This is a genomic window from Arthrobacter pityocampae (assembly GCF_002927275.1).
GTDB lineage: Bacteria > Actinomycetota > Actinomycetes > Actinomycetales > Micrococcaceae > Arthrobacter_D > Arthrobacter_D pityocampae.
Genome location: NZ_PRKW01000001.1, coordinates 282,515 through 340,185 on the forward strand (window position 1 = coordinate 282,515; position 57,671 = coordinate 340,185).

The window sequence follows — 57,671 nt, forward strand, 5'->3', positions numbered from 1 at the left end:
ACCGTCGCCGAGAACGAACAGCGCGAGACGAACAGCCAGGCCACCTCGGCCTGGGGCGATCCATCCCGAGTGGTGCTGCGCTGCGGCGTGGACGTGCCCGGGCCCACCACCGATCCCTGCGTCACCGTGAACGACGTCGACTGGGTGGTCCGCGAGGGAGACCCGGCCTGGACGGCCACCACCTACGGCCGCGACCCGGCGGTGGAGGTCCTCTTCGATCCCGATGAGGTGGCCTCGAGCACCGTCCTCGTGGAACTCGGCGACGCCGCGGCGCGGGTCGACCAGACCCGCGCCTGCGTGGGGCTGGCCGACGCGACCCCCGTGCCGACGGACGGCTGATGCCCCACTCCGACCCGCGACTTCACCCTCACTGCCAGGAGGCACCGTGAAAGCCGAACAAATCTCCGATGTCTGCACGTTCCACGGCGAGGGACCGTACTGGGATCCGCGCCGCGGCGAACTCCTGTTCGTCGACATGATGGAGGGCGACGTCCTGGTCCGCCACGAGGACGGCAGCCTGGACCGGCACAGCGTCCACCCGCGCCTGGCCGGCGTGCTCCGCGGACGCGCCTCCGGCGGCTACGTGATCGGCGTGGAGCGCGGCTTCGTGTTCGCCGACGACTCCCTCTCGGTGATCGAGCAGGGTCCCGAGGCCTTCGGCGACACCGCGGTGCGCATGAACGACGGCGGGTGCGACACCGCGGGACGCTTCCTCTGCGGGTCCATGGGCTGGGAGGGCGGCTTCGGCGCGGGGAGCCTCTACTCCCTGGACGCCGACCGCACCGTCTCCACCCTCCTGACCGGCCTGACGGTGTCCAACGGACTGCACTTCTCCCCTGCGGGCGACACCGCGTTCCTCAGCGACACTCCGACGGGGCGCATCGACGCCCTCGGGTACGACGTCGACGCCGGCCGCTTCACCGACCGCCGCACCTTCGCCGTCGTCGAGCCCGCCCTGGGTATGCCGGACGGCATGGCGATCGACGCGGAGGGCGGCATCTGGACGGCCCTGTACGGGGGCGGTGCGGTGGCCAGGTACGACGCCTCGGGCCGGCTCTCCGAGCACATCCCGCTGCCGGTCACGAATGTGACGGCGTGCGCATTCGGCGGGGAGGACCTCTCGACACTGTTCATCACGACCACGCAGGAGAACATCCCGGAGGGGTCGGAGCCCCAGGCCGGGGCGCTGTTCGCCGTCGAGGCCGGCGTCACCGGAGCACCCCTGCCGATGTACCGCGGCTAGCGGCATCCCTTCGGCAGCGTCATTTCGTCACTTGATCAGGATGGTCGACGCCACGCTGGGCACCCCGTTGTCATCCATCGCGAACAGCATGTAGTTGCCTGGTACGAGGACCCCGGGGTCCGTCGGCAGCTTCAATGACGCCGTGGTGCCTGAGACCGAGGTCGCGGTCAGCGGGATGCGCCGCTGGTCCGTGTTCACGGTGTGGGTCACGGTGCTCATCCGCATGAGCGAGAACTTCGTGACCGGCGCTCCGGTGGTCACTGCGATCGTGCTCCCGACCGCGGCGGACGTCGGCGCGGTCGTGATTTGGGGCCGCTCGCGTTCGCTGCCGTCGGCATTCAGGAGGTACGGCGGCGTGAAGATTTCTCCGTCCAGGTGATTCGTCGTGGTGCAGTTGGTGCACAGACCGCCACCGCCGACGAAGACCCTGCTATCAGGGAGTAGCAGGGCGACGCTGTGATACGTCCGGGGAACGGCCATCGGGGCCAGCATGGTCCATTTCCCGGTTGCCGGGTTCCAGAGCTCCGGAGCCATCCGCGCGTCCGTATCGGTGAACGGAACGGGAGTCGGCTGACCCCCGACAACGAACACCTGGCCGTCGGGCAGGGCGACTCCGTTTGCGAAGGACCGTGTGACGGCCATGTCCGCGGTCCGTTCCACCCGAACGCCGTCGTTGATGTCGATGGTGTACGCACTCGCCGTCGCAGCGGCCTTCTGGTAGGCGGTCGCACCGCCCACCGTCAGGATCTTACCGATGTCGTACATCACGGCATTCCCGTTCATCGCATCCGCGCTGTCCGAACGCAGACCGGCCGAGGTGATGCTGCCGTTGCCGGTGGTGGAAATCCAAGCCATTTCGCGGCTCGGTCCGGCGTGGAAGACACGACCGCCAGGGGCGGCGAACAACCAGGCGTGGTTGTCTGAACGGAACTGGCCCTGGGGATCGTCGGTCAGAATGCTGTCGACCCCCACGTTGGGCAGCGTCCGCCAGCCGCCGGCCGCGGACCAGATCTCTCCATGCTTCGGTGCCGTGCCGCCGGACCACGATCCACCGAGGGTGAAGACCTCGCCCGTGGATGTGGTCACGTTGCTCTGGTAGCCCCGAGGAATCTTCATGTCAGGCCCGGGCGTCCAGGCGTTGGTGCTGGGGTTGTACAGGCTGGTCTTCGCGCTGTTGCTGCCGCCGCTGACCATGATGGTCCCGTCAGGGAGCATGGAGGTGCCCGGGCAGAACATGTCGTGACCGGTGTTGGAGACCTGGGCCTGTGTCACCTTTCCGGTCGCGAGGTCGAGAATGGACGTCTGGGTGTACCCCCGGCTGCCTCCGAAGGTGATCGGGGAGTAAGCGGACCAGGTGAGCAGCTTGTTGCCGGGCAGGAGCGCGGCGGCGGCCGGCACGAGGGGGAAGCTGATGGTGGGTCCCCATGACCCCGCGGAGGGCCCTACGGACGATGCCGAGGAGGGGCCGAGGAGGGTGACCTCCGCAGCGCTGCTCCACGGGCCGCGATTCCCGGCCTCGGAGATCGCCGTCAACCGGACATACCGGGCGCTGACTGCCGGGAAGGTCACCGTCTTCTCCGCGATGGTGTCCGCCCAGGTGCCCGTGGAGAGGACCTTCCAGGTGGTCCCGTCCGAACTGGCCTCGATCGAGTACTTCCCGATCCGCCCGTTGCCACCATCGGGACGCGGCAGGTAGGTCAAGCCACCGATGCCCCGCACCGCCTTCGTGTCGATCGTGAGGGAATGCGGCAACGGGGCAGCCGGTGCCGGCGAATACCTGCTGTGCCAGATCGTCGCCTTGTTGCCGTCCAGCACATTGGCGGCGCCGTTGTTGACCCGCGCGGTCTCCGCGTCGCTGGCCGTGGCTGTCCAGCCCGTCCGCAGCAACACCCCGGCGGCAGGGGCCGGATCACCCTCGACGAGATTGATCTCTGCGGCACTGCTCCAGGGGCCGCGATTCCCGGCCTCGGAGATCGCCGTCAACCGGACATACCGGGCGCTGACTGCCGGGAAGGTCACCGTCTTCTCCGCGATGGTGTCCGCCCAGGTGCCCGTGGAGAGGACCTTCCAGGTGGTCCCGTCCGAACTGGCCTCGATCGAGTACTTCCCGATCCGCCCGTTGCCACCATCGGGACGCGGCAGGTAGGTCAAGCCACCGATGCCCCGCACCGCCTTCGTGTCGATCGTGAGGGAATGCGGCAACGGTGCTGCCGGTGCCGGCGAGTACCTGCTGTGCCAGATCGTCGCCTTGTTGCCGTCCAGCACATTGGCGGCGCCGTTGTTGTACCGCGCGGTCTCCGCGTCGCTGGCCGTGGCTGTCCAGCCCGTCCGCGGTAACACCTTGATGGGTGGGGCCGGTTCACCGCCGAGAAGGTTGATCTCTGCGGCACTGCTCCAGGGGCCGCGGTTGCCGGCCTCGGAGGTCGCCGTCAACCGGACATACCGGGCGCTCACCGCACTGAAGGTAGCGGTCTTCTCCACTCCGGTGTCGGCCCACGTCCCGTTCGCCACGGGCTGGCTCCAGGTGACGCCGTCGATGCTCACCCGGATGTCGAAGCTCCCGATTCGCCCGTTTCCGCCGTCCGGACGCGGGAGATAGCTCAATCCCGCAATGCCCCGCGCGGCCTTCGTGTCGATCGTGAGGGAATGCGGCAACGGTGCTGCCGGTGCCGGCGAGTACCTGCTGTGCCAGATCGTCGCCGTGTTGCCGTCCAGCACGTTCGCGGCCCCGTTGTTGTACCGGGCGGTCTCCGCGTCGCTGGCCGTGGCCGTCCACCCCGTCCGCGGCAGCGGGGTGGGGGCGGGCTCCACCAACGCAGCAGGGAGCACTGTGGTGTGATGCGGAGCGGTCAAGGACCCGTTCGGGCCGGCGAGCACGGCGTGGTGCGCATGGGAACCGGTGGGATCGGTGGCCGTCGACGGGCCCACCGTCCCGCATCCGACGACCAGCAGAAGCACCATCAGGAGGGCCGGTCCTCGACGGACGCCGCCCCTCCGCACGGATCCCACTGTGTGGCCGCCCAGCTGCTGCGTGACCTTAGTACTGAAAGCGTGCGTTCGAGACCCCACGGTGGTGCCATCCTGTTCCCCAGCAAATATGTCAAAAGACCTTCTTCGACACTAGGAAACGGGCGAGTAGTCAGCACGAGTGGGATCTACCGGAAGTAGAGAAGGGGCTACCTGATTAACTCCGTAGGCGGCAGGGGTACTACTTGGAGGTCGGGGTGAGGCTACGCGGATCGGAGCGAGGTGACTTGGGGTTTCGTCTAGGTATTACCCGTGGGCAGGCCGATCCCGGCCGGCTCAAGGCCCCGGCTGGTCAAGCGTCGGCCGCTTTCTCCAGGGCTGCCTCGATCATCTCGAAGTCGATCCTCACGTGGCGGCGCGCCACGGCATCGGCGCCGTCCTCGTCTCCGCCGACGATCAGACCCACCAGCCGCTCGTGGTCCACGAGCGCCCGGGCCTCCATGGCCTCGACGCCGTCGACCGGGCCCCACGGGTGCAGGGGCGCAGCCAGGTTGAGCCGCGCCTCAGCCTCCGCCAGGAGCCCCGTGAGGACGGCATTGTGCGCGGCCGCGCAGATGGCCGCATGCAGGGCGGCATCGGCCGCCTGGGATGCGTTGCCGGAGGCCGCGATCCGGAACACGTCGAGGCGTTCGCCGAGCACGACGACGTCGTCGTCCGTCCGGTTCTGCGCGGCCGAGCGGGCCACCGCCCCGTGGAGGAGACACAGCGTCTCCCGCAGATCACGCAGGGACGCCCACCGCGCGCCGAGGGACCGCTGGACCGCCTGCTCCGAGGACCGCTCCCACTGCCGGGTGACGAAGGATCCGCCCTGCCGGCCGCGCCGCGTCTCGAGGAGCCCCAGCGACACCAACCGGGCGATCGCCTCGCGGACCGCCGTCCGCCCCACGCCGAGGGACAGTGACAGCTCCCGCTCCGGCGGCAGCCGGGACCCCGGCAGATACTCCCCCACCGCGAGGGCCGTGATGAGCCGGTCGGCGATCTCGTCCCCGCGGGTTACTGCGGGCAGGGGCGCCGAAAGAAGACCCTCGGCTAACGGTGCTGCGCCCTGTGCTCCCTCCGTGCCGGTCATCCATCCACCCTAGGCGAGAATTTACCTGCCCGAAATAAAAGGTCTTCTCATCAGACCATTTATGCGGGAGGATACTGCTCGGGCCGGGCGGGCTCCCCTCGACGCCTGCGGTCCCGTCCTTCCTCCCGGCGCTCCATCCCCCACGGATCGACCCCGCGCCTCCCGCTGAACGAAAGGCACCCCGGTGGCCACACGTCATCTCGACGAACTGAGCGCGCAACAGCAGCTCGAATCCTTCGGCTACAAGCAGGAACTCGAGCGATCCGTCTCCACGGTGGACCTCCTCATCTACGGCCTGATCTTCATGGTGCCCATCGCACCCTGGGCGATCTTCGGCACCGTGTACAACGCGGCCGACGGCATGGTCCCGCTCGTGTACCTGATCGGGCTGGTGGCGATGATCTTCACCGCGCTGTCCTACTCCCAGATGGCGAAGTCGATCCCCCTGGCCGGTTCCGTCTTCTCCTACGTCGGGCGCGGGATCCATCCCACCGTCGGCTTCTTCGCCGGCTGGGCCATCCTCCTCGACTACCTCCTCGTCCCGACCCTGCTCTATGTCTTCGCCGCCGAGTCCATGATCGGGATCTTCCCCGGGTCGGCGCGCTGGGTGTGGGCGCTGATCTTCGTCGCGATCAACACGGCCGTGAACCTGCTGGGCGTGAGCTCGCTGAAGCTCATGAACCGCATCTTCCTGGTGATGGAACTGGTGTTCGTGGTGGTGTTCATCATCATCGCGGTGACGGCGCTGAACGGGGGGCACGATCCCCGGCGCCGAGTTCTCCTCCGCCCCGGTCTGGGACGCGAGCAAGGTGAGCGGGCCGCTGCTCGCCTCCGCGCTGTCCATCGCGGTCCTCAGCTTCCTCGGCTTCGACGGGATCTCCACGATGGCCGAGGAGTCCACGGGCAAGCGCAACGCTGCCGGCAAGGCGATGATCATCGCCCTGTTCATCGCCGCCTTCTGCTTCGTCACCCAGACGTGGCTGGCCAGCCTGCTCGCGGCGGACCAGGGTCCCTTCTCCGACGACGCCGCGGGCAATGCGTTCTTCGACCTCGTGGAAGCGGCCTCGAACAGCACCTGGGCCACGGCTTTCTTCGTGGTGAACGTCCTCGCCCTCGGTATCGCGAACGCGATGGCCGCCCAGGCCGCGACCTCCCGCCTGCTCTACTCCATGAGCCGCGAACGGCAGCTGCCGAAGTTCCTGAGCTCCGTCAATGCGCGGAAGGTCCCGCAGTACGCGATCATCACGGTGTCCGTCATCTCTGCCGTGCTCGTGCTGTTCTTCGTCGGCCAGATCGACGTCATCTCAGCCCTGGTCAACTTCGGCGCGCTGTTCGGGTTCCTCCTGCTGCACGTCTCGGTGGTGGTGCACTACGTGGTGCGGAAGAAGTCCGCCAACTACCTCCTCCACCTGGTGGTCCCCACGATCGGCTTCCTGATCATCGGCTACGTGCTCCTCAACGCCGCGGCCGAGGCGAAGATCGGCGGCCTCGTGTGGCTCATCATCGGCGCCGGCGTCTTCGCCTACTACCGGAGGACCGGACGCACCACTGACCTGTCGGGGCCTGCGTCCGACAGCACCGACCACGACCCCCAGCCGGTTGCCACCGGCGAACGCGAAGGACTCCGACCATGACCGGCACCACAGCAACCACAGCAGCCCTGACCGAGGGGCTCGACCACTTCCTCGACAAGACCCACGGGCAGCCGGGCTTCAGCGCCGACGTCGCCCCCGCCCTGCGCATCACGCCGGGTACCGGGGAGCGCATCGGCTTCGAGACGAACGACGAGGTGTACGCCCAGCTCCACGAGCACAAGGACATGGGCAAGCTGACGGCCCAGCTGAATCCCGTCACCGGCCCGCTGTACGTGGAGGGCGCCCAGCCTGGCGACGCCCTGGCCGTCACCATCCACGAGATCCGGCTGAAGACCCACGGCTGGTCCATCAGTCTGCCGGGCGTGGGCGCCCTGAAGGAACGGATGGGCGCGGAGATGTTCACGCGCCGGGTGCCCATCGACGAGGACGGCGTCCACGTGACGGACCGGCACACCCTCGCCCCCGCCCCCATGATCGGGTGCATCGGAACGGCGCCGGCGCAGGGCTCCCACTCGACGGTGATGCCGTCCTACGCCGAGGGCGGGAACATGGACCTCACCGACTGCCGGCCGGGGGCCACGGTGTACCTGCCGGTGATGACGGAGGGCGCCTACCTGTCCATCGGGGACATCCACGCCATCATGGCCGAGGGCGAGTCCTCCTTCGTGGCGATCGAGGCGGAGGGCGTCGCCGTCATCAGCGTGGACCTCGTGAAGGACCTGCCGCTGCGCGCGCCCCGGGTGGAGACCGAGGCGGAATGGATCTTCGTGGGCCTGGGCGATCCGGTGCAGGAGTCGATCCAGCGCGGCTACGAGGATGCCTTCGATTTCCTCGTCGACACCCACGGCTTCTCCGCCGGAGATGCCTACGCCCTGCTCAGCGCGGCTGGGCATTCACGGCTGGGCGGCCCCACCGGCAGCACCGACCCCGACCCGCTGCACCCCATGGCGCCCGTCGGCGCGGTCACCACGCACCGCCTGCCGAAGAGCCTGCTCACACCGGGCGCCGGGGCCTGACGGGACCGGGACTGCACCCGTGGCGTGACGGGTGCAGTACCGGATGATCGCCCGTCCCCGGAGTGTCGGAGACGCTCAGTAGACTGACGGTTCACGCTGTCCACGACGCAAAGGAACTCACATGGCAGAGACACTGGGAAGCCCGCAGTCCGAACCCGAGGGCGGCTTCGAGCGCGATCCCTCCGACTGGGTCACCGGCGACGAGCCGATGACGGCAGCACAGCGGAGCTACCTCGACACCCTGGCCCGCGAGGCCGGCGAGGAGATCCCCGCCGACATCAACAAGGCCGAGGCCTCCGAGCACATCGACCGGTTGCAGGGCAAGAGCAAGCGGGTCAGCGACTCCTGACCCACACCGATCCCACTTCCCTGCCGGCCTCGGGGAGTGGGATCGGATGCCGGCCGTCCATTGCGGGCGCCGGCTACCGAACTCCGGCTACCGGGCGCCGGCGAAGTTGAATTCCGTGCAGATGTCCTGACCGAAGACGAAACGCCGCACCGGTGCCGTGCGCGCCTCGGCGAGCGCATCGGAGCCGGTGAACCGGATGCCGGGGACGCCGTCGCCCACGAGCACCGGCGCCGTGGTGAGATACAGGCGGTCCAGCAGCCCGGCCTCGAGGAAGCGCGAGACGGTGTTGCCGCCGCCCTCGATGAGAACCTTCTCCAGTCCCCGCGCCTGCAGGACGTCCAGGATCCGCTGCGGGGCGAAATCCTCGGCTTCCAGCCGCAGCACCTCGACGGTGGACGGCAGACCGTCCGGGACCACCGCGCCGGCGCCGACCAGCCAGAGTGTGGGCACGCCGTCGTCGGCCAGCACCCGCGCCCCCGGTGCCACGGTCGCCGACCGGTCCAGCACCACCCGCACCGGACTGCTACCGGGCACGTCGCGCACCGCCAGCGAGCAGTCCTCCGCGTGGACGGTCGATGCCCCGACGACGACGGCGTCGACGAGGGCGCGCAGTCGCTGCAGGTGCCCGTGGTCCCCTCGGTCCTCGTGGAGGCCGGCATCCCCGGAGCGCGAGGCGATGAACCCGTCGAGGCTCTGCCGCAGCTGCCCGACGACGAGCGGCCCGGTTGCCGCCGCGAGGTAGCCGTACCGGTGGGTGAGCTCCTCCGCCTCGCCGGGTGCGGGCGCCGGGGGGACGGCGCCGTCGAGCAGGGACGTCCAGGCGTCGGCGGACAGGGGGGCGTCGTGCCGCATGCGGGCGCGTTTGGTCGCGAGGTAGCCGGCGTTCTCCGAGCGCTCGGACACGGCGAGACCGCGGCGTTCGACGACGTCGATCCCGAGGTCCTCGAGTGCCTCCTCCTTGGCGGGGTTGCCGGAGAGCAGGCGGACCGCCTGGATGCCGAGGTCCTGGAGGATCTCCGCCGCCTGGCCGTAGCGCCGGGCGTCGACGGGCAGGCCCAGCTCGGTGTTCGCATCCACGGTGTCCACGCCCTGGTCCTGCAGGGCGTAGGCCTTGAGCTTGGCGAGCAGGCCGATGCCCCGGCCCTCGTGCCCGCGGACGTACACCAGCACGCCGCGTCCCTCGGCGGCGATGGCGGCGAGGGCGGCGTCGAGCTGTTCACCGCAGTCGCAGCGCCAGGAGCCGAAGGCGTCGCCGGTGAGGCATTCGCTGTGGACACGGACCAGAGGCGGCGCCGGGGCCGGGCGGTGCGCGTCGTCGTCGATGCCCTGCGCGAGCGCCACGTGCTCCGTGCCCTCGCCGTCCCGGTAGCCGATCATGCGGAACGTGCCGTGCCGGGTGGGCAGCACGGTCTCGACGACCCGCTCGACGGTGGCCGGTACGGGTGCCGAGGCGGAGTGCGTGGACTGCAGGGACATGCAACAACCTTAGGAGCGAAGCGGGGTGACGCGAAAAAACGGTCTGCTGGGGTCAACGGGCGGCGGGAGCCATTTATTGCTGGTGCAGCTGCGGGGAGGAGGGGCGCCGGACCTCCGCGGCGGCGCGCCCCAGGACCTCGCGGACGGCGAGGACGGCGGGCCGGCGGGCACCGGCGCGGCGCGCCGAGGTGAAGATGGAGCGCTGCGGGTCCTCGGCGAGGTCGAACAGCTGCACGGGCACGTTCCGGCCCGTCCAGACCAGCTCCGGCATGAGGGCGACGGCGTTGCCCGATTCGATGAGCCGGATCTGCGCCTGCAGGTCCGCCGTCTCGTAGCGCACATCGGGCTCGAAGCCCGCCCTCCGGCACGCCTGCTCCGCCCAGTGCCGTGACGCCGCACCGCGGGGCTCCATCACCCACGCGGCACCGGCGGCCGCCGCCACCGACGAGATGTCCGCGTAGCGCTGCCCGGGCAGGGGCACGGCGAGCTGGATGGCGTCCTGCGTGAGCTCCATGTGGTCGAGTTCGGGGTGGCGGGGCGCGGCATGCCCCGGATACTGCTCCGCGATCACGAGGTCGAAGTCCCGGGCGAAGGTCTCGTAAAGGGCGGTCTCCGGCTCGCGCTGCACCATCTCCACCCGGACGTCCGGGTAGTCGCGGGTCATCGCGGTGAGGGCATCGGGCATGAGCGCGAGCGCGGCCGACTGGAACACGGCGACGCGGACCGTCCCGGACACGGTGGTCAGCGAGGCGGCGAGATCGGCCTCGGCCCGCTCCATGGTCTCCAGCAGTTCCGCGGTGTGGGCGACGAGGACCTCCGCCTGGGCCGTGAGGACCACGCGTCGGCCGGTCTTCCGCAGCAGTTCGACGCCCACCTCCCGCTCGAGCAGGGCGAGCTGCTGGGACACCGAGGACGGGCTGTAGCTCAGGGCCGCGGCGACGTCCGCGAGGGTCCCGCGGATCTTCAGTTCGCGGAGTAGCCGGAGCCTGCGCAGGTCGAGCATCGACGCCCCATTCGGTCGGATCTGCCGATGGATACTCTTCGGTATTCATCGCTTTTCCTAATCGTACGTCGGGTCGGATACTGGAGGCGAAGTAGCTGCCCCTGTGCCCGGCGCGAGCCGTCCGACCGAAAGCCGTTGCCATGACAACCCAAATCCCGCCCCGCGAGGGCACCGCCACCACCCCGGCGTCCACGGACCCGATGATCGCCTCGCACCCGAGTGCCGACGTCGCGTCCCGCACCTTCTCCGCCGGCCCCGGCGCCACCACGGACATCCCGGCAGCGCTGCCGGGCGAGGCGATCGCCCTGGTGCGGCGCTGGCTGACCGAGGCGTCGAAGGTCCCGGTCGACACGTCCGCCAAGCAGCTCGCCGGCGTCCTAAAGGACCCGGACGGCCTGGCCTTCACCGTCGGCTTCGTGGACGGCGTGATCCGCCCGGAGGACCTCGCCGTCGCGGCCCGGAACCTCGGCGCCATCGCCCCGCGGGTCCCCGCCTTCCTCCCCTGGTACATGCGCTCCGCCGTGAAGGTCGGCGCCGCCGTCGCGCCCGTCCTGCCGCAGGTCGTCATCCCGGTTGCCCGCCGCGTGCTGCGCGAGATGGTGGGCCACCTCATCATCGACGCCTCCGACGCCCGGCTGGGCCGCTCCATCGGGAAGATCAAGCGCGAGGGCATCCACCTGAACATCAACCTGCTCGGCGAGGCCGTCCTCGGCGACCACGAGGCGGAGCGCCGCCTCGCCGGCACGGTCCGCCTGCTCGAGCGGCCGGACGTCGACTACGTCTCCATCAAGGTCTCCTCGACGGTCGCCCCGCACCCCGCATGGGCCTTCGACGAGGCGGTGCGGCACGTCGCGGAGAAGCTCGCCCCCCTGTACACGCTCGCGGCGCAGGCCGGGACGCCCAAGTTCATCAACCTGGACATGGAGGAGTACAAGGACCTCGACCTGACGATCGCCGTGTTCATGGACATCCTCGACCGCCCCGAGTTCACCCACCTCGAGGCGGGGATCGTCCTGCAGGCGTACCTCCCCGACTCCCTGGCCGCGATGATCCGGCTGCAGGACTGGGCCGCGGCCCGGCGGGCCCGGGGCGGCGCGGGCATCAAGGTCCGCGTGGTCAAGGGCGCCAACCTGCCCATGGAGCAGGTGGAGGCCTCCCTCCACGACTGGCCGCTCGCCACCTGGGGCTCGAAGCAGGACTCCGACACGCACTACAAGCGCGTGCTGAACTACGCCGTGCAGCCGGGCCGCATCGAGAACGTGCGCATCGGCGTCGCCGGCCACAACCTCTTCGACCTCGCCTTCGCCTGGTTGCTCGCCGGCGAGCGCGGCGTCCGCCACGGCATCGAGTTCGAGATGCTCCTCGGCATGGCGCAGGGGCAGGCCGAGGCCGTCAAGCGCGACGTCGGTTCCCTGCTCCTCTACACGCCCGTGGTGCACCCGGGCGAGTTCGACGTCGCCATCGCCTACCTCATCCGCCGGCTGGAGGAGGGCGCGAGCCAGGACAACTTCATGTCCGCGGTGTTCGAGCTCACGGAGAACGAGGCCCTCTTCGAGCGGGAGAAGAACCGTTTCCTCGCCTCCCTGGCGGAGCTCGACACGTCCATCCCCGCACCGAACCGGCAGCAGGACCGGAGCCTCCCCGCCCCGGCCCACGCCGGCACCGGATTCGCCAACACCCCGGACACCGATCCCTCGCTCCCGGCGAACCGCGCCTGGGGGCGGGCGATCCTCGACCGCGTGGTCGCCTCCGAGCTGGGGAACGACGTCGTCGCCGCCACCACGCTGACCCGCGCCGAGGACCTCGAGGACACCATCGCCGGTGCCGTCGCCGCGTCGTCGTCCTGGGGGTCGCTGAGCGGCGCCGAGCGCGCAGCGGTGCTGCACCGCGCGGGTGACGCGCTGGAGGCGCGCCGGGCCGAGCTCATGGAGGTCATGGCCGCCGAGACCGGCAAGACCCTCGACCAGGCCGATCCGGAGATCTCCGAGGCCGTGGACTTCGCCCACTACTACGCCGAGCGCGCCCGCGAGCTCGACGCCGTCGACGGCGCGTCCTACTCCCCCGTCCGGCTCACCGTCGTCACCCCGCCGTGGAACTTCCCCGTCGCGATCCCCGCCGGTTCCACCCTCGCGGCCCTCGCCGCCGGGTCCTCCGTGATCATCAAGCCCGCCCCGCAGGCGCAGCGCTCCGGCTCGGTCATGGTCCGGGCCCTGTGGGACGCCGGCGTCCCGCGCGAGGTCCTGCACCTCGCCCACCTCGACGAGGGGGACCTCGGGCGCCGGCTCCTCGCCGATCCCCGGGTGGATCGCGTGATCCTCACCGGCGGCTACGAGACCGCGGAGCTGTTCCGCTCCTTCCGGACCGACCTGCCGCTGCTCGCCGAGACCTCGGGCAAGAACGCCATCATCGTCACGCCGAGCGCGGACCTCGACCTCGCCGCGAAGGACGTCGCGCAGTCCGCCTTCGGCCACGCCGGCCAGAAGTGCTCCGCCGCGTCCCTGGTCATCCTCGTGGGCAGCGCCGCCACGTCGCAGCGCTTCCGCAACCAGCTGCTCGACGCCGTCGGCTCCCTCACCGTCGGCTACCCGGAGGATCCGGGCACCCAGATGGGTCCCGTCATCGAACCCGCCGCCGGCAAGCTCCTCGACGGCCTCACGACGCTGGGCGAGGGCGAGTCCTGGGTGGTCGAGCCCCGCCAGCTCGACGACTCGGGCCGGCTGTGGAGCCCCGGCGTCCGGACCGGCGTGCAGCGCGGGTCCACCTACCACCTCACGGAGTACTTCGGTCCGATCCTCGGCATCATGACCGCTGCCACCCTGGAGGAGGCCATCGCCCTGCAGAACGACATCGACTACGGCCTCACCTCCGGCATCCACTCCCTGGACAGCGCGGAGATCGCCACCTGGATCGACGGCATCCAGGCCGGCAACCTCTACGTCAACCGCGGCATCACCGGGGCGATCGTCCAGCGCCAGCCCTTCGGCGGGTGGAAGAAGTCCGCCGTCGGCGCCGGCACGAAGGCGGGCGGCCCGAACTACCTCATCGGTCTCGGGTCCTGGACCTCGAAGGAGTCCCGGGCGCAGGGTGCTGCGCTGCCCGTCGTCGAGCCCCTGCTCGCGGCCGCCCGCACCGCGGGCCTGGCCGACGCCGACGTCGCGCGCCTGAAGCGCTCGGCGGCGTCCGACGCCGCGGCCTGGACGAGCGAGTTCGGCCGGGTGAAGGACGTCTCGGAGCTCGCGGCGGAACGGAACCTCTTCCGTTACCTCCCACACCCCGTGACGGTCCGCCTCGCCGCCAGCGCGTCGGTCGCCGATCTCGTGCGGGTGCTGCTCGCGGCCCGTGCCGCCGGCGCCGACGTGACCGTGTCGAGCGCCGTCGAGCTCCCCGTCGCGCTGCGGTCCGTCGTCTTGGCGCAGGTCGAAAGCGTCACCGTCGAGGACGACGCCGCCTGGCTGGCCCGGGCGTCGTCGCTCCCGGCGGGGCGTGTGCGGCTGATCGGCGGCGGGGCCTCGGCCCTTCTGGAGGCGACCGGCGGCCGACCCGACCTCGCGGTGTACGCGCAGCCGGTGACCGAGGCGGGGCGGATCGAGCTGCTGCCGTTCCTCAAGGAGCAGGCCATCAGCATCACGGCGCACCGGTTCGGGACGCCCAACGCGCTGACGGACAGCATTCTGTAGCTGTGCTGCCCAGTTCCTGACCGGGGACTGGGCACCCGACGCGTTCTGCCGTGCACCCGGCGCGGCGGCCCAGACCCGGGGTATCTACCCCACGGGTCTGGGCGCCCGCCGCGGCGTCCTGCGTGGTGGCCGGCAGGAAACGACGGCGGATGGTGCCCTCCCCCGTGGAACAATGGCCGGAAGCCCCCGCCCGGACCCCGAAAGCAGCACCATGCCGTCATCCCCTCCCCGCTCCCTCACCCGCCCGCTACGGATCCGCGCAGTGGCACCGGGGCTGGCCGTGGTGGCGGCGGGAGTCGCCGTCGCACTCTGGGCAGGATCGGTACAATCCGTCCTGGGGCCCCTGGTCGTCGCGCTGATCCTCGGCGTCCTGCTCGCGAACTCCTCCCTGTACACCCCCGCCCTCCGGCCCGGCGTGACGGCTGGCGCGAAGAAGCTCCTGCGGGCCGGCGTCGTCCTGCTGGGCCTCCAGCTCGCGCTGCCCGACATCGTGGCGCTCGGCCTCCCGGTCCTCGGCCTGATCGTCGCGTGCGTGGCCCTGAGCTACCTCCTCACTCTCCAGCTGGGTCTGCGGCTCGGGCTCACGCGCGCCGGCGCCACGCTCATGGCGGCCGGCTTCTCGATCTGCGGGGCGTCGGCCATCGCGGGCCTCCAGAGTGTGGTGAAGGCCGACGACGACGAGACTGCCGGTGCCGTCGCCATGGTCACGCTCTACGGATCCCTCATGATCGTCGTGCTGCCCCTGCTCGGCGGCCTGCTCGGACTGGACGAGGAGCAGTTCGGACTGTGGGCCGGCCTCGCCGTCCACGAGGTGGCGCAGGTGGTGGCCGTCGCCGGCACCGCCGGAGTCGCTGCCCTGGCCGTCGCAACCGTGGTCAAGCTCGGCCGGGTGCTGATGCTCGCACCGGTCGCCGCCCTGGCTTCGCTCGGGGAGCGACGGCGGGCGGCCGGACTGACAGGGGCGGACCGAACCGAAGCGAGCCCGTCGGACGATCCGACGAGCCGTCCGCCCGTGGTGCCGCTCTTCGTGCTCGGCTTCCTGGTCATGGTCGCCGTCCGCTCACTCGGGATCCTGCCGGACTCGGCGCTGGAGGCGGGCCGGACCCTGACCACGATCCTGCTCGCGGCCGGCATGTTCGGACTCGGCGCGGGCATCGACGTGCGACGCCTGCTACGCACGGGCGGCCGTTTCGCCGTCGTCGGTGCGCTCTCGACGGTGCTGCTCGCGGGAGGCTCGCTCCTCGGGGTGCTCCTGATCACTTGATCGCCGCCTCGGCAGGCCGTTCTGCCCTGTGACTGTCCACCCGGACCAGCACATTCGCAGACCGTTCTGCCCGGTGACACACCAACTTCGGTGGGCATCTCCAGCCATGCCCACCTAAGCCCGCGAGTCGGTGGGCAGGACGGACACAGGACGCAGGACGCAGTGGGCAGAACCGAGGCAGCCCGCAAGACGCAGCACCTAAAAAGCACATACGCAGGACGCAGCTCCCGGGAAACGGGAGCAGGGAGCGCGGAGCGTCAGCGCAGGCCGGTACCCCGCTCGAGCGCCAGCCCGATCAGCTCGTCGATCAGCTCGGTGTACCCGAGGCCGGACTTCGCCCACATCTGCGGGTACATGCTGATGGGCGTGAAGCCGGGCATCGTGTTGATCTCGTTGATCACCAGGCGCCCGTCCGTGGTGTAGAAGAAGTCCACGCGGGAGAGCCCCTCCCCGCCGATCGCGTCGAAGGCGTCCGCGGCCAGGAGCCGCACGCGGTCGATGACGTCCGCCGGGAGATCCGCGGGGCACGTCAGCTCGGCGGCTGCGCCGTCCACGTACTTCGCCTCGAAGTCGTACCAGGCGTGGTCGCCCGGCTGCATGGCGATCTCCCCGGGCAGGGACGTCCGGGGGGCGTCGAGCCCGCGCCCCTGCAGCACCGCCACCTCGATCTCGCGCCCGTCGATCCCGGCCTCGATGATGACCTTGGGGTCGAACACGCGCGCGGCCTCGATCGCCGCCGGGATGCCCTGGACGTCGTCCACGCGGGTGATGCCCATGGACGAACCGGCACGCGCCGGCTTCACGAACAGCGGGAAGCCCAGCGCCGCGGCACGGCGCACGGCGGCGTCGCGATCGGTGCGCCACTGGCGGTCGGTGACGACGTCGTACGGTCCGACGTCGAGCCCGGCGGCCTCGAAGACCACCTTCATGTAGTGCTTGTCCATCCCGACGGCGGAGGCGAGCACGCCCGCGCCGACGTAGCGCATGTCGGCCATCTCGAGCATGCCCTGCAGGGTGCCGTCCTCGCCGAACGGGCCGTGCAGGAGCGGCAGGACGACGTCGACGCCGCCGAGGCTCTGGGGCACGGACCCGGGGGCGGCGATGAGCAGTTCCTGGCCCGAACCGCCGTCCATCGCCGAGCCCATGACCACGGCGTGCTCGGTGGCCGTGACCTCGGGCAGGACGTCGGAGCGCAGGGACCACGCGGACGGATCCGCGGAGACCAGGGACCACTGCCCGGAGCGCGTGATGCCCACGGGCACGACGTCGTAGCGGGTGCGGTCGATCGCCTCGAGGACGCCGGCGGCGGTCACGCAGCTGACGGCGTGCTCACTCGAGCGCCCGCCGAAGAGGACGAGGACGCGGGGCTTGACGGGCCGGGCCGGAGTCCCGGGGGTGTCGGTGGTCAGGGTGGTCACGGGACGTGATCGCCTTCCGGCTTGAGGTTGCGGGCCAGCAGGCGCGGCCCGAGGTCGTTCACGGACAGGTGTCCCTGCAGGACGGCCACCACGCTCGCCGTGATGGGCATGTCCACACCGTGCTGGTCCGCGGCGTCGAGGACGGCCTGCGCGGACTTGATGCCCTCGGCGGTCTGCTTCATCTTCGCCGTCACCTCGTCCAGGCTGAGCCCCTGCCCCAGCAGGTGCCCCGCGGTGTGGTTCCGCGAGAGCGCCGAGGAGCACGTGGCGATGAGGTCGCCCATGCCGGCCAGACCGGCCATCGTCTCGCGGCGTCCGCCGAGGGCGACGGCGAGACGCGTGGTCTCGGCGAGGCCACGGGTGATGACGGAGGCCTTCGTGTTGTCGCCCATGCGGCGGCCCTCGCAGATGCCGACGGCGAGGGCGATCACGTTCTTCACGATGCCGCCGATCTCCACTCCGATCACATCCGTGGAGGTGTAGGGGCGGAAGTAGGACGCGGTGCAGGCAGCGGCGATCCAGGCGGCGGTGTCGTGGTCGGAGCAGGCGACGACGGACGCCGTCGGCTCCTCGCGGGCGATCTCCATGGCGAGATTCGGACCGGACAGCACTGCGATCCGCTCCTCGGGGAGACCGAGCACCTCGGCGATGACCTCGCTCATGCGGGCGTCGGTGCCGACCTCGAGGCCCTTCATGAGGGAGACGACGACGGCGTGCGGCGCGATGAGGGCACGCCAGGCGGGGAGCTGGGCGCGCAGGGACTGGGCGGGGACGGCGAGGACCACGAGGTCGCTGCCGGCGAGGACCGCCCCGACGTCGTCGGACGCCGTGATGTTCCCCGGGAGCAGGGTCTCCCCGAGATAGCGGGCGTTGCGGTGCTCCGCGGTGATCTCGGCGGCCACCTCGGGCCGGCGGGACCACAGCATCACCGGGGTGTCCGGGGACGCGTCGGCGAGGACCTTCGCGAACGTGGTCCCCCAGCTGCCGGAACCGAGGACGGCGATCTTGGCGGGCCGTCCGGCGCGCGGGTCGATCGTCATTGCACATCTCCTGGTACTGGTCCGCCGGGTGCGGCGTCGTCGTGGTTCTCCTGGCGGCCCTCGAAGTTGCGGCCGGTCAGCTTCTGGTGCTTCCTCGCCGGGTCCCAGCGTTCGGCGGGCGGCTGCTCGCCCCTGAGCTCCGCCAGCAGGTCCGTGATGGCGTCGACGATGCGGTCCGTAGCGCCGTCGAGCGTGGTCTTGGTGAGCGGGGCGTCCCTGAACTCGGAAAGGTCCACGGGGTCACCGACGAGCACGCGGACGCGCTTGCGGGGGAACAGGTGGAAGCGCTTCGCATAGCGCGGGAAGACCTCCTGCGCCCCCCAGTGCGCGATGGGCACCACGGGCGCCCCGGTCTGGAGGGCCAGACGGGCCGCTCCGGTGCGGCCCTTCATGGGCCACATGTCAGGGTCCCTCGTGAGCGTGCCCTCGGGGTAGATGATGATCCCGCCGCCGTCGGCCAGGGCTTCCCGCGCGGCCTCGAGGGAGCGGTTGGCCCCGGCCGAGGTGCGCTCGACCGGCACCTGCTTGATGGTCCGCAGGATGAACCCGATCACCGGCACGTCGAAGAGGGCCGCCTTCGCGAGGAAGTGCGGCATGATGCCCTGATTGAATAGGAGGTGCGCGATGACCACCGGGTCGATCTCGGTGACGTGGTTGGGGCACACGATGATGCCCGTGTCCCGCGGCAGCTTCTCCTGCCCGCGCCATTCCTTGGCCATGAGGGCGTTCATGACAGGCCTCACCCAGAGGCCCAGGAACGTGAACATGGCCCGTGAGCCGCGCGACTCCCCCATGCGCGGGCCGCCTACGCGAGTGCCACGGCGACAGCCGGGGCGTCCTCCGTGACATCGAAGTCGGCGCCGAGTCCCTCGAGCTTGGCCTGGAAGCGCTCGTACCCGCGGTTGATGAGCTCGATTCCCGTGACGCGGGAGACGCCGTCGGCGGCGAGGGCCGCGATGAGGTGGCTGAACCCTCCGCGCAGGTCAGGGATGTCGATCTCGGCACCGTGCAGCTGCATGGGCCCGGAGATGACCGCCGAGTGCAGGAAGTTCCGCTGCCCGAAGCGGCACGGGACGCTGCCGAGGCACTCGCGGTGCACCTGGATGCTGGCGCCCATGCGCAGCAACGCCTCGGTGAAGCCGAACCGGTTCTCGTACACGGTCTCGTGGACGATCGAGACGCCGCTGGCCTGGGTGAGGGCGACGACGAGGGGCTGCTGCCAGTCCGTCATGAAGCCGGGGTGCACGTCGGTCTCGAGCACGAGCGGCTTCAGGGGGCCGCCCGGGTGGTAGAAGCGGATGCCGTCGTCGTCGACGTCGAACGCACCGCCGACCTTGCGGTACGTGTTGAGGAACGCCGTGAGGTCGAGCTGGCGCGCCCCCTCCACGTAGATGTCACCCTTGGTGACGAGCGCAGCGGACGCCCAGGACGCCGTCTCGTTGCGGTCCGAGATGGCCTTGTGGTTGTAGCCGGTGAGTTCCTTGACGCCCTCGATGCGGATGACGCGGTCGGTCTCCACCGTGATGATGGCGCCCATCTTCTGCAGGACGGCGATGAGATCCATGATCTCGGGCTCGACGGCGGCACCGGAGAGCTCGGTGATGCCCTCGGCGCGGACCGCGGTCAGGAGCACCTGCTCGGTGGCCCCGACGCTTGGGTACGGGAGCTTGAGCTTGGCGCCGTGCAGGCCCTTGGGCGCCGAGATGGAGATGCCGCCCGGGCGCTTGTCGACGACGGCGCCGAAGTTGCGGAGGACCTCCAGGTGGTAGTCGATCGGCCGGTCGCCGATCTTGCACCCACCGAGGTCGGGGATGAAGGCTTCGCCGATGCTGTGCATCAGGGGCCCGCAGAAGAGGATGGGGATGCGGGAGTCCCCGGCGTGGGCGTCGATGTCCTTGGACATCGCCATCTTCGCGTCGCTCGGGTCCATGGTGAGGTCTCCGGTGACGGGATCCTTCGTCACCTCGACGCCGTGCAGCTGCAGCAGGCTGGTGACGACGTCGACGTCCTTGATTTCGGGGACGTTGCGGAGGACGGACGGTGAGTTGCCCAGGAGCGATGCGACCATCGCCTTCGGCACCAGATTCTTCGCCCCGCGGACGAGGACCTTGCCGTTGAGCGGAATGCCGCCTCGAATGGTCAGAACGCTACCCATGAATACCTGTTTTCCTCATACGTTGAACCCCCGCGAACCCGGACCGACCCCCTCCAAGCATAGGAGTAGCGTCGGCCAGACAAAAAACTAGGGTACGGGCTGGACTCCCTGCCGCCCTACAGGAACCTCCGGGATGACGCCGTCATTCCTCCCAGCAGCGGATCCGACGGGTGAGCTGCGTTACGGTGGCAACCCTTCCGCGGCGTCAGGTGCGGACGGGCAGGGTGGTCGGCTTGTGGGCCGGCCGGCGGGCCTCGAACGCCGTGATGTGCTCCTCCTGCCGGAGGGTCAGGCCGATGTCGTCGAGTCCCTCGAGCAGGCGCCACCGCGTGTAGTCGTCGAGCTGGAAGGGTGCGCTCACGGACCCGCACTGCACCATGCGCGCCTGGAGATCCACCGTCACCGTGGCGCCCGGCTCGTTCTCGAGCACCTTCCAGATGAGTTCGATGTCGTCCTGGGCGACCTGCGCCGCCACGAGTCCCTGCTTGCCCGAGTTGCCGCGGAAGATGTCGGCGAAGCGGGAGGACAGCACGGCCTTGAAACCGTAGTCCTTCAGCGCCCAGACGGCGTGCTCCCGCGAGGAACCGGTGCCGAAGTCCGGTCCGGCCACGAGCACGGAGCCGCGGGAGTAGGGCTCGCGGTTGAGGATGAAGTCCTCGTCCTTGCGCCAGCCCGCGAACAGCGCGTCCTCGAACCCCGTGCGCGTGATGCGCTTGAGGTAGACGGCGGGGATGATCTGGTCGGTGTCGATGTTGCTCTGGCGCAGCGGGACGCCGATGCCGGTGTGGGTGGTGATCTTCTCCATGGCGGGCTCCTACGCTGCGGTGGGGGTGGACGGTGCGGCATGGGCGCCCGTGCCGCGGACCTCGGCTCCTCCGGGCTGCGGGGGCAGGTCCGACGGCGAGCTGAGGGTGCCGCGCACCGCCGTCGCGGCGGCGACGACCGGCGAGACCAGGTGGGTCCGGCCGCCCTTGCCCTGGCGTCCCTCGAAGTTCCGGTTCGACGTCGACGCGCACCGCTCCCCCGGCGCCAGCTGGTCCGGGTTCATGCCGAGGCACATCGAGCAGCCGGCGAACCGCCACTCCGCGCCGAAATCCTTGAAGATCCGGTCCAGGCCCTCGGCCTCGGCTTGCAGCCGCACGCGCGCCGAGCCGGGGACCACCATCATCCGCACGGCCGGGTCCTTCTCGCGGCCCCGGATGATGTCGGCGGCGATGCGGAGGTCCTCGATGCGGCTGTTGGTGCAGGAGCCGAGGAACACGGTGTCCACCCGGATGTCCTTCATGGGCGTGCCCGGTTCCAGCGCCATGTAGTCCAGGGCGCGGCTGCACGCGGCCTTGTCGTTCTCGTCGGCGAAGTCCTCGGGCGAGGGCACGGCCTGCGAGAGCGAGACCCCCTGCCCCGGGTTGGTCCCCCAGGTGACGAAGGGCTCCAGCTCGTTCGCGTCGAGGAAGACCTCGGCGTCGAAGACGGCGTCGTCGTCGGTGCGCAGCTCGCGCCATTCGGCGACGGCCGCCTCCCAGTCCGCGCCCTCCGGCGCGTGCGGGCGCCCCTTCAGGTAGGCGAACGTCGTCTCGTCGGGGGCGACCATCCCGGCGCGTGCGCCCGCTTCGATCGACATGTTGCAGATGGTCATGCGCGCTTCCATGGACAGCGCCCGGATGGCCGAGCCGCGGTACTCGAGCACGTAGCCCTGCCCGCCTCCGGTCCCGATCTTGGCGATGACGGCGAGGATGATGTCTTTCGAGGTGACGCCCGGTTTCAGCGTCCCCTCCACCGTGATGCCCATCGTTCTGAACGGCTTCAGCGACAGCGTCTGCGTGGCCATCACGTGCTCCACCTCGGAGGTGCCGATGCCCATGGCGAGCGCCCCGAAGGCGCCGTGCGTGGAGGTGTGCGAGTCCCCGCAGACGACCGTCAGCCCGGGCTGGGTGAGGCCGAGCTGGGGCCCGACGACGTGCACGATGCCCTGCTCGGCGTCGCCGAGCGAGTGCAGCCGCACGCCGAACTCCCGGCAGTTCGCGCGCAGGGTCTCGATCTGGGTGCGGCTGGTGAGATCGGCGATGGGCTTGTCGATGTCCAGCGTGGGCGTGTTGTGGTCCTCGGTGGCGATCGTCAGGTCGGGGCGGCGGAGGGGCCGTCCGGCGAGGCGGAGACCCTCGAAGGCCTGCGGCGAGGTGACCTCGTGGACGAGGTGGAGGTCGATGTACAGGAGGTCCGGCTGCGCTTCCGCCCCCACGACGTCGCCCTTGCGCACCACGTGTGCGTCCCAGACCTTCTCTGCCAGTGTCTTGCCCATGACGATCGTCCTCTTCCGTCCCGGCGGCCTCACCCCGGGAGGGGTGGCGGCCGGAACTCTTCGTGCATCAACTCAACCAGTGCCCGCCGACGAGTGCCAGCACGACCGCTTGCGTCTCAGATTATGAGACGGCAATATCATCCTATGGACAATTCTAGCGGCGTCGGAGTCATCGACAAGGCCGCCCTCGTGCTCGACGCCCTCGAGGCAGGGCCCACCACCCTCGCCCAGCTCGTGGCCTCGACCGGACTCGCCCGACCGACCGTCCACCGGCTCGCCCTCGCGCTGGCCCACCACCGGTTGGTGGGACGGGACATGCAGGGTCGCTTCGTGCTCGGCAGCCGGCTCGTGGAGCTGGCCTCCGCCGCCGGCGAGGACCGCCTGATCGCCTCGGCGGGGCCGGTGCTGCTCGGTCTGCGGGACGCCACGGGCGAGAGTGCCCAGCTGTTCCGCCGGCAGGGCGAGTGGCGCGTCTGCGTGGCCTCCGCCGAGCGTCCCGTGGGACTGCGGGACACCATCCCGGTCGGCACCCAGCTGTCCATGAAGGCCGGCTCGGCCGCCCAGTGCCTCCTGGCCTGGGAGGACCACGACCGCCTGCTCAAGGGCCTGCAGGACGCCCGCTTCACGCCGACCGTGCTGGCCGGCGTGCGGCGCCGCGGGTGGGCACAGAGCCTCGGCGAACGGGAGAACGGCGTCGCCTCCGTCTCGGCGCCGGTCCGCGGGCCGTCGGGCCGCGTGATCGCCGCCGTGTCCATCTCCGGGCCGATGGAACGCCTCACCCGTCAGCCGGGCCGCATCCACGCGGAGGTCGTCTCGGATGCGGCACGCCAGCTGACCCTCGCCGTGGCGAAGGCGTCCGACTGATGCGCCTCATCGCCCAGGACTGTCATCAGCTCGAGCAGCAGAAGGGCTCCCACGGCTTCGTGGTGGCCGGCGCCGGCCGGGCCGCCCTGATCGACCCGGGCCTGGCGTCGGGGTTCGACGGCGTTCTCGCCGAACTGCGGGCCGACGAGGCGACGACGGGCCCGATCACGGACATCGTCCTCACCCACTACGACCCCGACCACGCCCAGGCGGCACGGCGCCTCCAGGAGACGCTCGGCGCGAGCGTCTGGATCGGTTCCGCCGACGCCGACGTGCTGCGCGGACGCATCCGGCCGAAGACCCTGCTTCGGCGGGTGCTGCGGCGGATCATCCGCGTCCGGCTCCCGGCGGACGTCCGCGAGCTCTCCGGCTCCGGCGAGATCTTTCCCGGGCTCGCGTACTTCCCGACCCCGGGGCACACGCCGGGCCACTACGCCTACCAGTGGCGCGGGGTCCTGTTCACGGGCGATGCGGCCAGGGTGTCGGCCGACGGGTCGGTCCAGGACTTCTATGCACCCCTCATCGACGACCGGGCGGTCGCCGCACAGACCGTCCGGCTCCTCGACGAGCGCATCCGTGCGGGGTCGGTGGACTGGGTCTGCTCGGGCCACAGCCCGACCGCCCGGATCGCGGCGCGCCCTTCCTGACGTCGCCCGGGGCTGCCTTCGTCGGACGGACCCTCCCGGACACAGAGGGATCCCGCCCTCGGGGACCTGCCCGGGGACGGGATCGCTCGTGTTCTCAGCTGGCAGAGGCCAGTGCGTGCTCCTTGATCCTGACGAACTCGGGCTCTGTGATGGTGCCGGCCTCGAGCAGTTCCTTCGCCTTCGCGATCTCCTCCGCCGACGTCGTCGGGGCGGCCACGCTGCGGACGTAATTGTCCATGGACTCCTGGGCCGCCTGCCGGCTGGCCAGCTCGCGATCCGCCATGCCGCGTCCACGGGCCAGGAGATAGACCACGAGTGTGATGAACGGAAGGAAGACCAAGCCCAGGATCCAGAGCGTCTTCAACCAACCCGAGAGCTCGCGATCGCGGAAGATATCGACGATGACCTGGAAGAGGACGATCAAATAGGCGAAGAACACCATGATCGCGAAGGTCGCCCATATGACGTTCCAAATGTTTTCCCAGAATTCCATCTGTCTACTCCTGTCAGAATTTGGAATGCGCCGCGAGGACGGACCGGTGCGGCTCCGATAGGACAAGTCTGATGACCCGCCGCCGCAGGCCAAAGGGCCGAAGGTCCTGATCGCGCCGTCACCCGCGAAGGACGGCGCGGGCGCGCGAAAGCGCCGAATACCATGGACGCATGGACGACAAAAGCGCCGGGCAGAGCAGCCCCTCGTTCATTCGGGATCTCGACAAGAAGGTCCGACGTCGTGCCGTCCTGAGAATGGTCATACAACTTATTGCTTTCTGCACAATTCTCCTGGCGACGTATTTCCTCGTCCCTGTGGGCGGGTTCAACGAGGCGAACCCCGTAGGCGCTTGGATCCGCCTGATCGTCGTGGTGCTGGTCTTCCTCGCCGTCATGTTCCTGGAGCTGCGGATGATCATGAAGGCGCGGCTCCCGCAGATCCGGGCAGGCGAGGCGGTCGTCGAACTGATCCTCGTCCTGCTGTGCCTGTTCGCGCTGCTCTACCTCTCCATCTCGGTGTCGGACCCGGCGTCCTTCAGCGAACCGCTCAGCAGGATGGACGCCCTGTACTTCACGACGTCCACGTTCGCCACGGTGGGCTTCGGGGACATCACGCCCCGGACCGGCCTGACCCGGGCGCTCCTGTCGGTGCAGATGCTGGTGGATCTCGGCGCGCTGCTCCTGATCGGCAAGGTCGCCTTCTTCGCGGCCTCGAAACGGCTGTCGCGGTAGCGGGCGCGGAACCCGGGGGTGCTTGTCAGCCGCGCTGCGAGGCCGCCCGCACCGCGGCGCTGAAGGCGTTGCAGCGTTCCACCTCGGCCAGGACGGGCCGCAGGACGACGTCGTCCGCCACGCGTGAGCACGCCGCCAGCAGCCTCCGGCGCACCCTTGCGGCCCGTCTCCCCGCCCGCCAGCGCGCGAGCAGGCCCGCGACGGCCCCCAGCAGGACGCCGGCCGCCAGGCCGCCGAGGATCAGCAGCGTGGGCAGCGGGAAGCCCTCCACCCGCGGCACCTCGAGGGCGGGCAGCTGCAGGAAGGCGAGCCCTGCCAGGAGTCCGAGCCAGGCGAGTCCTGCGACGAGGGCTGCGAACGCGATCCACTGCAGGACGCCGAAGATGCCCCACCACCTGCTCCGCCCGGTCTCGAGGTCGGTGCCGGTGACCGCCGCATCGAGGGCATCGGTGAGGTCGGAGGAGGTGTTCCGGGCAGCATCCCGGACGGAGGTGCGCCACGGCTCGCGGAGACCGGCGGCCGCGGCGTCCCCGAAGACCCGCAGGGCCTGGCCCGCCCGCGCCTGCTGTGCCGGGTCCCCGACGGGAAGCGAGGACCGGCGGAGCTCGGGGACGAGGTCCTGCCGGCGCAGGTTCAGTCGGCGCAGCGGATCCGGGCGGAGTCCGGCGAGCCAGCGCGTCACCGGCCAGCCCGTGGTCGCGTGCACGTCCCGCCGGTAGGCGGTGCGGACGGCATTCACCACCACGGGGACACCCGCCGCCACGCCCAGCTCGTCGGCGAGGGCCGCCCGCGCGGCGGCGGACGGGCCGGCGGTGCGCTCCCCCGCGTACGGGAGGAGGTCGCCCGCCGCCCGTTCGGCGTCGGCCGCGACCCTGCGCATCGCCGCGGCGCGGCTCTCGGCGAGCTCCCTGACGGCGGCGGCGAGCTCGCCGACCCCCTGGCCGGTCCGCGCGGACACCGGGACGACGTCGACGCCCGGCAGTCCCTCCTCGGCGAGGATCCCGGCGAGCGAGGACAGCACGGCCTCCAGGTCCTGCGGGTCGAGGCGGTCCGCCTGGTTGAGGGCGACGAGGATCACGGCCTCGTGCGTCGCGAGCTCCCGGAGGAAGCCGTGGTGGAGCGCCGCGTCGGCGTACTTCTGGGGGTCGACCACCCAGAGCAGCACGTCGACCTGCCCGGCGAGCCGCTCGACGGTCTCCCGGTGCGCCTCCGCGGTGGAATCGAAGTCGGGCAGGTCCAGGAGGATCAGCCCGGCGGTGGAGGGCGTGGCAGACAGCACCCGGGGGGCGACCTCCCGGCCGGTCGTGGGTGCCGGGGCCTTCCGGCGCCGACGGAAGAACCCGCGGCGCTCGGCGCGGTCGCCCGCGTCGGGATCAGGGGATGCTGCCGCGCCGTTCCCGGGTGCGTCCTCGATCCCCGCCGTCGGGGCGTCCGGTGCGACACCCCCGCGGTGGCCTTCGAGGCCTTCGAGGCCGAGAAGAGCCTCCTGCGAGCCGACACCGGGACGCCCTCCCCCGGGCGTCACGGCTTCCAGCAGGCGCGGCTCCCGGACAGATCCCCCTCCGACGAGCGGGGCCCCCTCGGGCAGGGCGACGCGCTGCCGGACCTCCAGCCAGTCGAGCAGCTCGTCGCTTCCGCTGCTGCCCCACACGAGGGCGAGCGGTTCCGACGTCGTCGGGCGGCGCACCGCCACCCGCGCAGCGCCGGTGCCGCTCAGCGCGTTCACGAGCGAGGACTTGCCGCTGCCGGTGGGGCCGAAGATGCCCACCACCGTATGGTCCGCGGACAGGGCGCGGCGCCGGCCTGCGCGCTCCAGCGTCCGGCGGAGCCGCTCGAGGTCCTCCGGCGGGAGCCGGTCCGCGCCGAGTTCGTGGGCGTCCTGCAGATGCGCGAGCACCTCGGACAGCGAGGACGCGGCGCCCGGTTGCGTGGTGTCCTGCCCGGTGCGGTTCATGCCTCGTCCGCCGTCGGTTCCGCCGGCAGCGCCGTGCGGAGGCGGCTCGCGAGGACGGTGAGCGCCTCGGCCGAGGTCTGCAGCCCGAGGGGGCGCAGGCACTGCCGGTAGGGCTCGCGGTCGCGGCGGAGCAGCGCCTCGACGCGCTGGTACAGGTTCTTGCGGGCCGTCGCGGCCAGACGGCGCACGGCGTCGTCCCCGAAGACCGCCTCGAGGAGCTTCTGGCCGGCGACCGCCGATGCGCCGGCGATGCCGATCTCCCCGCCGGTGAGCCCTCCCGTCGAGGCGAAGACCACCACCATCAGGGCGACGGCGACACCGTTGACGCCGAAGGAGAGCATGCGTGCCGTGAACCGCTTGTCCGCTCCCTCGGCCTGAACGAGCAGCAGGATGTCCTGCTGCCATTCGCGGATCTCACGGGCTACCTCGGCCGAGACGGCGTCGGCGTCCCAGACCGGGACGTCCTGAAGCAGCACCCTGCCCGCGGGGTCGGCGCGCCATCTGCGGCGTGTCGTCTCGTCCGCGCGGGCGGCCTGCTCGACGATCACCGTCTGCAGCCCGCTGCCGATGGCCTCGGCGACGGTCGCGGCGGGGGCAGGTCGGCCGGTGAAGAACGCCGTGACGCGGTCGCGTGCCCGTCCGATCCTCGTCTCGAGGCTGCGCATGAACTCGCCGGTGCCGACGAAGTCCTGCCAGCGGGCCAGGACCTCCCCGCGCAGCAGCTTGCCGTCCTCGGTCGCCGCGAGGACGTCCGCCAGGGCATCCGCGTAGGCGCCCTCCATCGCCGCCTGCAGGGCGTCGGCGGCGGACTGCTCCTGGTCGGCGGCGTCGGCGATGGCGTCGATCCGCCCGGCCAGCGCGCGCATCGCACCGCTGACCGTCCGGCGGGCGATGTCACGCCGCCCGTCGGCATCGGCCGCGAGTGCCTGCAGCCACCGGGTGATCGGCTCGACGGCGTCCGCGGGCAGCATCCGCGACGGCCCGAGCGTCACCTCCGGGACCACGAAGATGGGCGCATGCCCGAGGTTCTCGGCCGACAGCAGCGTCAGCAGATCGCCCCGGATCTCCTCCTCCACCCCGGCGGGCACGCGGTCCAGCACGACGGCGACGAGGACGTCCCGGCGTCCCGCCTCGGCGAGCAGCTTCCAGGGGACGGCGTCCGCGTAGCGGTTGGCGGTGGTCACGAAGATCCAGAGATCCGCCGCCGCGAGCAGCTGGCCGGCGAGCCGCCGGTTCTCGTCCGCGATGGAGTCCACGTCGGGCGCGTCGAGGAGCGCCAGCCCGGGCGGGAGGCTCGACGTCGGACGGAGGAGCAGCGTGTCCGGTCCCGCCGCCTGGTGGAGTGCGGCGGGTGCGCCCGGCAGCGGCGAGCCGATGGCCGCTGCGTCGGCGGTGTCGTCGGCCCTGTCGTCGGCCCTGTCGTCGGCCCTGTCGTCGGCCGCGAGGCGGACCCGGCTGAGCGTGGGCAGGACCCGCGCGTCGTCGAACCATGCGCCGTCGTCCGGGTGGTGGAGCAGGAGCGGCTGGCGCGTGGTGGGTCGCACGGCGCCGGTGACGGAGACGGGACGCCCCACGAGGGCATTGACGAGGGTGGACTTCCCGGCCCCCGTGGATCCGCCGACGACGGCGACGAGCGGGGCATCGAGACTGGCGAGGCGGGGCAGGATGTAGTCGGTGAGCTGCGCGCGGGCGGCCGCGGCGGATTCCCGCGCCTCGTTCGATCCGGGAAGCTCCAGCGGGAAGGCGAGGCTGTCCAGCGCCTCACGCACTTCGCGCAGCAGCGGGGAGAACCCGCGGGCTTCGCCGACCAGGGAAGGTGCACTCATGAAACCATCATGCCAGTCCACCGCTCACGCGCCCGGGAGGTCCCCACTCCTTCCCGAAACCAGAAAAGCCCCGGACATCGTGGTGATGTCCGGAGCTTTCCGGTGTCCTGACGGACTATGCCCTTGCGGGCTGTGTGTGACCCCAGCGGGATTCGAACCCGCGTTACCGCCGTGAGAGGGCAGCGTACTAGGCCGCTATACGATGGGGCCAGTACTTTTCCATCCTACTTCATGTTGCTGCGTGCTTTTGCCATCCCGCCCCGAGGGGCCGAAGTGCGCTGGGGTACCAGGACTCGAACCTAGAATGTTGGTACCAGAAACCAGTGTGTTGCCAATTACACCATACCCCAATGGCGCTTTTCGGAGCCCTGATCGTGCCGGACCCCGGTCGCATAACTGCTCCGCGCCGAGAAATAACTTTACCGGACGGAAGGCAGGAACTGCAAAACGGGCCACAGGTCCCCGATGCACGGCACGTCCGGGGCGTGCCCGATGTCGGACGCCGAGCCGCCGTCGGTGCCCACCCCCTGACCCGTGCCTGCGCGATCGAGCCACACGCCGACCAGCCCGGCGGACCGCGCGCCGACGGCGTCGATCAGCCGGTTGTCGCCGACATACAGCGTCCGAGCTGGCGCGGTCCCGAGCAGCCGGGCGCCCTCGTGGTAGATCGCCGGATCCGGCTTGGCGACACCCACGGTGTCGATGCCGACCAGCGTCGCGATGCGCTGCAGGCCGGCGTGGTCGAGCTTGGCCCGCTGGTAGTCGTGCACGTTGTTGCTGACCGCGCCGTACGGGACGCCCCGGGCGTCCAGTTCGTCCAGGAGCGGCCCGACGTCGTCGTACGCACGGAAGTGCAGGGGCAGGGTCTGCTCGTAGGCGCGCACCCAGGCCTCCGCGAGGTGCCCCACGAACGGGTCCGCGGTGAACGCGGCCCGTGCGTGCCGGACCCGGTGCACCCGCTGCTCCTCGAAGGTCACGTCCCCGGCCAGGAACCGGTCGTAGTGCCGCTGCGGGTCCGTGGTGTACAGGGCCTTGTACCGCGCCCAGTCGTCGTCGCTGAGGTGGTCAAGGGACGGGTCCGGGATGGCCCGCAGCGTGTGCCCCATGGCCCCCTCGAGGTCCACGAGGGTGTCGTCGATGTCGAACAGCACGCCGTCGACGGCGCCGTCCGCCACGACCGGCGTCCCCTGCCCGCCCGGCGCGGAGCCGGCCGCGCCCCGACCGGCCATCAGGCGGCCGTGGCGCGCAGCGCCCGGACACGGGCGATCGAGGACTCCCGCCCGAGGATCACCATGGACTCGAACAGCGGCGGGGACACCCTGCGGCCGGAGATCGCGGTCCGCACCGGCCCGAAGGCGAGCCTCGGCTTGAGGCCGAGCGTGTCCACCAGCGCGGCCCGCAGGGCGGCCTGCAGCGCCTCGGCGTCCCACGTGGGACAGCCCTCGAGGGCGGCCAGGGCGGCGTCGAGCACCTCACCGAGGTTCTCGGGCAGTCCCTTGCGGGCATCGTCGGCGATGTCCACGGCGTCGTCGGCCTTGAACAGGAAACCGAGCATCTCCGGGGCCTCACCCAGCAGCGTGATGCGCTCCTGGATGAGCGGGGCGGCCTCGGCGACGAGGCGCAGGTCCTCCTCGGTGGGATCGGCGCCGATGAGGCCGGCCGCGGCGAGGTACGGCAGCAGGCGGGACCGGAACTCGGCCGGGTCCAGCAGCCGCACGTGGGTGCCGTTGATGGCCTCGGCCTTCTTGAGGTCGAACCGGGCGGGGTTGGCGAGCACGTCGTGCACGTCGAACTGCCGGACGAGCTCCTCCACCGAGAAGATGTCCTGGTCCGCCGACAGGCTCCAGCCCAGCAGCGACAGATAGTTGAGCAAGCCCTCGCGGATGAAGCCACGCTCGCGGTGCAGGAAGAGGTTCGACTCGGGATCCCGCTTGGACAGCTTCTTGTTCCCCTGGCCCATCACGTAGGGCAGGTGACCGAACAGCGGCATGTACTGGGCCACCCCGATGTCGATCAACGCGCGGTAGAGCGCCACCTGGCGGGGCGTGGAGGACAGCAGGTCCTCGCCGCGCAGCACGTGCGTAATGCCCATGAGGGCATCGTCGACGGGGTTCACGAGCGTATAGAGGGGCGCGCCGTTGGCCCGGACGACGGCGAAGTCGGGGACGCTGCCGGCGCGGAACGTGATCTCCCCGCGGACGAGGTCCGTGAACGTGATGTCCTCGTCGGGCATCCGCAGGCGCAGCACCGCGGGGCGTCCGGCCGACCGGAAGGCGTCCTTCTGCTCCTCGGTGAGCGTGCGGTCGTGGTTGTCGTAGCCGAGCTTCACGTCGCGTCCGGCCGCGCGGTGGCGCTCCTCCACCTCCTCCGGCGTCGAGAAGGACTCGTAGAGGTGGCCCGCTCCGACGAGGCGGTCGATGACGTCCCGGTACAGGTCCCCGCGCTGGGACTGGCGGTAGGGTGCATGCGGCCCGCCCACCTCGACGCCCTCGTCCCAGTCGATGCCCAGCCAGGTCATGGCCTCGAGGAGCTGCTGGTAGCTCTCCTCGCTGTCGCGGGCGGCATCGGTGTCCTCGATGCGAAAGACGAGCTTGCCGCCGGTGTGACGGGCGTACGCCCAGTTGAACAGCGCGGTGCGGATCAGCCCGACGTGGGGGGTGCCCGTCGGCGACGGGCAGAATCGGACCCGGACGGGCGTGGCATCGGTGACGGTGGGGAACTCAGCGGCAGTAGTCATGATGGTCCCAGTCTAGGTGGGACCACCGGGGCGGCCGAGCGCCGTCGGACCCGGGCTGCAGAGGCCCGACGGCGGACGGGCGTCAGCGACGCGCCGGATTGGACAGGCGCCCGATGCCTTCGATGTCGACGTCGTACCGCTGGCCGTCGGTGATCATGCCGACCCCGGCCGGCGTGCCCGTGAGGATGATGTCCCCCGGCAGCAGGGTGAAGGCCTGCGAAACGTAGGCGACGAGTTCGCGGACGCCCCAGATCATGTCGCTCGTGGAGCCGTCCTGGCGGAGGTCGCCGTCGAGGCTTCCCCGGACCGTGAGATTCTCCGGGTCCAGGTCCGTCTCGATCCAGGGACCGATGGGGCAGGACGTGTCGAAGCCCTTGGCGCGCGCCCACTGGTCGTCGGTCTTCTGGACGTCGCGAGCCGTGAGGTCGTTGGCGCAGGTGTAGCCGAAGACGACGTCGTCGACGCGCTCCAGCGGGACGTCCTTGCAGATGCGGCCGATCACCACGGCGAGCTCCGCCTCGTAGGAGATCTGATCCGAGAAGGACGGCAGCATGATGGGGTCCCCCGGGCCGATCACGGAGGTGTTGGGCTTGAGGAACATGAGCGGGGCTGCCGGCGTCTCGCTCCCCATCTCCTGGATGTGGTCCGCGTAGTTCCGGCCGACGCCGACCACCTTGCTGCGCGGAATGACGGGCGCCAGGAGGCGGACGTCCTCGAGGGCGTGGCGTGCGCCGGTCAGCTGGATGCCGGCGTAGAAGGGGTCACCCTGGATGACGGCGACTTCCTCGCTGCCCTCCACTCCTTCCACAACGCCGAACATTGGGTCATCATTTACGACAAAGCGTGCGATTCGCATGCCGCCAAGCCTAGCGCGAGCCCTCGGGCATCGCTGGCGGGCATGCAACGGGGCAGTGGGTCGCCCTTAACGAGATATCGCGGGCACTCCCTCCCCAGGAAGAGGGTGCCCGCGGTATCACTGCCGGATTAGTACGCCAGAGCGCAGCGCTGAAGCAGGATGGCCGCTGCTAAGAAGCTAGAGCGGCCAGTTGTTGACGCGGTCAAGCGAAGAGACGGGGGCAACAACACCGGGCTTAGCCGGAGCGGCACTTGCCGCTGCTGCGCTTCCGGTGATCAGGAGGGTTGCGAGGAGGAATGCAGAGGTGAGGCGCTTCATAGTGAACTTCCTTCGGGCTTATGTCGAGAATGATGGAGCAACCGCCTCATACCATGAGCGGTCCGTGAATTATCGTAAGCCACTCCAACCACTTTGGTAACACCTTTTTCAAAATATCTTTGAGTACTTCCGACTGGGTGGTCATCAGTCTCCACACCCCGAATAATGAGACCAGATACTGCTGCAGAAACTGAAAGGGCACATGTCACACGATGAATCTGCTGGCCGGCGGCTCCTGCTCGAACTGCGAGCGCGAGAGGCCTGGACTCAGCGAGACTACGCTGGAGCCCAGGCCTTGGCCGAGGAGCTCGCGATTGCGGCCCTCAATGAGGGAGATCATCTGGGCTGGTGGAACGCGACGTTCTTCGTGTCAGAAGCACTGCGTAAACGAGGTCTCATGCACGAGTCACTTGCCGCTGCCACGCAGCTTGCTGAAGACCCTGTCACCGCGGAATCGAAAGCGCTTCACGCTCGGGTCTCGACCTTGACCTCTCTCGCGCATCAGGGATGTGGAAATCTCGCACTCGCCGTCACCATGGCCGAAATAGCCGTGCAGGACGCTTCCAGTCTCCCGGATGAGTTTGGTGTGGAGATTGATGCCCGCAACACCCTCATCGCTGCGCTCGCTGACAGTGACCAACTCGAGGTCGCCTGGCAGGAATGCCTGATCATGGCCGAATTGCTGGTCTCCCAACCTGAAAGCACCTACGCAGGCCAGTCCTACTGGGCAATCGGCAATGTCGCTTTTCTCCTCGGACGGATTGATGATGGAGTTCGGTATCACGACCTGGCCGCCAGGACGCTCTCGCCGACCAACGACCTCGATCTATGGGCCCGCTTCAATCGCGCATCGGCATCGCTCCGACTCACTGCAGGCGTAATCGAACCGCAAACCCTCGAATGCATCGAGCGGGCGGAACTCGCAAGCTCGATTGTCGGAAGATCCGAGCGGGACAGCGTTGAACTGAGCTTGACTCGAGCACAGTGGCTCGTGCTAACCGGACAATTTGTCGCCGCTACGCGCCCGCTGACCGACATCATTGAGAAAAAGCACCTGCTCGCCACTCATATGGCGGCACAGGCCTACTTCCTCCTGGGAGAGGCACTATCCACTCAGGGTATGGAGCAGGAAGCAATCGAAAACTTCAAAGCCAGCGAGGACCTCTTCCTACAGTCGGGAGCTGAGGATAGGGCGTCGAACGCACGTGCCCTCATCGCGTCCATCGGGGGCTGACCGCGAACCCGCCAGACCTCCCGCCGTCAAGCAGAACTTTTTCCGATGCGTATGCATGCTTTTCGGCCGCACTGGAGTAGGCTAGTGAACAGGCCCCGATCGGGTCGGGCGTTTTCCCCCATTACTCCCATCCCGGTCGGGGTTCCTTCATGCCCGGCCCCCTGATGCCGCTGCCCTGCCATCCACACCCGGGTCGGAAAATCCCGCACACGCGCCACAACGCGCCGCCGGAGGGGCTCTTCACCGGATCCCACACCCCGCGGAATGTACTCTGGGACCGATGAGCGCCGACCAGAAGGATCCACGCCTCGCGATGCTCGTCGAGAGCATCGTCCGGCTGTCGCGCGGAGAACTGAGCAGCCGCATAGAACCCTCCAGCGCCCGGGACGAGGTGGACGCCGTGATCACCGGCGTGAACCTGCTGGCCGAGGAACTCGAGCAGGTCTACGAGCAGTTCGAGAAGCGCGTCGAGAGCCGCACGGCCATGCTCCGCCAGGCGCACCTCGACATGATGAAGATGGCCATGTCCGATGCCCTGACCGGCCTCGCCAACCGGGTGGCCCTCATGGACGGCATCGAGGAGGCGCTCAACCAGGCGGCAGCCGAGGACACGGAGCCACCGGCCCTCCTGCTCCTCGACCTCGACAGCTTCAAGAACGTCAACGACCGCTTCGGCCACGACGCCGGCGACCGCGTCCTCCGGGAGGTGGCCACCCGCCTTCTCGGCGTCGTGCGCGAGAGCGACCTCGTGGCACGGCTCGGCGGCGACGAGTTCGCCATCCTGCTCCCGGGCGCCACCCTCGAGATCGCCATGCAGGTGGCCCGCCGCGCGCTCGACGCACTGGGCGAGCAGATCCACCTCGACTCGCTGTACATCCATTCGCGGGCGAGCATCGGGGTGCGTCTCGGCACCCTCGGCCAGACGCCGGACGAGCTCCTCCTGGACGCCGACACGGCGATGTACGCGGCCAAACGGGAGGGCCGCAACATCATCAAGGTCTTCGAACCGGTGATGCTGTACTCGCGGCAGCTCCGCAGCCAGATGGCCACCGAACTCCGGGACGCCATCAGCTCCGACCAGCTCGTACTGCACTACCAGCCCGTGGTCGAGCTCGCCACCAACCGGATCCTCGGCGTCGAGGTCCTGGTGCGGTGGCAGCACCCCCTGCGCGGGCTGATCCCGCCGGACACCTTCATCCCGCTCGCCGAGGAGATCGGCGTTATACACGATCTCGACCGCTGGGTGATGTCCGCATCCCTGCGCCAGCTGGCCGCCTGGCGGAAGGACCTCCCGCTCGACGACGACTTCCAGCTGCGCGTCAACCTCTCCGCCGTCGAACTCAAGCAGCTGGACCTCGTCGACCACATCCGGGGGCTGCTGCGGGAACTCGACGTCCCGGCGCACAGCCTCGTGGTGGAGATCACGGAGACGGCGATCGTGACGCGCGGGGAGGTCGAGATGTACTCGCTGCTCAGCCTCAAGCAGCTCGGTGTCGGGATCGAGATTGACGACTTCGGGACGGGCTACTCCTCCATCAGCTACCTGCGGGAGCTGCCGGTCAGCATGGTCAAGGTGGACCGGTCGCTCCTCGTCGAACTCAACACGAGGACCGGCCAGCTCGACTTCGTCGCGGCCATCCTGCAGCTCATCCGCGCCGCCGGCCTCGAAGCCGTCTTCGAGGGCATCGAGACCCGGGAGCAGGCCGACCAGCTGAGGGCCATGGGGTGCGCCAGCGGCCAGGGCTACTACTTCAGCCGTCCGATGCCCGCGGACGAGGCGACGGCGCTGCTCGCCACCACGCGGCACCTGCGGGTGGACGAGGGTGCCGAGGGGCCTGAGCGGGCGCCGTCGTTCTGACGCGCTGACGGGACCCGGAACAGGGACGGCGCCCGTCCACCCCTCGCGGAGTGGGACGGACGCCGACGGGTGCCTGCCCGGGGTCAGACCAAGCGCGTGAGCCAGCCGTGCGTGTCCTCGACGACGCCGGTCTGGATACCGAGCAGCTCGCTGCGGATGGACATGGTCAGCTCGCCGGGGGCGGCGCCCTCGGCGCCGATGAACTCGTCGCCGTCGCGCAGGCGTCCGATGGGCGTGATGACCGCGGCCGTCCCGCACGCGAACACCTCCGTGATCTCACCGCTGGCGACGCCGTCGCGCCACTCGTCCAGCGTGATCTTGCGCTCCGTGACCTCCAGCCCGCGGTCGCGGCCGAGCTGGATGATGGAGGACCGCGTGATGCCCTCGAGGATGGTGCCGGAGAGGGCCGGGGTGACGATCGATCCGTCCCGGAACACGAAGAAGACGTTCATGCCGCCGAGTTCCTCGACGGCGTTGTCGTTGAACTGGTCGAGGAAAAGCACCTGCTTGCAGCCGTGCGCCTCCGCCTCGAGCTGCGCGGCGAGCGAGGAGGCGTAGTTGCCGCCGGCCTTCGCCGCCCCGGTGCCTCCACGTCCTGCCCTCGCGTAGTTGCGGGACACCCAGATATCCACCGGCTTCACCTCGCCGCCGAAGTAGTTCCCGGCGGGCGAGGCGATCACGCGGTAGGACACCTCACGTGCGGGCCGGACGCCGAGGAACGCCTCGGTGGCGATCATGAAGGGCCGCAGGTAGAGGCTCTCGCCGTCGCCGGACGGGATCCACTCCTGGTCCGCCGCGACGAGCTGGCGGAGGGATTCGAGGAAGAGTTCCTCCGGCAGCTGGGGCAGCGCGAGGCGGATCGCGGAGCGGTTCAGGCGCGCCGCGTTCGCGTCCGCGCGGAACGTCCACACCGAGCCGTCGGCGTGGCGGTAGGCCTTCATGCCCTCGAAGATCTCCTGCCCGTAGTGCAGGACGCCGGCCGCGGGGTCCAGCGCGATCGGCCCGTAGGGCTCCACGCGGGCGTCGTGCCAGCCGCCGACGCCCGACGGGTCGACGCTGAAGTCGACGATCGCGGTGTGGTCGGTGAAGAAGTTGCCGAAGCCGGGGTTCGCCAGCACCGCCTCCCGTTCCTCGGCCGACGCCCGCTGCGTCGACAGGTGCTGGGCGAACTGGGTATCGGCTGTCATGGTTCCTCCGCGCTGGAACGGACTGCACGCGGCTCGGCCGCCGTCGTCCGTCGGTGGTCAGTGCTCCGGCACTGGGTTAATGATGTGTAACCACCTTAGGACACGGCTGCTGCAATAGCATCGCCGACGGCGGAGGTGCTCCGGGCACCCGAGCGCCCGGCGATGTCCTCCTCGACGGCCCGCTCGATCCGGGCCGCGTGGTCGCCCAGGCCGAGGTGCTGCAGGAGCAGCGCCGCGGAGAGGATCGCGGCGGTGGGGTCGGCGAGCTGCCGGCCCGCGATGTCCGGTGCCGAGCCGTGCACGGGTTCGAACATGGACGGCGCGGTGCGGTCCATGTTGAGGTTCGCCGACGCGGCCAGCCCGATGCCCCCGGTCACGGCGGCCGCCAAGTCGGTCACGATGTCCCCGAAGAGGTTGTCGGTGACGATCACGTCGAAGCGCGACGGGTCCGTCACGAGGAAGATCATCGCGGCGTCCACGTGCAGGTAGTCGTGGGTCACCTCCGGGAACTCGGCGGCGACGGCCTCGACGGTGCGCTTCCACAGGTGGCCCGCGTACACGAGGACGTTGTGCTTGTGTACGAGCGTCAGCTTCTTCCGGCGCGCGGCGGCCCGCCGGAAGGCGTCCCGCACCACCCGCTCGACGCCGTGCGCGGTGTTGAGGGACACCTCGGTGGCCACCTCGTGGGGTGTCCCTCCGCGCAGTGTCCCGCCGTTGCCGGTGTAGGGGCCCTCGGTCCCCTCGCGGACGACGACGAAGTCGATCACCCCGGGATCCGCGAGGGGACCGGGCACGCCCGGGTAGAGCCGGGAGGGCCGCAGGTTGACGAAGTGGTCGAGGGAGAACCGCAGTCTCAGCAGGAGCTCGCGCTCGATCAGTCCGGAGGGGATGCGGGTGTCTCCGGGGGCAGCGCCCACCGCTCCGAAGAGGATGGCGTCGTGGCCCCGGAGCCGCCCGAGGGTGGCCTCCGGCAGCGTCTCCCCCGTGGCCAGCCAGTGCTCGGCACCGAGCGGGTACTCGGTGAGGGCGAGCTCGACGGCGCTGCCGAGCACCGCGCGCAGCACCTTGACGGCCTCGGCGGTCACTTCGGGTCCGATCCCGTCTCCGGGGATGACGGCGAGGTCGATACTGCGGGGTGCGTCAGTCATGATCCCAGCGTAGGAAAGCGCCTCTGACGGCAACAATCCGTCCGCAGGGTGAGACGGCTCCACCCTGGGTCTGATGTGTGCGGCGGAGCGCCCGGCCTAGAGTGGGACCCCATGGACATCCACCTGCGGCTGGCGCACTGGGTCCGCACACACCCGCGAACCCTCGATGCCTGCCTGGTGCTGGCGATCCTCCTGGGATTCGTCCTGCCCTTCGCCGCCGGCGGTACCGAGGGGTACACGCTGATCGTCGTCGTGTCCGTCGCGCTGGCCCTCCCGCTGGTCTGGCGCCGCTCGCGCGTCCTCCTCTCGGCCGCGCTGGTCGCCGGCGTCTCCGTCCTGCAGCTGGTCACCGGGATCGAGCCGGTGCCTGCGCAGTTCGTCATCCTCATCACGCTCTACACCCTCGCCGCGCACGGTCCCCGCTGGGCCGGCCTCGCCGGCCTGGGGCTCGCCGCGGCCGGCACGGGGATCGGCCTGGTGCGGTACGCGTCCCTGCTCGGGATCGGCCCAGGGGCATCTGTCCTCACCACCCTGCCGCCGTTCCTGATCGTGCTGGTCCTGGTGGAATCGCTCGTGCTGCTCGCCTGGACACTGGGCGATCTGTCCCGCGCACGCCGCCTGACCTATCAGGCCCTCGAGGACAGGGCGCGTCGGCTCGAGGTCGAGCGGCAGCAGGAGAGGGATCTGGCGGCGGCCGACGAACGCAGCCACATCGCCCGGGAGATGCACGACATCGTGGCCCACTCCCTCTCCGTGATCATCACCCAGGCGGACGGCGCCCGGTACGCCAGCGCGCAGACCCCGGAGGTCGCCGTCCGGACCCTCGGGACCATCGCCGACACCGGGCGGGGCTCCCTCCGCGAGATGCGGCGCCTGCTCGGGGTGCTGCGCGGGGACGAAAGCGCATCCACCCGCCCACTGCCGACGCTCGGCGACGTCGACTCCCTCATCCGGTCGGTCCGCCGGTCCGGGATCGGCGTCGCATGCCGCCGGAGCGGCAGGCCGCACGGTGAGCTGCCGCCCGGCGCGGAACTCACCGCCTACCGTGTGGTCCAGGAAGCGCTCACCAACGTGCTTCGGCACGCCGGGGCGGCCACCACCGCGGACGTGCTGCTCGACCACGGTCCCCGTGGGCTCAGCATCACCGTCGACGACGACGGCCGGGGCGCCGCGGCGGATCCCGCCACCGCCGGTGCGGGCCAGGGGATCCGCGGCATGACGGAGCGCGTCCGGCTCTACGACGGCACCGTCACCGCCGCGCCCCGCACCGGCGGCGGCTACCGGGTGGAAGCCTTCATCCCCTATACCCGGACCTGAGACACCTGCAGACCCGAGGCGCGGCATCACCCCGCGCCGTCAGCCGAGGAGACGACCCCCAGCATGGACAGCACCACCGAGACCAGAGCGCCGTCCGCCGGCCACCCCGCGGCGGGGACGGCCGACGCGACGGGGACAGCCGACGCAGCGGTGATCCGTGTCGCGATCGTGGACGACCAGCACCTGGTGCGCAGCGGCTTCGCCATGCTCATCAACTCCCAGCCCGACCTGCGGGTGGTGAGCGAGGCGGCGACCGGCGACGCCGCGGTGCGGGCGTTGGCGGCCACGCCCGCCGACGTCGTCATGATGGACGTCCGCATGCCCGGCATGGACGGCATCGAAGCCACCCGGCGGATCCTCGCCGATCACACCCCGCCGGCGGGAGGGCGCGCCACGGGTGCCGCGGCCGGCCCCCGCATCGTGGTGCTGACGACGTTCGACCTCGACGAATACGCCCTGGCCGCCATCCATGCCGGGGCCAGCGGTTTCCTCCTGAAGGACGCGCCGCCCGAGGAACTGCTCGAGGCGATCCGGACGGTGCACCGCGGGGACGCCGTGATAGCACCCTCGACGACGCGCCGCCTGCTCGACCACGTGGCACCGCTGCTGCGGCAGCCCACCCCCGAACAGCACGCCCACGCGGAGGCGGTGGCACGGCTCACCGTCCGCGAGCGCGAGGTGTTCGGGCTCATCGCGCAGGGCCTGTCGAACCCGGAGATCGCCGCGAAGCTCTACCTCTCGGAAGCGACGGTCAAGACCCACGTGGGACACATCCTGGCCAAGCTCGAGGCACGGGACCGCGTCCAGGCCGTCGTCATGGCGTACGAGACGGGTATCGTCCGGCCGTGACGCCCGACCCGCAGGTCCGCGGCGCGGCCATGGACCTGCGGGTGGAGGCCGGGGCCTCTGCCTCATCCCACGGGAGGAGTTCCCGGCCCGGCAGTCCCGGACCCCGCGCCGATCCGCCCGCCGGCGGGCGTCCCTAGCGTGGAGGCATGACCTCATCGACGACATCGACCGACCTTCCCGGGGCGATCCCGGGCTTCCCGGCCCCCTGCGGCGCCGTCTCCGCGCGCGCCGTGTCCAAGAGCTACGGCCGGGGCGAGACCGCGGTGCACGCCCTCCGCGACGTCTCCCTCGACTTCGAGCCGGAACGCTTCACCGCCATCATGGGTCCGTCCGGATCCGGCAAGTCCACCCTCATGCACTGCCTGGCCGGCCTGGACAGCATCGACGCCGGCCGGCTGTGGATCGGCGACACCGAGATCACCGGGCTCCCCGACGCCGCCCTGACCCGGCTGCGGCGCGACCGCGTCGGCTTCGTCTTCCAGGCCTTCAACCTCGTACCCACGCTCACCGCGGAGCAGAACATCACGCTGCCGGTCGCGCTGGCCGGCGGCACGGTGGACACCGCCTGGCTGCAGCGGATCTCCTCCTCGCTGGGCCTCGACGACCGGCTCTCCCACCGCCCGCACGAGCTCTCCGGCGGCCAGCAGCAGCGGGTCGCCGTCGCCCGCGCCCTCCTGACCCGGCCCGATGTCATCTTCGGGGACGAACCCACCGGCAATCTTGATTCGGTGACGGGCGGCGAGGTGCTGTCCCTGCTGCGGCGGAGCTGCAGCGAGATGGGCCAGAGCATCATCATGGTCACGCACGACCCCGTCGCCGCGTCCTACGCCGACCGCGTGGTCCTCATGAAGGACGGCGCCCTGGTGGGCGAGCTCGAGCAGTCCACACCCGAGACCATCCTCGGCGCGCTCGCCGCGCTGGGAGCCTGACATGCTGCAGGTGGCCCTCGCCCAGGTCCGGACCCATGCCCGGCGCTTCCTCGCCGTCGGCCTCGCGGTGATGCTCGGCGTCGCCTTTCTCTCCGCCACCCTCATGGTGGGCGCGACCACGAAGGCCAGCCTCGGCGAGAGCATCGGCGCCTCCTACGCGAAGGCGGACCTGGTGGTGACCGCGGAGGACGGCGGTCCCGTCCCGGCCGGCCTCACCACCGATCTCGCGTCGATCCCCGGGGTGGACGCCGTCCACGGCCTCGAACGGGCCTACGGTGAACTCACCACGGGCTCCCAGGACTCGCTCGCCGTCCTGACCACGACGGCCACGCCCCGCCTCGAGACCGCGATCGTGACCGCGGGGTCCTACCCCTCGGGCGCCGGCCAGGTGGCCCTGGACGAGGTCTCCGCGGCCCGGCTCGACGTCGCCCCCGGCGACACGGTGGCGCTCGACGCCGGTGCTCCCGCCACCGCGCCCGGCAGTGCGCCCGGCAGTGCGCTGACCGTCACCGGCCTCACCGCGGCGAGCGTGGACCCCTCGCTCGCCGGCGCGGTGCAGGTGCTCGCCTCCCCCGCCGTGGTGCGGGAGGCGACCGGCGGCGAAGTAGCGTTCCGCAACGTGCAGCTCGCCCTGGCGCCGGGCGCCGATCCCGGCGAGGTGCGCGCCTCGGTCTCCTCCGTCGTCGAGGCGGCCCCCGCGGCCGACGGCGCCCCGCTGGTGGTCCGGACGGCGGCGGAGCAGACGGTCGCCGACGTCGCCGCGTTCTCGAACGGCAGCGACGTGCTCACCGGGGTGCTGCTGGCCTTCGCCGCCGTGGCGGTCCTCGTCGCCGGGCTCGTCATCTCGAACACGTTCTCGGTCCTCGTGGCCCAGCGCACGCGTGAACTCGCCCTCCTGCGCTGCATCGGTGCGGAACGGCGCCAGATCCGCACCGCGGTGCTCCTCGAGGCAGCGATCGTGGGGCTCGTGTCCGCGATGTGCGGCGTGCTGCTGGCCGCCGGCCTCATGGGAGCCCTCGTGGCCCTGGCCCGGCGGACCGACCACGGCTCCTTCGCGGTCCTCGCCGTGCCGGTCCCAGCCGTCGTCGGGGGCATCGCCGTAGGTCTGCTGATGACGCTCCTCGCCGCGCTCGTCCCGGCACGCGCCGCCACCCGGGTGGCGCCCCTCGCAGCGCTCCGGCCCACGGAGCCGCCGGTCCCCGGACGCGGCAGCGGCCGTGTCCGGCTGGTCGCGGGCCTCGTGGCCGTCCTCGGGGGCGGGGCCCTGCTGGCGCTCGGCGCGCTGTCCGTCGCGCTCGTCCCGGCCGTCGCGGGTGGCGCCGTCTCCTTCCTCGGCGTCCTGCTCCTCGCCCCGCTGTTCGTGCCGCGCAGTGTTGCCGCGGTGGGGAGGATCGCCCGCCCGCTGGGCGTCCCCGGCGTCCTGGCGTCGCTCAACGCCGTCCGGAACCCCGCGCGCACGACGGCGTCCTCGGCCGCCCTGATGGTCGGCGTCACCCTCGTCACGATGATGATGGTGGGAGCCCAGACCTCCCGGACGTCCTTCGAGCGGGAACTGGACCGGAACTACGCCGTCGACCTGCAGGTCTCCGGCAGCGCGTCGGACCCGCAGGCCCGCCTCGACCGCCCCGCGCTGCTGGAGGTGGACGGCGTGCGGACCGCCGTCGAGCTCACGCCGGTGATGCTCACGGGCGCGCAGGACGGCGGGCAGGTGGTCTACGCCGTGGACCCCGGGGAGCTCGCCGGCGTCCTGCGCGGGGACGGCGCCGCCCTCACCGAGGGGATGGTCCTCGCACCCCAGACATGGACGCAGACCGCCGTGACGCTCGAGGGCGGTGGCGGCCCCGCGACGCTCCCCGTCACGGCCGTCGACGCCGTCGTCTTCCAGCCGCTGATCACCACCGCCACGGCGGAGCGGCTCGGCGGCACCCCCGAGGACGCCCTGGCCGCCTATCTCGGCACCACCGGGGAGTCCCCGGCGGAACCGCTGCCCGCGGGGACGACCCTCGCTGATCACCTCGGGACGCTGTTTTGGCTCCAGCTCGATGCGGCGGACGCCGCATCGGTGACGGACATCCAGGCGCGGATCGTCGACGTCACCGGCGTGTCCGAGTACCAGGTGACGGGGGCGGCCCTCGAGCGGGTGGCGTACAACGAGGTCATCGACGTCCTGCTCCTGATCGTCACGGCCCTGCTGGCCGTCGCCGTGCTCATCGCCCTGATCGGCGTCGCCAACACGCTCTCCCTGTCCGTGCTCGAGCGGCGCCGGGAGAACTCGCTCCTGCGGGCCCTCGGCCTCACCCGGGGCCAGCTGCGCGGGATGCTCGCCGTCGAGGCGGTCCTCATGGCGGGCGTCGCGGCGGTGCTCGGGACCGGCCTGGGCGCCGTGTACGGCTGGCTCGGCGCGCAGTCCGCGCTGGGAGGACTGGCTCCGGTCATCCCGGCGGTGCCGGTCGGGCAGATCGCGGGGGTCCTCGCCGTGGCCGTCGGAGCGGGCCTGCTGGCCTCGGTGCTCCCGGCACGCCGCGCGGCCCGGCTCTCCCCGGTCGCCGGGCTCGCCGGCGACTGACGCCCGCCGCGGCGTCCTCACCGGTGGCTCTACCTGCCGCCTATATTGGGAGCATCGCAGTCGTGGCCGGAGAGGACGCCGTGGAGCAGGACGAACCAGCAGGGGACGACGGCGGAGCGCTCGCCGTCGTCGCCGCCTCCGCGCAGGACGGCGAGGCCCTGCACCGGGTCCTCTCGGGGGGCGGGTACCGGGCGCGGATCGTCGCCGACGGGGCGTCCGTCCTGGACGAGGTCCTCGAGGCCGGACCGGACATCCTGCTGGTGGACCTGCCGACGGCCCTCGCCCACGTGGACCTGCTGCCGGGCATCCTCCTCCGGCATCCCGCGCTCGCGACGCTGCCCGTGATCCTCCTCCTCCCCGTGGACTGGACCGGGGAGACCCCGGAGTCCCTCGGCCGGGCGGTCTCCGACGTCGTCTTCCTCCCCGTGCGCCCCGCCGAACTGCTCCACCGCAGCTCCGCGGCCATCGCCCGGCGTCGGCGGCACCTCGCACAGCGGGCATCCGCCGGGCACCTGCGGGAGGACATGCGGGGCATCTCCGCCGATATCCGCGCCACGAACGATCCGGCCGTCATGGTCGATGCCCTCCTGCCCGGCGTGGGCCGGGCCCTCGGCGCGCACCACGTGGCGCTGCAGGTCTTCGACGACGGGCGGGTCGCCGCCCACGGCAGCAGCTGGACCGACACCGCGGGGGGCGCGCGGGCGGTGCTGGCCGCGCCCGGACGCGAGCATCAGGAGGATGCGCTCCCGCTGGCGCTGGCCCTCTGGGAGGAGAGCGCCACCGCCACCTTCAGCACGGGCTCCGGGGCGGGGCCCGACGGCGGCACGGGCTCCGGGGCGGGGCCCGACGGCGGTAACGCCCCGGCGCCGGACTGGCTGCGGAAGAGCATCGCCGGGGCGTGCACGGTGCACGGCGTGGTCGCCGCAATGGGCGAGGGAGACACGCCGTTCGGCCTGCTGTGGATCATGAGCGAGGAACAGCCGCAGGCCTTCTCCGGCGTGGCGGGCGCGCTGACCCAGCACGTCCTCGGGAATCTCGCGCACGGACTGATCCAGGCCCAGCTCATCGCACGCCAGCAGCAGGCGGTGCGGAAGCTGGAGGCGCTCAACCGGGCCAGGATCGACTTCGTCGGTACCGTGAACCACGAACTGCGGACCCCGCTCGCGTCGATCGCCGGCTACCTGGAGATGATCCTCGACGGCGTCGGCGGCGACCTGCCGCCGGAGGCGCACACCATGCTGCAGGCCGTCGAGCGGAACACCGCCAAGCTGAGCGGACTGGTCGAGGACATCTCGGCGCGGTCCTCCCAGGAGTCCGACGCCCCGGGGCGCGGACCCGGGGACCTCGTGCATCTCCTCAGTGATGTTCCCCTGGAGGAGCCCTGACGCCGCGCTCGGCCGGACCGCTCGCCCCGTCATGCTTCCGCTGCCGGAACACGCTGCCGTAGGGTGAGGTGCTGACATCCGATGGAAGGAACACCCATGACGAGCGCCCTGAACGGCGTCCCGGGGACGCGGCTGGACCTCGACACCCTCCTGCCCTACCTGGACCTCCACCTCGCCGGGGCCACGAACGGCGTCCGGCTGTTCAACGCGGCGCGGATCTCCTGGGCGGGCACGTCGTACGAGGCGGAGTTCACCCGGATGCGGAAGGAGATCAGTGATGAGCGCACGTACCTGAAGAAGCTCATCAGGACCCTGGGCCACCGCCCCAGCCGCATCAAGATGGGCTTCGCGCGGGTGGCGTCCGTGGTCGCCGAGTTCGATCCCCTGAACCCCCTGCGCCGCAAGGCGACCGCCGGCGCGCAGCTGGAACTCGAGGCCCTCCAGTCGCTGCTCCGGGGCAAGGAGGCACTGTGGCTCACGCTCCTCGCCCTGCCGCCGGGCGCGACGGCGGGGCCCGGGCGGCCCGGGTTCGACCGCGCCGCCCTCGAGCGCCTGCTGGCCGCCTCGCGCGAGCAGCAGGACGCCGTCACCCGCGTCATGACCGAGACCGCCCCGGCCCGGTTCATGGTCTGCGAGGCCGGCGGGTCTGCCAGGCCCTAGGCCGGCCGGACCTGTCAGGCCCTGGGGCCCTAGGGCTTGACCGGCCCCGCGGCTGGCCGGCCGTGTCAGGCCGGAGCCGGCTCCTCGTACTTGGGGAACACCGGCGTCGGCGCGGGCAGGGCCGTGCCCGGCTGGATCCGCTCGCCGAGGGCGCTGAAGAGGCGGCGGGAGTCGTCGCTCTCCTCCCCCTGGCCGAGGGCCGTGAGGATCCGCCCGGCGCTGATCGGCATGACTGGCTGGGCGAGCACGGCCACCACCCGGAGCACCTCCAGGGTCACGTACAGGACGGTCCCCATGCGCTCCGGGTCGGTCTTGCGCAGGACCCACGGCTGCTGGTCCGCGAAGTACGCGTTGGTGTCGCCGAGGACGGCCCACACGGCCTCGAGTGCACGGGAGAACTCCTGCTTGCCGTAAGCGGCGCGGCTGGCCTCGAGCAGGGCGTGGGCGCGGTCGAGGATCTCCGTGTCGGCGGGGCTGAACTCCCCCGGCTGCGGCACGGCGCCGCCGCAGTTCTTCGCGACCATCGACAGCGACCGCTGCGCCAGGTTGCCGAAGTTGTTGGCGAGGTCCGCGTTCATGCGCCCCACCACGGCCTCGTGGCTGTAGGAGCCGTCCGCGCCGAACGGCACCTCGCGGAGGAGGAAGAAGCGCACCTGGTCCAGCCCGTACTGCTCCACCCAGTCCGCAGGTGCCACGGTGTTGCCGAGCGACTTCGACATCTTGACGCCCTTGTTGTGCAGGAACCCGTGGATCATGACGCGCTTCGGGAGCTCGAGTCCGGCGGACAGGAGGAAGGCGGGCCAGTAGATGGCGTGGAAGCGGGAGATGTCCTTGCCGATCACGTGGACGTCGGCGGGCCAGAACTTCCGGAAGCGCTCCGAGTCCGTGTCCGGGAAGCCGACGCCGGTCAGGTAGTTGGTGAGCGCGTCCACCCACACGTACATGACGTGGTCCGGGTTGCCGGGCACGGGGACGCCCCAGTCGAACGTGGTGCGGCTGATGGACAGGTCCTCGAGGCCACGGCGCACGAACGAGATGACCTCGTTGAAGCGGGACTGGGGTGCACCGAACTCGGGCTGCGCCTCGTAGAGGTCCAGCAGTTTCTGCTGGTAGGCCGAGAGCCGGAAGAAGTAGCTCTCCTCCTCGGTCCAGGTGACCTCGGTGTCGGTCTCCGTCGCGTACCGTACGCCGTCCTCGCGGACCTCCGTCTCGTCCTCGCCCCAGAAGGACTCGTCGCGCACCGAGTACCAGCCGGCGTACTTGTCGAGGTAGATGTCGCCGTTGGCCTCCATCCGCTGCCAGATGGCGGTGGCGGCGACATAGTGGTCCGCGTCGGTGGTGCGGATGAACCGGTCGTAGGAGGTCCCGACGACGTCGTTCATGTCCCGGAACGCCAGCGCGTTGCGCGTGGCCAGCTCGCGGACCGGGACGCCCTCCCGGTCCGCGGCCTGCTGCATCTTCAGGCCGTGCTCGTCCGTGCCCGTGAGGTACATGACGTCGTAGCCGTCCAGCCGCTTGAAGCGCGCCATGGCGTCCACGGCGATCGTCTCGTAGGCGTGGCCGATGTGCGGCACGCCGTTGGGGTAGGAGATGGCCGTGGTGATGTAGAACGAGGGCTTCTCGTCGGGTGCGGGAGTCACCCTATGAAATTACCCCGCGCGGCCCGCATTTGCCCAAGCGTGCGGCGCCGCGGACCGCATCAGGTGACGCCGACGGCGTCGAGCCCGAGCACCGCATGGACGCCCCACGTCCGGTTCGCGATCTGCGTGACGCGGAGGTCGACGACCGTACTGGCCAGGGCCAGCGCGGCCTTCCGCTCCAGCCCGTGCAGGTGCTGCAGCCACGTCAGCATGGCGCCGAGGGCCTCCGCCGTCGCCCGGTTGAGGTCCGCGTCGAAGCCGAAGGTGATGCGCGCCGTCGGCGTCTCCGCGTGGATCCCCGGGACGGGGGCGTCGTGGAGGACGTCGACGGTGAGCGTCGTCGTCATACCGCACTCGATGGCTGTGCCGCCGACCTCGCCGTCGCCCTGCGCCGCGTGCCCGTCGCCGAGGTGGAGCAGGGCGCCGGGCACGGTCACCGGGAGGAGGAGGGTGGAGCCCGCCGTCAGTTCGCGGCAGTCGATGTTCCCGCCGCCGGCCGCGCGCGGCGGGGTGGTCGAGTGCTCGCCCGGCTCCGCGGGCGGCAGCCCGACGACGCCGAGGAACGGCGCCAGCCGGACCACGTGCCCGTACTGGTTCGTGCCCGTGCCGGCGTCCCGGTCGAGGTCCCAGAGCAGCCAGGCCGGCTCCGTCCCCTCGAGCCCGAGGCTCCGCGCGAACGCGTCGTCCCGGCGCCCGGCCACCGTGAAGCCCCAGTCCGCCGGCTCGAGCGCGTCGAAGCGGACCGCGAGCACGTCGCCCGGCATGGCCCCGGCGACCTCGATCGGCCCGGTGAGGGCGTGCCCGCGCCGGTCCGGGAACCGGTAGGGCGTCACCGCGCCCGGCGTGGTCTGCCGCTCGAGGTGGCCGGCCGCGTCCAGCGACCCGACGACCACGCGGTCGCCGGGCTCGACCCGGAGCACGGGCGGGGTGTCCCGGGACAGGACCTGCGTGGCGGTCGCCGGCGTCGCCGGCAGGTGGTGCACGGTCATGCGCGTCCTCTCGTGGCTGCCGGCGCTCAGTCCTGCAGGTCCACCTCGCGGGCCACGGTGGCGCCGATCTCGGTCCGGATGGCGTCGAGCACGTCCTGCGGCACGGCGCTGTCCACGGTGAGGAGGGACAGCGCCTGGCCGCCCTCCTTGCTCCGGGCCACCTGCATGCCGGCGATGTTGACGTCCCGCTCGCCCAGGAGCCGGCCGAGCGTACCGATCACGCCGGGGCGGTCGGTGTAGAGGATCACGAGGAGGTGCTCGCTGATGGGGATCTCGAGGTCGTAGCCGTTGACGCCGACGAGCTTCTCCACCTGCTTGGGCCCGGTGAGCGTCCCGGCCACGGAGATCTGGCTGCCGTCGGACAGCGCCCCGCGGAGGGTGAGCACGTTGCGGTACTCCTCCGACTCGGCGGTGGTGATGAGGCGGGAGGTGATGCCGCGCTGCTCGGCCAGGACGGGGGCGTTGACGTAGGACACCTGCTCGGAGACGACGTCGGTGAAGACGCCTTTGAGGGCGGCGAGCTCCAGGGCCTTGACGTCGAGGGACGCGATTTCGCCCGCCACGACGATGTCGATCTGCGTGAGGGAGTCGTGCGTGAGGGCCGTGAAGATTCGGCCGAGCTTCTCCATCAGCGGGATCCCCGGGCGCACCGCCTCGTCGATCACGCCGCCGGCCACGTTGACGGCGTCGGGCACGAGCTCCCCGGCCAGGGCGAGCCGCACGGATTTCGCCACGGAGATCCCCGCCTTCTCCTGGGCCTCCTCGGTGGACGCCCCAAGGTGCGGGGTCACCACGACGCTCTCGTGCGCGAAGAACGGGAGGTCCGTGCTGGGCTCCTGCACGAAGACGTCGACGCCGGCCCCGGCGATCAGCCCCTGCTCCAGCGCGGTGTGGAGGGCCTCCTCGTCGACCAGCCCGCCCCGGGCCACGTTGACGACGTACGCGGTGTCCTTCATGAGGGCGAAGGCCTCGGCGCCGAGCATCCCGACGGTCTCGGGGGTCTTCGGCATGTGGATGGTGACGAAGTCCGACTCGCGGAGCAGTTCCTCGAGGGGCACCAGGCGCACCCCGAGCTGAGCGGCGCGGGCCGAGGTCACGTAGGGGTCGTAGGCGAGGATCTGCGTGCCGAAGCCCTGCAGCCGGGCCGCGACGAGGGCGCCGATCCGGCCGAGGCCGATGATCCCGATGTTCTTCTCGTACAGTTCCGAGCCGGAGTACTTCGAGCGCTTCCACTCCCCCGCCTTGAGCGCGGCGCTGGCCTGCGGGATGTTCCGGGCGAGGCTGAGGATATGGCCCACGGTGAGTTCGGCGGCGGAGATGATGTTCGACGTCGGGGCGTTCACGACCATGACGCCCGCCTGCGTCGCGGCCTTGATGTCCACGTTGTCCAGGCCCACGCCGGCGCGGGCGATGACCTTCAGCTTCGGCGCGGCCCGGATGGCCTCCGCGTCCATCTGCGTCGCCGAGCGCACGAGCACGGCCTCGACGTCGGCCAGCGCGCCGAGGAGCTGGGAGCGGTCGGCGCCGTCGGTGCTGCGGATCTCGAAGTCCGGGCCCAGTGCTTCGACGGTGGCGGGCGAGAGTTCTTCGGCGAGGAGGACGACGGGCTTGGTCACTGGGGGTTCCTTCGGTATGGGAGGGATCAGGCGAGTGCGGACGGGGTGGGGCGGACCGTGGCCGGAGGCGGACACGACTCCGGCAGGACACCTGCTCGTCGCTGAGCATCGAACACGTGTCCTGCCGGGGGCGGGGCTGCCGGCGCTAGCGCGCTACGGAGCCCTCGGTGTAGTCGTCGTTCGTCTTGATCCAGGAGAAGAGCTTGCGGAGCTCGCGGCCCGTGCTCTCGATCGGGTGGTCCTCGCCCTTCTTCCGGAGGGCGGTGAACTCGGGCGCCCCGGCGTCCTGGTCGTCGATGAAGCGCTTGGCGAAAGCGCCGTTCTGGATGTCCGCGAGGACCGCCTTCATGTTCTCCTTCACCTCGGGCGTGATCACGCGGGGGCCGGAGACGTAGTCGCCGTACTCGGCGGTGTCCGAGACGCTCCAGCGCTGCTTGGCGATGCCGCCCTCGACCATGAGGTCGACGATGAGCTTGAGCTCGTGCAGCACCTCGAAGTACGCGACCTCGGGCTTGTAGCCGGCCTCGGTCAGCGTCTCGAAACCGTACTGGATGAGCTGCGAGGCGCCGCCGCACAGCACGGCCTGCTCGCCGAACAGGTCCGTCTCGGTCTCCTCCGTGAAGGTGGTCTCGATGACACCGGCCCGGGTGCCGCCGATCGCCTTCGCGTAGGAGAGCGCCAGGTCGCGGGCCGTCCCGGAGGCGTCCTGCTCGACGGCGATGAGGTCGGGGACGCCGCGGCCCGCCTCGAACTCGCGGCGGACGATGTGCCCGGGTCCCTTGGGTGCCACGAGGGCGACGTCGACGTCCGAGGGCGGCTGGATGTAGCCGTAGCGGATGTTGAAGCCGTGCCCGAAGAACAGGGCGTCGCCGGCCTGGAGGTTCGGTGCGATGTCCTCCTTGTACACGTGCCGCTGCACCTGGTCGGGGGTGAGGACCATGATGAGGTCGGCTTCGGCGGTCGCGTCGGCCACGGAGAGGACCCGGAGGCCCTCGGCCTCGGCCTTGGCGCGCGACGCCGACCCTTCCTTCAGTCCGACGCGCACGTCGACGCCGGAGTCCCGCAGGCTCAGCGCGTGGGCGTGGCCCTGGCTGCCGTAGCCGATGACGGCCACGGTGCGGCCCTGGATGATGGAAAGGTCTGCGTCGTCGTCGTAGAACATCTCGGTCACGGGTGTTTTCTCCTTGGGTGGATGGTGCTGGGAAGGTCTTGGATGGAGCGGGTCAGGCGCTGCGGAGAGCGCGATCGCTCATCGACTTGGCGCCGCGGCCGATCGCGAGCGTGCCCGACTGCACGATCTCGCGGACGCCGAACGGCTCGAGGACGGACAGGAGCGCCGCGAGCTTCTCGGCGGTGCCGGTCGCCTCGATGATCAGCGAGTCGATCGCGACGTCGACGACGGACGCGCGGAACAGGTCCGCGGCCTGGGTCACCTGGAGGCGCGTGGCGGCGTCGGCCCGCACCTTGATCAGGACGTGGTCGCGCTGTACCGACTGCTCGGTGGTCAGCTCGACGATCTTGATGACGTTGATGAGCTTGTTCAGCTGCTTGGTGACCTGCTCGAGGAGATCGCCCTCGGCCTCCACCACAACGGTGATGCGGGACATGCCCGCGACCTCGGTCGGTCCGACGGCGAGGGAGTTGATGTTGAACGCGCGCCGCGCGAACAGGCTGGCGACGCGGGTCAGGACGCCGGGGACATCCTCGACGAGTACGGACAGGGTGTGGCGTGCCATGGTCAGTCCTCCTGCTCCCAGGTCGGGGTCATGTTGCGGGCGATCTGGATGAGGTCGTTGCTGACCCCGGCGGGCACCATCGGCCACACCATGGAGTCGCGGCTGACCACGAAGTCGATGACGACGGGGCGGTCGCTGATCGCCAGCGCCTGCTCGATGGTGGCGTCGATGTCCTCGTCCCGCTCGCAGCGCAGGCCCACGCAGCCGTACGCGTCGGCGAGCTTCACGAAATCGGGCACGCGGACGGTGTCGTGGCCCGTGTTGAGGTCGGTGTTCGAGTACCGGCCCTCGTAGAAGAGGGTCTGCCACTGCCGGACCATGCCGAGCGAGGAATTGTTGATGACCGCCACCTTGATGGGGATGTTGTTGATGACGCAGGTGGCCAGTTCCTGGTTGGTCATCTGGAAGCAGCCGTCGCCGTCGATCGCCCAGACGACGCGGTCCGGGTTGCCCACCTTCGCGCCCATGGCGGCGGGGACGGAGTAGCCCATGGTGCCGAGGCCCCCGGAGTTCAGCCAGGCGTGCGGGCGCTCGTACTGGATGAACTGCGCGGCCCACATCTGGTGCTGGCCGACGCCGGAGACGAAGACGCCCTCGGGCCCGGTGAGTTCGCCGATCCGTTTGATGACCTGCTGCGGCGCGGACAGGCCGTCCTCGGGCTGGGCGAAGCCCACAGGGTAGGTCTCGCGCAGGTGGTCGATGGTCCTCCACCAGGCGGAGATGTCCGGGCGGTCCTGCGCGAAGGCCTCGCGGACGGCGGCCGTGAGTTCCGGGATGATCTCCTTCACGGAGCCGACGATCGGCACGTCGGCGGTGCGGTTCTTTGAGATCTCGGCGGGGTCGATGTCGGCGTGGATCACCTTCGCGTGGGGTGCGAAGCTGGCGAGCACACCGGTCACGCGGTCGTCGAAGCGCGCGCCGAGGGTGATGAGCAGGTCCGACTGCTGGAGCGCCGTGACGGCCGAGACGGAACCGTGCATGCCCGGCATGCCGACGTGCTGCTGGTGGGAGTCGGGGAAGACGCCGCGGGCCATGAGGGTGGTGACCACGGGGGCACCGACGAGTTCGGCGAGCTCCAGCAGTTCCTGGGAGGCATGGCCCTTGACCACGCCGCCGCCCACGTAGAAGACGGGACGCACCGATTCGCCGATCAGCCGGGCGGCCTCGCGGACCTGCTTGGCGTGGCCGCGCAGCACGGGGCGGTAGCCGGGGATGTCGACGCGCGGCGGCCACGAGAAGGTCATCGGCGACTGCTGGGCGTCCTTGGCGATGTCCACGAGCACGGGGCCCGGGCGGCCGGTCGTGGCGATGTGGAACGCCTCGGCGAGCACGCGGGGGATGTCCTGGGCGTCGGTGACGAGGTAGGAGTGCTTCGTGATCGGCATGGTGATGCCGACGATGTCCGCCTCCTGGAAGGCGTCCGAGCCGATGAAGGCACTCGAGACCTGCCCGGTGATGGCGACCATGGGCACGGAGTCCATGTGGGCGTCGGCGATGGCGGTCACGAGATTGGTGGCGCCCGGCCCCGACGTCGCGATGCAGACACCGGGGCGGCCGGTGACCATGGCGTAACCCTGGGCCGCGTGCCCGGCCCCCTGCTCGTGCCGGACGAGGATGTGCCGCAGCTTCGTGGACGCGAGGAGGGGATCGTAGGTGGGGAGGATGGCCCCGCCGGGAAGGCCGAAGACGTCGTCGACGCCGAGTTCCTCGAGGGAACGGACGATCGCCGCCGACCCGAGCATCTCGGTGGGGGCCACGACCCTGTTGGGGCCGCGGACGGAACTCGCCGGAGCGACGGGCGCGGACTCACGCGCAGGTGCTGCGGGAGGTGCTGGCCTTGCTGCCACCAGCGCGGGGCTGATGGGCGATCCCTTGGACATCTCGGACTTCCTTCGGAACGTTCGCTGCACTGCTGCAACTGTGACTGCGGGCTTCCGCGCGCGCTTCCCTGTCGACGGGGTGTGTCAACAAAAAAACCCCTCGGCCTTGTGGGCTCTGCGAGGGGTTGCGCGTGACTGCAGTCGTCTACTGGACGGGCTTCAGGCCACGCGCTGTATAAGAATGACGACTACGGGTTCGGGCTGCATACCTGTAGTTTCCTCGCCCCCGGGAAAGGGTGTCAAACGGTCCCCCGCCTGTCTCACATGGTGGACAAGCAGTCCAGTTAGTGGACATTAACCCCGAGCCGGGGAGCCCACCGGGAGGTCGCGTCCTCCCGGTGGGTCCTGATCGGCCTCAGCCGCAGTAGGCCCCCTCGGAGGCCGAGTGGACGAGCTTGGCGTACTTCGCCAGGACGCCCTTGGTGTAGCGGGCGGGCAGCGGCTCCCAGCCGACCCTCCGCTCCAGGAGTTCCGCCTCGTCGACCAGGAGGTCGAAGCTCTTCGCGGCGATGTCGACGCGGATGCGGTCGCCGTCCCGCACGAAGGCGATGGGACCGCCGTCGACCGCCTCCGGGGCCACGTGCCCGATGCACAGGCCGGTGGTACCGCCGGAGAAGCGTCCGTCCGTCAGCAGGAGCACGTCCTTCCCCAGCCCGGCACCCTTGATGGCGCCGGTGATCGCGAGCATCTCGCGCATGCCGGGGCCGCCCTTCGGCCCCTCGTAGCGGATGACGACGACGTCCCCGGCGTGGATCCGGCCGGCGTCGAGTGCGTCGAGGGCGCCCTGCTCGCGCTCGAAGACGCGCGCGGTGCCCTCGAACACGTCGGCGTCGAAGCCGGCGCTCTTGACCACGGCACCCTCGGGCGCCAGCGACCCGTGGAGGATGGTGATCCCGCCGGTCGAGTGCATCGGATCGTCGAGGGCGCGCAGGATCTTGCCGTCGAGGTCCGGCGGGTCGATCTCGGCGAGGTTCTCCGCGAGCGTCTTGCCGGTGACCGTGAGGCAGTCGCCGTGCAGCAGGCCGGCGTCGAGGAGCGCCTTCATGATGACCGGTACGCCGCCCACCTTGTCGACGTCGAACATGACGTAGCGGCCGAACGGCTTGAGGTCGCCGAGGTGCGGGATGCGCTCGCCGATGCGGCTGAAGTCCTCGAGCGTGAGGTCCACCTCGGCCTCGCGGGCGATCGCCAGCAGGTGCAGGACGGCGTTCGTGGAACCGCCGAAGGCCATGGTGACCGCGATGGCGTTCTCGAAGGCCTTCTTGGTCATGATGTCGCGCGCGGTGATCCCGAGGCGCAGGAGGTTCACGACGGCCTCGCCGGACTTGTGGGCGAACGCGTCGCGTCGACGGTCGACGGAGGGAGGAGCGGCTGATCCGGGCAGTGACATGCCGAGGGCCTCGCCGATGCAGGCCATGGTGTTCGCGGTGTACATTCCGCCGCAGGCGCCCTCGCCGGGACAGACGGCTCGTTCGATGCTGTCGAGGTCCTTGAGACTCATGGTGCCGGCTGCACAGGCTCCCACGGCTTCGAAGGCGTCGATCAGCGTGACTTCCTTCTCGGTCCCGTCCTCGAGCTTCGCGAAGCCCGGCATGATCGTGCCGGCGTACAGGAACACCGAGGCGAGGTCGAGGCGGGCCGCCGCCATGAGCATGCCCGGCAGGGACTTGTCACAGCCCGCGAGGAGCACGGAGCCGTCGATGCGTTCGGCCTGCATGACGGTCTCGACCGAGTCGGCGATGACCTCACGCGAGACGAGGGAGAAGTGCATGCCCTCATGACCCATCGAGATGCCGTCCGAGACGGAGATGGTGCCGAACTGCATGGGGAAACCGCCGCCGGCATGGACGCCCTCCTTGGCGCCCTGCGCCAGCCGGTTGAGGGACAGGTTGCACGGCGTGATCTCGTTCCAGGAACTCGCGACGCCGATCTGCGGCTTGGCGAAATCGTCGTCACCCATGCCCACCGCACGGAGCATGCCGCGGGAGGGGGCAGCATGGATGCCGTCGGTGACGATGCGGCTTCTGGGCTTGATGTCTGGTGTTGTGTCCGCGCTCATAGGGGAGAGTCTAGGCCTGCGTTGCGCGCAGGTTTCCCCATATGACCGGCCTGTTACAGCCGTCCGTGGGCCCGGACGCGACGGTCCGCCGACCGGCGGCGGGGGCCCCCGGCCGAGGGCGTGGTGCCTCGTCCGGACGGCGACCGCTCCGGTACAGTGTGGACTTCGCGGGCGAATCAGCAGCCCGCCTGGCGCACCGCGAGCAGTCCCGTGAGGGGCCGAGTCCGCCAGTTTCCTACCGCAACGGCCGTGATATGACCCCCGATGAGCCCTCCTCCTCCCGGCACCCGCTCGACGGCGGCCAGGGCCTGAAGCACGCTCTGCGCCGGGTCTTCGACTCACAGATCCCGAACTACGGCGACTACAACCTCGTGTTCGCCGTGCAGGCGGGCGGGCGCGACCCCCGGGCGGCCTACGTGGTGGGCTACCGGTGGAAGCCGGCCGAGCTGATGATCGCCCCGGTGGACCTCGCCGGGATCACGGGCGCCGGCGTGCCCGTCGAGGTGAACATGACCAACCTGGCGCACGCGCTGCAGTGGGACGAGGACGGCAGCTTCGAGGTGGGCACGAGCACCGGGCGCATCTTCCGGTTCGGTGTGACGGCCTCCCCCGTGCTCGACGTCGGTCCCGGCACGCCGCTGCACCTCGCCCAGCACGAGGACGTGACGGACTTCACGTCCTTCATGGAGGCCTTCATCGGGATGTCCTGAGCCTCCCGTCCCGCCCGGTGCGCAGGATCAGGCCCAGGGACCGCGCCGCACGAGGTTCTCGGGTTCGGCCCCGCGGCCGAGGAGCTCGACCTGCCGGCGGAGCAGTGCGAGGATCCGCGGCGGGAAGGCCCCGGTGTTACCGCCCACGTGCGGCGTGATGATCGCGCCCGGCGCACCCCACAGCGGGTGCCCCGCGGGCAGCGGCTCCGGGTCGACGACGTCGAGCGCCGCCCGGAGCCGGCCCGCGACAACCTCCCGGGTCAGGGCGTCGGTGTCGACGACGGCCCCGCGGGCCACGTTGACGACGAGCGCGCCGTCGGGCAGCGCCGCGAGGACGTCCGCCCCGATCAGCCCGAGCGTGGCGTCCGTGAGCGGCGTGATCACGATGACGACGTCGTGAGCGGGCGCGAGCCGGACGAGTTCGTCGCTGCCGTGGACGTGCCCCCGGGCGTCGTCGCGCGCCGTGCTGCCCACGCGCGTCACGGTCACCTCGAAGGGAGCGAGTCTCCGGCGGATCTCCTCGCCGATCCCGCCGACCCCCACCAGGAGGACCCGCCGGTCCGCGAGGCCCGGGTAGCGCGCGCTGTGCCAGCGGCCCTCGGCCTGCTGCCGGACGGCGTCGTCGATCCCCCGCAGTGACGCGAGGGCGAGGCCGACGGCGAGTTCGGCGGTGGCCGCCGCGTGGACACCGGCGGCCGTGGCGATGGCGACGCCCGGACCCACGAGGTCGGGCACGCCGTCGTAGCCCGTGGACTGCGTCTGCACGAGCGCGAGGTTCGCCGCGGCGTCGAGCGCTCCGTCGAGGTGCGCGCGTCCCGTGTACGGGAGGACGACGGCGTCGAGCGCGGCCG

Annotated in this window: 45 protein-coding genes, 2 tRNA genes and 1 pseudogene (2 of these 48 running past the window's edge); 20 read left to right on the top strand and 28 right to left on the bottom strand. The window is 70.7% G+C overall.

Annotation, left to right across the window (positions count from 1 at the left end; genetic code table 11):
* Nucleotides 1–339 carry the 3' portion of a DUF3515 family protein gene (locus tag C4K88_RS01425; protein ID WP_104119848.1) on the top strand. 150 nt of this gene lie to the left of the window's left edge, so the window shows 339 of its 489 coding nt (coding positions 151–489); the start codon falls outside the window, past its left edge; its stop codon occupies nt 337–339.
* 46 nt (nt 340–385) lie between these two features.
* Nucleotides 386–1,243 carry an SMP-30/gluconolactonase/LRE family protein gene (locus C4K88_RS01430; RefSeq protein WP_206604327.1) on the top strand — a complete coding sequence of 286 codons (858 nt, stop codon included), beginning with the start codon at nt 386–388 and terminating at the stop codon, nt 1,241–1,243.
* A 27-nt stretch (nt 1,244–1,270) separates the two neighbouring features.
* On the opposite strand, the gene C4K88_RS01435 is transcribed toward C4K88_RS01430, so the two are convergent.
* Together C4K88_RS01435 and C4K88_RS01440 are read right to left on the bottom strand one after the other, a co-directional pair.
* On the bottom strand, nt 1,271–4,204 hold the full coding sequence (locus C4K88_RS01435; protein WP_104119850.1) for a galactose oxidase family protein: 2,934 nt from the start codon (nt 4,202–4,204) through the stop codon (nt 1,271–1,273).
* Between the two features lie 358 nt (nt 4,205–4,562).
* Nucleotides 4,563–5,339 carry a FadR/GntR family transcriptional regulator gene (locus C4K88_RS01440; RefSeq protein ID WP_104119851.1) on the bottom strand — a complete coding sequence of 259 codons (777 nt, stop codon included), beginning with the start codon at nt 5,337–5,339 and terminating at the stop codon, nt 4,563–4,565.
* Nucleotides 5,340–5,643: 304 nt separating this feature from the next.
* Between C4K88_RS01440 and C4K88_RS17840 the strand changes: the two are divergent.
* The 4 genes and pseudogenes from C4K88_RS17840 to C4K88_RS01455 all read left to right on the top strand — a co-directional run.
* Nucleotides 5,644–6,051, top strand: a pseudogene (locus tag C4K88_RS17840) (amino acid permease); the annotation flags it as partial.
* Between the two features lie 97 nt (nt 6,052–6,148).
* A complete protein-coding gene (locus C4K88_RS17845; protein WP_277621624.1) occupies nt 6,149–6,973 on the top strand; it encodes an APC family permease in 825 nt (274 codons plus the stop codon).
* On the top strand, nt 6,970–7,950 hold the full coding sequence (locus C4K88_RS01450) for an acetamidase/formamidase family protein (RefSeq protein WP_104119852.1): 981 nt from the start codon (nt 6,970–6,972) through the stop codon (nt 7,948–7,950). Before C4K88_RS17845 ends, C4K88_RS01450 begins: the two co-directional genes overlap by 4 nt.
* 121 nt (nt 7,951–8,071) lie before the next feature.
* Complete coding sequence (locus C4K88_RS01455; RefSeq protein WP_104119853.1) at nt 8,072–8,299, top strand: DUF3072 domain-containing protein; 228 nt, start codon at nt 8,072–8,074, stop codon at nt 8,297–8,299.
* An 87-nt stretch (nt 8,300–8,386) separates the two neighbouring features.
* Here C4K88_RS01455 and ribA read toward each other — a convergent pair whose 3' ends face one another.
* Both ribA and C4K88_RS01465 read right to left on the bottom strand, forming a co-directional pair.
* A complete protein-coding gene (gene ribA / locus C4K88_RS01460; RefSeq protein WP_104119854.1) occupies nt 8,387–9,775 on the bottom strand; it encodes a GTP cyclohydrolase II in 1,389 nt (462 codons plus the stop codon).
* A gap of 73 nt (nt 9,776–9,848) precedes the next feature.
* Nucleotides 9,849–10,778 (bottom strand): LysR substrate-binding domain-containing protein, encoded by a 930-nt coding sequence (locus C4K88_RS01465; protein ID WP_104119855.1) that lies wholly within the window; start codon nt 10,776–10,778, stop codon nt 9,849–9,851.
* Nucleotides 10,779–10,918: 140 nt separating this feature from the next.
* On the opposite strand from C4K88_RS01465, the gene C4K88_RS01470 reads away from it, so the two are divergent.
* Together C4K88_RS01470 and C4K88_RS01475 are read left to right on the top strand one after the other, a co-directional pair.
* Complete coding sequence (locus C4K88_RS01470) at nt 10,919–14,455, top strand: bifunctional proline dehydrogenase/L-glutamate gamma-semialdehyde dehydrogenase (protein WP_438502314.1); 3,537 nt, start codon at nt 10,919–10,921, stop codon at nt 14,453–14,455.
* A 262-nt stretch (nt 14,456–14,717) separates the two neighbouring features.
* Nucleotides 14,718–15,719 (top strand): YeiH family protein, encoded by a 1,002-nt coding sequence (locus tag C4K88_RS01475; RefSeq protein WP_206604328.1) that lies wholly within the window; start codon nt 14,718–14,720, stop codon nt 15,717–15,719.
* 257 nt (nt 15,720–15,976) lie between these two features.
* Here the strand turns inward: C4K88_RS01475 and C4K88_RS01480 are convergent, their stop codons facing one another.
* The 6 genes from C4K88_RS01480 to leuC all read right to left on the bottom strand — a co-directional run bounded on the left by C4K88_RS01480 (nt 15,977) and on the right by leuC (nt 22,631).
* Nucleotides 15,977–17,128 (bottom strand): D-alanine--D-alanine ligase family protein, encoded by a 1,152-nt coding sequence (locus C4K88_RS01480; protein WP_104120286.1) that lies wholly within the window; start codon nt 17,126–17,128, stop codon nt 15,977–15,979.
* Between the two features lie 5 nt (nt 17,129–17,133).
* Nucleotides 17,134–18,177, bottom strand: coding sequence for an NAD(P)H-dependent glycerol-3-phosphate dehydrogenase (locus C4K88_RS01485; RefSeq protein WP_104119857.1), 1,044 nt, complete (start codon nt 18,175–18,177; stop codon nt 17,134–17,136).
* Nucleotides 18,174–18,971 carry a lysophospholipid acyltransferase family protein gene (locus tag C4K88_RS01490; protein ID WP_104119858.1) on the bottom strand — a complete coding sequence of 266 codons (798 nt, stop codon included), beginning with the start codon at nt 18,969–18,971 and terminating at the stop codon, nt 18,174–18,176. The genes C4K88_RS01485 and C4K88_RS01490 overlap by 4 nt, the downstream gene beginning before the upstream one ends.
* An 11-nt stretch (nt 18,972–18,982) precedes the next feature.
* The gene (murA, locus tag C4K88_RS01495; RefSeq protein ID WP_104119859.1) at nt 18,983–20,332 is read right to left on the bottom strand and encodes a UDP-N-acetylglucosamine 1-carboxyvinyltransferase; all 1,350 of its coding nucleotides are present in this window, start codon (nt 20,330–20,332) and stop codon (nt 18,983–18,985) included.
* Nucleotides 20,333–20,537: 205 nt separating this feature from the next.
* Nucleotides 20,538–21,137: a 3-isopropylmalate dehydratase small subunit gene (leuD, locus tag C4K88_RS01500; protein ID WP_104119860.1), complete on the bottom strand. Its 600-nt coding sequence runs from the start codon at nt 21,135–21,137 to the stop codon at nt 20,538–20,540.
* Between the two features lie 9 nt (nt 21,138–21,146).
* Nucleotides 21,147–22,631: a 3-isopropylmalate dehydratase large subunit gene (gene leuC, locus C4K88_RS01505; protein WP_104119861.1), complete on the bottom strand. Its 1,485-nt coding sequence runs from the start codon at nt 22,629–22,631 to the stop codon at nt 21,147–21,149.
* A gap of 144 nt (nt 22,632–22,775) precedes the next feature.
* On the opposite strand from leuC, the gene C4K88_RS01510 reads away from it, so the two are divergent.
* Both C4K88_RS01510 and C4K88_RS01515 read left to right on the top strand, forming a co-directional pair.
* Nucleotides 22,776–23,495 carry an IclR family transcriptional regulator gene (locus C4K88_RS01510; protein ID WP_104119862.1) on the top strand — a complete coding sequence of 240 codons (720 nt, stop codon included), beginning with the start codon at nt 22,776–22,778 and terminating at the stop codon, nt 23,493–23,495.
* Nucleotides 23,495–24,142, top strand: coding sequence for an MBL fold metallo-hydrolase (locus C4K88_RS01515; protein WP_104119863.1), 648 nt, complete (start codon nt 23,495–23,497; stop codon nt 24,140–24,142). Before C4K88_RS01510 ends, C4K88_RS01515 begins: the two co-directional genes overlap by 1 nt.
* Before the next feature lie 94 nt (nt 24,143–24,236).
* Here C4K88_RS01515 and C4K88_RS01520 read toward each other — a convergent pair whose 3' ends face one another.
* Nucleotides 24,237–24,635 carry a PLDc N-terminal domain-containing protein gene (locus tag C4K88_RS01520; protein WP_104119864.1) on the bottom strand — a complete coding sequence of 133 codons (399 nt, stop codon included), beginning with the start codon at nt 24,633–24,635 and terminating at the stop codon, nt 24,237–24,239.
* Between the two features lie 170 nt (nt 24,636–24,805).
* Here C4K88_RS01520 and C4K88_RS01525 point away from each other — a divergent pair, with 170 nt between their 5' ends.
* The gene (locus C4K88_RS01525) at nt 24,806–25,366 is read left to right on the top strand and encodes a potassium channel family protein (protein ID WP_104119865.1); all 561 of its coding nucleotides are present in this window, start codon (nt 24,806–24,808) and stop codon (nt 25,364–25,366) included.
* A gap of 25 nt (nt 25,367–25,391) precedes the next feature.
* On the opposite strand, the gene C4K88_RS17505 is transcribed toward C4K88_RS01525, so the two are convergent.
* From C4K88_RS17505 to C4K88_RS01560, 7 genes are all read right to left on the bottom strand, one after another.
* On the bottom strand, nt 25,392–27,320 hold the full coding sequence (locus C4K88_RS17505; RefSeq protein WP_174705195.1) for a GTPase: 1,929 nt from the start codon (nt 27,318–27,320) through the stop codon (nt 25,392–25,394).
* On the bottom strand, nt 27,317–29,146 hold the full coding sequence (locus C4K88_RS01535) for a dynamin family protein (protein WP_104119866.1): 1,830 nt from the start codon (nt 29,144–29,146) through the stop codon (nt 27,317–27,319). The genes C4K88_RS17505 and C4K88_RS01535 overlap by 4 nt, the downstream gene beginning before the upstream one ends.
* A gap of 137 nt (nt 29,147–29,283) precedes the next feature.
* Nucleotides 29,284–29,356, bottom strand: a tRNA-Glu gene (locus tag C4K88_RS01540).
* Nucleotides 29,357–29,424: 68 nt separating this feature from the next.
* Nucleotides 29,425–29,496 (bottom strand) — tRNA-Gln (locus C4K88_RS01545).
* Nucleotides 29,497–29,565: 69 nt separating this feature from the next.
* On the bottom strand, nt 29,566–30,375 hold the full coding sequence (locus tag C4K88_RS01550) for an HAD family hydrolase (protein ID WP_104119867.1): 810 nt from the start codon (nt 30,373–30,375) through the stop codon (nt 29,566–29,568).
* Nucleotides 30,375–31,883 carry a glutamate--tRNA ligase gene (gene gltX / locus C4K88_RS01555; protein ID WP_104119868.1) on the bottom strand — a complete coding sequence of 503 codons (1,509 nt, stop codon included), beginning with the start codon at nt 31,881–31,883 and terminating at the stop codon, nt 30,375–30,377. The genes C4K88_RS01550 and gltX overlap by 1 nt, the downstream gene beginning before the upstream one ends.
* An 82-nt stretch (nt 31,884–31,965) precedes the next feature.
* Nucleotides 31,966–32,739 (bottom strand): fumarylacetoacetate hydrolase family protein, encoded by a 774-nt coding sequence (locus C4K88_RS01560; protein WP_104119869.1) that lies wholly within the window; start codon nt 32,737–32,739, stop codon nt 31,966–31,968.
* A gap of 613 nt (nt 32,740–33,352) precedes the next feature.
* On the opposite strand from C4K88_RS01560, the gene C4K88_RS01565 reads away from it, so the two are divergent.
* Together C4K88_RS01565 and C4K88_RS01570 are read left to right on the top strand one after the other, a co-directional pair.
* Nucleotides 33,353–34,291, top strand: coding sequence for a hypothetical protein (locus C4K88_RS01565; RefSeq protein WP_146065579.1), 939 nt, complete (start codon nt 33,353–33,355; stop codon nt 34,289–34,291).
* Between the two features lie 280 nt (nt 34,292–34,571).
* Nucleotides 34,572–36,149 (top strand): putative bifunctional diguanylate cyclase/phosphodiesterase, encoded by a 1,578-nt coding sequence (locus C4K88_RS01570; RefSeq protein ID WP_104119871.1) that lies wholly within the window; start codon nt 34,572–34,574, stop codon nt 36,147–36,149.
* A gap of 83 nt (nt 36,150–36,232) precedes the next feature.
* Here C4K88_RS01570 and C4K88_RS01575 read toward each other — a convergent pair whose 3' ends face one another.
* Together C4K88_RS01575 and C4K88_RS01580 are read right to left on the bottom strand one after the other, a co-directional pair.
* Nucleotides 36,233–37,336, bottom strand: a complete 1,104-nt coding sequence (locus tag C4K88_RS01575) for a branched-chain amino acid aminotransferase (protein WP_104119872.1) — start codon at nt 37,334–37,336, stop codon at nt 36,233–36,235.
* A gap of 95 nt (nt 37,337–37,431) precedes the next feature.
* A complete protein-coding gene (locus C4K88_RS01580; protein ID WP_104119873.1) occupies nt 37,432–38,484 on the bottom strand; it encodes a 3-isopropylmalate dehydrogenase in 1,053 nt (350 codons plus the stop codon).
* Between the two features lie 111 nt (nt 38,485–38,595).
* Here C4K88_RS01580 and C4K88_RS01585 point away from each other — a divergent pair, with 111 nt between their 5' ends.
* The 6 genes from C4K88_RS01585 (at nt 38,596) to C4K88_RS01610 (ending at nt 46,190) form a co-directional block, all read left to right on the top strand.
* Nucleotides 38,596–39,801, top strand: a complete 1,206-nt coding sequence (locus tag C4K88_RS01585) for a sensor histidine kinase (protein ID WP_104119874.1) — start codon at nt 38,596–38,598, stop codon at nt 39,799–39,801.
* Between the two features lie 204 nt (nt 39,802–40,005).
* Nucleotides 40,006–40,650, top strand: coding sequence for a LuxR C-terminal-related transcriptional regulator (locus C4K88_RS01590; protein WP_241521689.1), 645 nt, complete (start codon nt 40,006–40,008; stop codon nt 40,648–40,650).
* Nucleotides 40,651–40,796: 146 nt separating this feature from the next.
* A complete protein-coding gene (locus C4K88_RS01595; RefSeq protein WP_104119876.1) occupies nt 40,797–41,579 on the top strand; it encodes an ABC transporter ATP-binding protein in 783 nt (260 codons plus the stop codon).
* A gap of 1 nt (nt 41,580) precedes the next feature.
* Complete coding sequence (locus tag C4K88_RS01600; RefSeq protein ID WP_104119877.1) at nt 41,581–44,145, top strand: ABC transporter permease; 2,565 nt, start codon at nt 41,581–41,583, stop codon at nt 44,143–44,145.
* Nucleotides 44,146–44,207: 62 nt separating this feature from the next.
* Nucleotides 44,208–45,530, top strand: coding sequence for a histidine kinase dimerization/phospho-acceptor domain-containing protein (locus C4K88_RS01605; RefSeq protein WP_104119878.1), 1,323 nt, complete (start codon nt 44,208–44,210; stop codon nt 45,528–45,530).
* 96 nt (nt 45,531–45,626) lie between these two features.
* Nucleotides 45,627–46,190 carry a hypothetical protein gene (locus C4K88_RS01610; RefSeq protein WP_104119879.1) on the top strand — a complete coding sequence of 188 codons (564 nt, stop codon included), beginning with the start codon at nt 45,627–45,629 and terminating at the stop codon, nt 46,188–46,190.
* 65 nt (nt 46,191–46,255) lie between these two features.
* Here the strand turns inward: C4K88_RS01610 and metG are convergent, their stop codons facing one another.
* The 7 genes from metG to ilvD all read right to left on the bottom strand — a co-directional run bounded on the left by metG (nt 46,256) and on the right by ilvD (nt 56,110).
* Nucleotides 46,256–47,830, bottom strand: a complete 1,575-nt coding sequence (gene metG, locus C4K88_RS01615; protein WP_104119880.1) for a methionine--tRNA ligase — start codon at nt 47,828–47,830, stop codon at nt 46,256–46,258.
* 59 nt (nt 47,831–47,889) lie between these two features.
* Nucleotides 47,890–48,819, bottom strand: a complete 930-nt coding sequence (locus C4K88_RS01620; protein ID WP_104119881.1) for an acetamidase/formamidase family protein — start codon at nt 48,817–48,819, stop codon at nt 47,890–47,892.
* Nucleotides 48,820–48,845: 26 nt separating this feature from the next.
* A complete protein-coding gene (gene serA, locus C4K88_RS01625; protein WP_104119882.1) occupies nt 48,846–50,435 on the bottom strand; it encodes a phosphoglycerate dehydrogenase in 1,590 nt (529 codons plus the stop codon).
* A 145-nt stretch (nt 50,436–50,580) separates the two neighbouring features.
* Complete coding sequence (ilvC, locus tag C4K88_RS01630; protein ID WP_104119883.1) at nt 50,581–51,606, bottom strand: ketol-acid reductoisomerase; 1,026 nt, start codon at nt 51,604–51,606, stop codon at nt 50,581–50,583.
* A 52-nt stretch (nt 51,607–51,658) separates the two neighbouring features.
* Entirely contained in the window at nt 51,659–52,171 is a 513-nt protein-coding gene (gene ilvN, locus C4K88_RS01635; protein WP_104119884.1) for an acetolactate synthase small subunit, read from the bottom strand.
* 2 nt (nt 52,172–52,173) lie between these two features.
* The gene (locus C4K88_RS01640) at nt 52,174–54,051 is read right to left on the bottom strand and encodes an acetolactate synthase large subunit (protein WP_104119885.1); all 1,878 of its coding nucleotides are present in this window, start codon (nt 54,049–54,051) and stop codon (nt 52,174–52,176) included.
* 355 nt (nt 54,052–54,406) lie between these two features.
* Nucleotides 54,407–56,110, bottom strand: a complete 1,704-nt coding sequence (gene ilvD / locus C4K88_RS01645) for a dihydroxy-acid dehydratase (RefSeq protein WP_104119886.1) — start codon at nt 56,108–56,110, stop codon at nt 54,407–54,409.
* Nucleotides 56,111–56,364: 254 nt separating this feature from the next.
* Between ilvD and C4K88_RS01650 the strand changes: the two genes are divergently transcribed.
* Nucleotides 56,365–56,820, top strand: a complete 456-nt coding sequence (locus C4K88_RS01650) for a hypothetical protein (protein WP_104119887.1) — start codon at nt 56,365–56,367, stop codon at nt 56,818–56,820.
* Between the two features lie 27 nt (nt 56,821–56,847).
* On the opposite strand, the gene C4K88_RS01655 is transcribed toward C4K88_RS01650, so the two are convergent.
* A protein-coding gene (locus tag C4K88_RS01655) for a 2-hydroxyacid dehydrogenase (protein ID WP_104119888.1) crosses the window boundary here: on the bottom strand, nt 56,848–57,671 show its 3' portion. 142 nt of this gene lie beyond the right edge of the window; only the last 824 of its 966 coding nucleotides appear in the window; its start codon lies off the right edge, out of view; the stop codon is at nt 56,848–56,850.

Bases quoted from the DNA above. Each gene is read 5' to 3' on its own strand.
- C4K88_RS01435 (WP_104119850.1), bottom strand. From the start codon at position 4,204: ATGGTGCTTCTGCTGGTCGTCGGATGCGGGACGGTGGGCCCGTCGACG.
- C4K88_RS01440 (WP_104119851.1), bottom strand. From the start codon at position 5,339: ATGACCGGCACGGAGGGAGCACAGGGCGCAGCACCGTTAGCCGAGGGT.
- C4K88_RS01450 (WP_104119852.1), top strand. From the start codon at position 6,970: ATGACCGGCACCACAGCAACCACAGCAGCCCTGACCGAGGGGCTCGAC.
- C4K88_RS01455 (WP_104119853.1), top strand. From the start codon at position 8,072: ATGGCAGAGACACTGGGAAGCCCGCAGTCCGAACCCGAGGGCGGCTTC.
- ribA (WP_104119854.1), bottom strand. From the start codon at position 9,775: ATGTCCCTGCAGTCCACGCACTCCGCCTCGGCACCCGTACCGGCCACC.
- C4K88_RS01465 (WP_104119855.1), bottom strand. From the start codon at position 10,778: ATGCTCGACCTGCGCAGGCTCCGGCTACTCCGCGAACTGAAGATCCGC.
- C4K88_RS01470 (WP_438502314.1), top strand. From the start codon at position 10,919: ATGACAACCCAAATCCCGCCCCGCGAGGGCACCGCCACCACCCCGGCG.
- C4K88_RS01485 (WP_104119857.1), bottom strand. From the start codon at position 18,177: ATGACGATCGACCCGCGCGCCGGACGGCCCGCCAAGATCGCCGTCCTC.
- C4K88_RS01490 (WP_104119858.1), bottom strand. From the start codon at position 18,971: ATGGGGGAGTCGCGCGGCTCACGGGCCATGTTCACGTTCCTGGGCCTC.
- murA (WP_104119859.1), bottom strand. From the start codon at position 20,332: ATGGGTAGCGTTCTGACCATTCGAGGCGGCATTCCGCTCAACGGCAAG.
- leuD (WP_104119860.1), bottom strand. From the start codon at position 21,137: ATGGAGAAGATCACCACCCACACCGGCATCGGCGTCCCGCTGCGCCAG.
- leuC (WP_104119861.1), bottom strand. From the start codon at position 22,631: ATGGGCAAGACACTGGCAGAGAAGGTCTGGGACGCACACGTGGTGCGC.
- C4K88_RS01510 (WP_104119862.1), top strand. From the start codon at position 22,776: ATGGACAATTCTAGCGGCGTCGGAGTCATCGACAAGGCCGCCCTCGTG.
- C4K88_RS01515 (WP_104119863.1), top strand. From the start codon at position 23,495: ATGCGCCTCATCGCCCAGGACTGTCATCAGCTCGAGCAGCAGAAGGGC.
- C4K88_RS01520 (WP_104119864.1), bottom strand. From the start codon at position 24,635: ATGGAATTCTGGGAAAACATTTGGAACGTCATATGGGCGACCTTCGCG.
- C4K88_RS01525 (WP_104119865.1), top strand. From the start codon at position 24,806: ATGGACGACAAAAGCGCCGGGCAGAGCAGCCCCTCGTTCATTCGGGAT.
- C4K88_RS17505 (WP_174705195.1), bottom strand. From the start codon at position 27,320: ATGAACCGCACCGGGCAGGACACCACGCAACCGGGCGCCGCGTCCTCG.
- C4K88_RS01535 (WP_104119866.1), bottom strand. From the start codon at position 29,146: ATGAGTGCACCTTCCCTGGTCGGCGAAGCCCGCGGGTTCTCCCCGCTG.
- C4K88_RS01550 (WP_104119867.1), bottom strand. From the start codon at position 30,375: ATGGCCGGTCGGGGCGCGGCCGGCTCCGCGCCGGGCGGGCAGGGGACG.
- gltX (WP_104119868.1), bottom strand. From the start codon at position 31,883: ATGACTACTGCCGCTGAGTTCCCCACCGTCACCGATGCCACGCCCGTC.
- C4K88_RS01560 (WP_104119869.1), bottom strand. From the start codon at position 32,739: ATGCGAATCGCACGCTTTGTCGTAAATGATGACCCAATGTTCGGCGTT.
- C4K88_RS01570 (WP_104119871.1), top strand. From the start codon at position 34,572: ATGAGCGCCGACCAGAAGGATCCACGCCTCGCGATGCTCGTCGAGAGC.
- C4K88_RS01575 (WP_104119872.1), bottom strand. From the start codon at position 37,336: ATGACAGCCGATACCCAGTTCGCCCAGCACCTGTCGACGCAGCGGGCG.
- C4K88_RS01580 (WP_104119873.1), bottom strand. From the start codon at position 38,484: ATGACTGACGCACCCCGCAGTATCGACCTCGCCGTCATCCCCGGAGAC.
- C4K88_RS01585 (WP_104119874.1), top strand. From the start codon at position 38,596: ATGGACATCCACCTGCGGCTGGCGCACTGGGTCCGCACACACCCGCGA.
- C4K88_RS01590 (WP_241521689.1), top strand. From the start codon at position 40,006: ATGCTCATCAACTCCCAGCCCGACCTGCGGGTGGTGAGCGAGGCGGCG.
- C4K88_RS01595 (WP_104119876.1), top strand. From the start codon at position 40,797: ATGACCTCATCGACGACATCGACCGACCTTCCCGGGGCGATCCCGGGC.
- C4K88_RS01600 (WP_104119877.1), top strand. From the start codon at position 41,581: ATGCTGCAGGTGGCCCTCGCCCAGGTCCGGACCCATGCCCGGCGCTTC.
- C4K88_RS01610 (WP_104119879.1), top strand. From the start codon at position 45,627: ATGACGAGCGCCCTGAACGGCGTCCCGGGGACGCGGCTGGACCTCGAC.
- C4K88_RS01620 (WP_104119881.1), bottom strand. From the start codon at position 48,819: ATGACCGTGCACCACCTGCCGGCGACGCCGGCGACCGCCACGCAGGTC.
- ilvN (WP_104119884.1), bottom strand. From the start codon at position 52,171: ATGGCACGCCACACCCTGTCCGTACTCGTCGAGGATGTCCCCGGCGTC.
- C4K88_RS01640 (WP_104119885.1), bottom strand. From the start codon at position 54,051: ATGTCCAAGGGATCGCCCATCAGCCCCGCGCTGGTGGCAGCAAGGCCA.
- ilvD (WP_104119886.1), bottom strand. From the start codon at position 56,110: ATGAGCGCGGACACAACACCAGACATCAAGCCCAGAAGCCGCATCGTC.
- C4K88_RS01650 (WP_104119887.1), top strand. From the start codon at position 56,365: ATGACCCCCGATGAGCCCTCCTCCTCCCGGCACCCGCTCGACGGCGGC.